This window comes from Pseudomonas sp. MF6767, assembly GCF_016405475.1.
GTDB classification, from domain to species: Bacteria; Pseudomonadota; Gammaproteobacteria; order Pseudomonadales; family Pseudomonadaceae; genus Aquipseudomonas; species Aquipseudomonas paracarnis.
Genome location: NZ_JAEKCY010000011.1, coordinates 171,525 through 215,780, shown reverse-complemented (window position 1 = coordinate 215,780; position 44,256 = coordinate 171,525). Strand labels below are relative to the sequence as shown.

Here is a 44,256-nt window from a genome sequence, read left to right as displayed (position 1 = left end):
ATGCGCGACCTCTCTGTGACCTGCGCTCCCCGAACAGTAATCTTCAACAACCGACAATTTCGCCTGCTCTGTGTACTTTTTCATGACACCCCTGGATGTTGATGTCCAACATTTCGGGGTCAGATCATTTTAAGCGGACGCGATTACTCTTATCGCCAGGATTTCCATGGGCCAACGTAGCTCTTACCCCAAATCGTTCAAACCCCAGGTCGTCCAGGAATGCCTGCAACCTGAAGCGACGATTTCCAGCGTAGCCGTCAATCACGGCATCAACGCCAACGTGATTCGTATCGACTCCATCTGGATCGCCACCCAGCCCATGGACATGCGGGCCGGCACTGACACTGCACGGGCACGCGTGGTCGCGGTATTTGGTGCGGCGAAGCCGCACTGCGCCTACCAGCTCTAAAAAGCGCCGGCGTCAGATATCGCCGCTCTTATCAAACTCTTCACACCTACGCATCGATGATGCTTTCCGCTGGTGAGCAATAAGCGGGCGGCGAACACACCTACCGAACTCCAGCATTAAGGGCGATGGTGTCCGCGTATTCATAAGCGGACGCGATTGCCCTTATCGCTAGGATTTCCATGCGCCAACGAAGCTCTTATGTATCTGTCCGGCCAACACACTTTCCTGACGCAACCGCCGAAGGCCTTGGTGTCCACCTAATTAAGTGGGCCCCATTTCCAGCCTTTTAAGCGGGTCTTTCATGCAGTCATAACGCCGTTCCTATTCCAAATTGTAATGGTCAACTAATCCCAGACACGACGTTAAGTTTTTCCTCGGCTCGCGCTGGAGCCAACCCATCGTTGAATTGATGAGGCCTAATCCAGTTGTAGCAATGCATCAAAAATGGCTGATATCGCGCTATGCTTCCTGCGCAGTTCGATAACCCACGGTCGGTATCCATTCTGTTTTCAAGCTGCGAAATACGCGCTCCATCGGTGCGTTATCCCAGCAGTTTCCTCGTCGACTCATGCTCTGGCGCATGCGGTATCGCCACAACCGCTGGCGAAAGAGTCGGCTTGCATATTGCGATCCCTGGTCCGAGTGGAATAGCAGGTCCGAAGGCCTGCCACGCTGCTCGTAAGCCATATCCAGCGCTTAGATCACCAGCTCAGCGTCTGGCTTTTCCGACAGCGCCCAGCCCACGATCCGACGCGTACAAAGATCCAGGACGACAGCCAGGTAATGCCACTTTCCTTGCGCCCAAATGTGGGTGGTATCGCCGCACCAGACTTGATTGGGCGCTGGCACGTCGAACTCGCGGTTCAATGTGTTCGGGATATCCAGTCTTTCTACTGTTGCTAGTTTGTAGGCATGGGAGCAGGGTTGTTTGCTGACTAAATCAAGCTCGCGCATCAAGCTGCGCAATTTGAATCGACCGACCTGCTCACCGTCTTCACGCATCAGCGACAGGATGCTGCGAATGCCCGCAGCGCTACGACTTTTCGAGAACAGCGCACTGACGCGACTACGCAATCGAAGCCGTTCAACATCGGGCGTGCGGCGCTGCAGGCGCTGGGCGTAGTAACACGAGCGAGTGACGTCAAACACCTTGCACAGCCAATCAACCGGCTCATGGGTGCTCAACTGGGCAATCAGCGCGAACGCTCGTGATCTTCCGACATCAAGAGCGCGGTAGCCTTTTTTAGTATTGATTTCTCTCGCTCAAGCCGAGCAATCCGGGCTTCCAGCTCCTAAATTTTTTGCTGTTCCGGAGTCAGTGCTTTGCTCTGCGGGGTGACGCCTTTATGTTCTTTCTGAATCTGGTCAACCCAGCGACGCAATGCCGATTCACCAATGCCGAGTGAACGGCTGGCTTCGGTGTAGCTGTAGTTTTGCTTGAGCACAAGATCGGCAGCCTCGCGCTTGAATTCAGGAGTAAAGGAGCGGCGTTGTTTGGTCAGCTGACACCTCGATCTGGCGAGCATTCTCGTCAAAATGGGTGTCCGGTTTCATTAGACCACTACAGTTATAGGCATTTCTCATCAAGGTTGCATATGCTCGATTCTCCAGAAAAGGGCTATTCTGGCCTTCAGACGAGACCCCGTCCTCTACAACACTCTCCTAACAAAGTCACCAACCTGCCTTGGGGTGCACTACCTGAAACGTTACTGGTTGCTCTAGCCTAACCTCCACTCCAGACGAGCTCAAAATGAGAAGGTTCTTAGGATTGCAATTGTGCATGCTGGCCTTCACTCACTCGGTCCACACGTGAAAACACGTGAAAAACGTTAAATTAGGTAAGTAACTGATTTATGGAAGATAAAACAAATTTAACCGTTAGCAGGGCACCAGAAATCGTGAGCGACTCTCGACTGGCCACCACCCTGACCGCCGAAAACCTTCAGCATGCCAGCCAGCAGGCGCAGGCGCTGCGCGTGGAATTGCGCAAGGCCGTGATTGGCCAGGACCTTGTGATTGACGACGTGCTCACCGCCCTGATCGCAGGCGGCCACGTATTGCTGGAAGGCGTGCCAGGCCTGGGCAAGACCTTGCTGGTACGAGCCCTGGCCCGCTGCTTTGGCGGTGATTTCGCCCGTATCCAGTTCACCCCGGACCTGATGCCCAGCGATGTCACCGGCCACGCCGTTTACGACCTGCAGACCGAACAGTTCAAACTGCGCAAGGGGCCGATATTCACCCACCTGTTGCTGGCCGATGAGATCAACCGTGCCCCCGCCAAGACCCAGGCAGCGCTGCTGGAAGCCATGCAGGAACGTCAAGTGACCCTGGAGGGCGAGGCGTTGCCCATCGGCCAGCCCTTCATGGTGCTGGCGACCCAGAACCCCATCGAACAGGAAGGCACCTACCCACTGCCCGAGGCCGAGCTGGACCGGTTCATGCTCAAGGTGCGAATGGACTACCCAGATGCTCTACAAGAGCTGGATATGGTCCGCGAAGTGACGCGCTCGTCCAAGGCCGACATGCTGGAGGTACAGCCGTTGCGTACGGTGCTGCAAGCCGCGGACGTAGTAACGATGCAGCAAATTGCCAGTGACCTGCCGCTGGATGAACAGGTGCTCGAGTACGCCGTGCGCCTGGCCCGTGCCACGCGCAGTTGGCCGGGGCTGGCCATCGGTGCCGGCCCCAGGGCCTCCATCGCCCTGGTACGCGGGGCACGTGCCCGTGCGCTGTTGCGCGGTGGCGAATTCGTCACCCCCGATGACATCAAGGGCTGCGCCCTGGCGGTACTGCGTCACCGGGTACGCATCGCACCAGAACTGGACATCGACGGCTTGGAAGTCGACCAGGTGCTACAGCAGTTACTCGACCAGATTGCAGCACCAAGGCAATGACGCGGCCATGAAACCGACTCGTCTGCTGCTGACCTGGCTGGGCGTTCTGCTCGGTTTGAACATCTTGTTGGGCGCCTCGGCAGCGTTGCAGTTCAAAGTGCCCGCCACCTTTCATTCGGTAGCCTGGGGCCTGCTGCTGGCCCTGTTGCTGCTGGCGATGCTGGATGCTGCACGCTTGCGTCGCCGCCCTTCGGCCCGCGTGTACAGAACATTGCCTGGTAGCCTGGCGCTGGGGCGCTGGGAAGAAATACGCCTGTGCCTGGAGCACGACTACCCGCAACCTCTGACCGTGCAGGTGTTCGATCACGTGCCCGATGGCCTGGCTGTGGAGAACCTGCCTCAATCCATTCAACTACGCCCCGGTGAGCGTGCCGAGCTGGGCTATCGCGTGCGCCCCTTGCGGCGCGGGCACTTCCATTTCAGTCGCTGCGAACTGCTGCTGCCCAGCCCATTGGGGCTGTGGTCGGGACGACGCTGGGTCGAGACTCACGATGCCACTCGTGTTTACCCGGATTTCGCACGTTTATACGGTGCGCAGTTGCGGGGTGTGGATAACTGGCTCAGCCAACTGGGCGTGCGCCAACATCAGCGGCGAGGATTAGGCCTGGAGTTTCATCAACTGCGGGAGTTTCGTGAAGGTGACAGCCTGCGCCAGATCGACTGGAAAGCCACCGCCCGCCAACGAACGCCCATTGCCCGGGAATACCAGGACGAACGCGACCAGCAAATCGTGTTCATGCTCGATTGCGGCCAGCACATGCGCAGCCAGGATGATGAACTGTCCCATTTTGACCACGCGCTCAATGCCTGCCTGCTGCTGAGCTACGTTGCCTTGAGACAGGGCGATGCCGTAGGGCTGTGCACGTTTGCCAGCGACCAGCCGCGCTACCTGAAGCCGGTCAAGGGCAGTGGCCAATTGAACCTGTTGCTCAATGCGGTCTATGACCTGCAGACCACGCGAAAAACCGCCGACTACCAGGCGGCCGCCAGCCAGTTGTTGGCACGTCAAAAACGCCGGGCGCTGGTGATCATCGTCACCAACCTGCGGGATGAGGAGGATGAAGCGCTGATGGCTGCCGTCCAGCGTATCGGCAGGCATCACCGGGTACTGGTGGCCAGCCTGAGGGAAGAGGTCCTCGACCAACTACGCCAGGCGCCTGTGCAGACACTGCCCGAAGCGCTGGCTTACAGCGGCACGATCGATTACCTCAACACCCGCAACCAACGCCATGATCGCTTGAGTGCTCATGGCCTGTCGGTGCTGGATACCTTGCCATCGGCGCTGGGTGCCGGGCTGGTCACGCGCTATCTGGAGTGGAAAAAGGCCGGGGTATTCTGAGGATGACTGCGCAGGGGCATGGCCAGGAAACGGCCACGACCCCACGCATAATTCAGACAGAGGCCTGCAAAGGATAAAAGCTGAAGTACTGCAACAGCGCGTTGATCAGGTGCCGGTACTCTTCGGGCGCCTCAAGCACGCTGAACCCCGAGTCGTAATGCTGCGGGGTGACATCTTCATGGCTCCACAAGCAGGTTGCCGTGAGGTCAATTGCCTTGAACTCGCCCTGCGCCACCGGCACTTTCAAGCGCAGCTCGAAATCCACGTCGGTCATCATGGGTAACGAGCTGATCAGCATCAGACCGTTTTCAGACACATTTCCAAGATAGCCGATTGGCTTGTCAGTAATACGATTGAACACCTGCAGAAAATACGGCAGTTGATGCCGCTCGATCCGTCGTTCGGTAAACATGGTGAAGTCGCCATCCAATAGCCAAAAATCTGGCCGGGCCAGTGATTCGGAACAAGCAATCGCTCGCTCTCCCTGGATCTCGGTGTGACAACAGCTACCGCTTGTCACCAAACAGCTGCCGAATCCGGGCATTGCATCCGTTCGAATGGGTACTGCACAAACAGACATTCAAAGAATAGCGCAAGACTGGCGACAGGCCAGCCATGAAGCGACAAATACCCTTACAACGACGCAGGCCTTGGTTTTGCCAGGCCTGCAGCCGGCAGATGCCCCAGTTGCTGCAAGGTATCGAGCCGCGCACGGGCTCGATAGGCGTACTCGCTCGACGGGTAGTGGCCGATGATGAACTGATAGGTCTGTGCGGCATCGACAAACAGTTTCTGGCGTTCCAGGCACTGCCCGCGCAACATCGAAACCTCCGGTTGCACGTAGCGGCGAGTTCGGCTCTCGCGATCGACCTGGGACAACTCCAGGGTGACACGCTGGCAATCACCGACCCCATAGGCGCGGTAAGCGTTGTTCAAATGGTGGTCCATCGACCAGCGGGTACAGCCGACAACACTGACGGCCAGGGCAGCAACGAGCAAAATTCGCATGGGGTTCTCCTGTCTTGTGAAGTGTATCGACCCCTGATCGAAAATCTTCAAGGCGTTTGCCCATTCAACCGCAGCCAAAACAAGCCAATCGTCGATAAGTAGTGCAAACGAACAATGACTACAACGAAAGAGCATAGTAGCCTTCCCCAGCGCTTGAACTCAGGAGTCCGTGCATGTCCGTCCGTCGTACCAAAATCGTCGCCACCCTTGGCCCGGCCAGTAACTCGCCGGAAGTCCTCGAACAGCTGATTCTGGCTGGTTTGGACGTCGCCCGTCTGAACTTCTCCCACGGCACCCCGGACGAGCACAAGGCTCGCGCCAAGCTGGTGCGTGACCTCGCCGCCAAGCATGGCCGCTTCGTTGCACTCTTGGGCGACCTGCAAGGCCCGAAAATCCGTATCGCCAAATTCACCAACAAGCGGATCGAGCTGAAGATCGGTGACAAGTTCACCTTCTCCACCAGCCACCCGCTGACCGAAGGCACCCAGGACGTGGTGGGCATCGACTACCCGGACCTGGTCAAGGACTGCGGCGTCGGTGACGAACTGCTGCTGGACGACGGCCGTGTGGTGATGCGCGTTGACACTGCCACGCCGACCGAACTGAACTGCACCGTGATCATCGGCGGCCCGCTGTCCGACCACAAAGGCATCAACCGTCGCGGTGGTGGCCTGACGGCGCCGGCCCTGACTGAAAAAGACAAGGCCGACATCAAGCTCGCCGCCGAAATGGAAGTGGACTACCTCGCCGTGTCCTTCCCGCGCGACGCCGCCGACATGGAATACGCCCGTAAGCTGCGCGACGAAGCCGGCGGTACCGCCTGGCTGGTAGCGAAGATCGAACGTGCTGAAGCCGTGGCCGATGATGAAACCCTCGACGGCCTGATCAAGGCCTCCGATGCCGTGATGGTTGCCCGTGGCGACCTGGGCGTTGAAATCGGTGACGCCGAGCTGATCGGTATCCAGAAGAAGATCATCCTGCACGCACGCCGTCACAACAAAGCGGTGATCGTTGCGACCCAGATGATGGAGTCGATGATCCAGAACCCGATGCCGACCCGTGCCGAAGTGTCCGACGTGGCCAACGCCGTACTCGACTACACCGACGCCGTGATGCTCTCGGCTGAAAGTGCCGCCGGCCCTTACCCGCTGGAGGCCGTACAGGCCATGGCGCGTATCTGCGTCGGTGCCGAAAAGCACCCGACCAGCAAGACCTCCAGCCATCGCATCGGCAAGGTCTTCGAAAGCTGCGACCAGAGCATCGCCCTGGCTGCCATGTATACCGCCAACCACTTCCCGGGTGTCAAGGCCATCATCGCCTTGACCGAAAGTGGCTACACGCCGTTGATCATGTCGCGTATCCGCTCCTCGGTGCCTATCTACGCGTTCACCCCACACCGCGAAGCCCAGGCCCGCGCGGCCATGTTCCGTGGCGTGTACACCATCCCGTTCGACCCGGCGTCGCTGGCACCGAACGAAGTCAGCCAGAAGGCGATCGACGAGCTGGTCAAACGCGGCGTCGTGGAGAAAGGCGACTGGGTCATCCTGACCAAGGGCGACAGCTACCACACCACCGGTGGCACCAATGGCATGAAGATCCTGCATGTGGGCGACCCGCAGGTCTGAGTGACAGGCTGAAAAACAAAAGCCCCGCCCTGTGAATGGCGGGGCTTTTTGCATTTCAGTGCAGGCAGGCCAGCTCCCACAATAGTTAGACAACTCGGTCTACTGTGGGAGCTGGCTTGCCTGCGATGGCGTCATCAGCACCCGGCGTTAAACTCCGATACCGACTTGAGCAGGCTTTTCATAAAGTGAAAGGGCGGGATAGAAACACATCCGCCAGCAATTGATTACGCGGCAGTCCCGCCAGGAACAAGCGCTTGGAAAAGGCCTCGACGCTGGCAGGGTGCCCGCAAAGCAAGGCCAGGGTATGCCGGGAAACCAGCCGCAGTTGCGCCAATGCCGGCTGCAACTGCGCCGCGGTCCATAGCTCCACGGTCAGGTTCCCATGCCGGGCGGCAAGGGCTGCCAGGGGTTCAGCCAGATAATGACCTTCGGCCTCATGGGCCAGGTGAATCACGCGAATGTCGCCCTGGTGATCCTGGCGCAGCGCCTCGCGCAACACCCCCCACAAGGGCCCCAGGCCAGTACCGGAAGCCAGCAGCCACAACGGCCGCGATTGCCAGTCAGGGTCATAGTGCAGTGCTCCACCCCGCAGTTCACCCAGGCGCAAAGGATCACCGACCTTCAACTGTCGCGCCGCATCGCTGAATGCACCGGGTTGACGGCAGTCGATATGAAACTCCAGGTACGGCTCTTCCTGGGGCAAGCCCGCCAGAGAATAGGGGCGCGCCACCTGACCCGCCCACAGCACCAGATGCTGCCCGGCGTTGTACCGCAGGGCACGTTCCGGTTGCAGGCGCAGGCGCAGTACCGTCGAACTCAGCCAATCGGCGCCCACCACCTGGGCGGGCAGGCCATCGCGCTGAGGGTCAAACGCTTCGACCTTCAGGTCTGCACTGACCCGGCACTGGCACGCCAGGCGCCAACCTTGCTGACGCTGCGTCGGGCTCAAGGCTTCGGGCTGCTGGTCGTCAACCTCACCCTCGCAACGCACCAGGCACGCATGGCAACTGCCGGCCCTGCAACTGAAGGGCACGGCCACGCCGGCCTGATTCAAGGCATCCAGCAGGTTGCTGCCGAGGGATACAGACCAGTGGCGTTCGCCGACGTACAGTTCAGGCATATAAAGACTCAATCATAAGGAGCGCGCACAGGGAATCATGCCTGCGACAGTTTGACCATAGTCGGGTGTATCGGCCACCGTGCCGGGTTATACTGCCGCGCCTTTTTAGCGTCGCGCCTGCACCATTCTGGCGTGCCTTGGAAAGATGGCTTCAGCCGACCGATGCAACACTGGCGCCATCTTTATTGAATGTTCCCTTATAGAGGAGCGCGACTCATGACCGTGATCAAGCAAGACGACCTGATTCAGAGCGTTGCCGACGCCCTGCAATTCATTTCCTATTACCACCCCGTTGACTTCATCCAGGCCATGCACGAAGCCTACCTGCGCGAAGAATCGCCGGCAGCCCGTGACTCCATCGCCCAGATCCTGATCAACTCGCGCATGTGCGCCACCGGCCATCGCCCAATCTGCCAGGACACCGGTATCGTCACCGTGTTCGTGCGCGTGGGTATGGACGTGCGTTGGGACGGCGCCACCATGGGCCTGGACGACATGATCAACGAAGGCGTGCGTCGCGCCTACAACCTGCCAGAAAACGTCCTGCGCGCCTCGATCCTCGCCGACCCGGCAGGCGCCCGCAAGAACACCAAGGACAACACCCCCGCGGTCATCCACTACTCCATCGTCCCGGGCAACACCGTGGAAGTGGACGTGGCGGCCAAGGGTGGCGGCTCCGAGAACAAGTCGAAAATGGCCATGCTCAACCCGTCCGACTCGATCGTCGACTGGGTGCTCAAGACTGTTCCGACCATGGGCGCCGGCTGGTGCCCACCGGGCATGCTCGGCATCGGCATCGGCGGTACCGCCGAGAAAGCCGCGGTAATGGCCAAGGAAGTGTTGATGGAGTCCATCGACATCCACGAGCTGAAAAAGCGCGGCCCGCAGAACCGTATCGAAGAAATGCGCCTGGAGTTGTTCGAGAAGGTCAACCAACTGGGCATCGGCGCCCAGGGCCTGGGTGGCCTGACCACCGTGCTCGACGTGAAGATCATGGACTACCCGACCCACGCCGCGTCCCTGCCGGTGTGCATGATCCCCAACTGCGCCGCCACCCGTCACGCGCACTTCGTGCTGGACGGCTCGGGCCCGGCGTCGCTGGAAGCGCCATCGTTGGACGCCTACCCGGAAATCGTCTGGGAAGCCGGCCCATCGGCCCGTCGCGTCAACCTCGACACCCTGACTCCGGAAGAAGTGCAGAGCTGGAAGCCGGGCGAAACCGTACTGCTCAACGGCAAGATGCTTACCGGTCGCGACGCGGCGCACAAGCGCATGGTCGAGATGCTGAACAAGGGCGAAACCTTGCCGGTGGACCTCAAGGGCCGCTTTATCTACTACGTCGGCCCGGTTGATCCGGTGCGCGAAGAAGTGGTTGGCCCGGCGGGCCCGACCACCGCGACGCGGATGGACAAGTTCACCCGTCAGATCCTCGAGCAAACCGGCCTGTTGGGCATGATCGGCAAGTCCGAGCGCGGCCCGACCGCCATCGAAGCGATCAAGGACCACAAGGCCGTGTACCTGATGGCCGTGGGCGGCGCCGCTTACCTGGTGGCCCAGGCCATCAAGAAGTCGCGCGTGGTTGCCTTCGCCGAACTGGGTATGGAAGCCATCTACGAGTTCGACGTGAAAGACATGCCGGTCACCGTTGCAGTGGACAGCAAAGGTGAGTCCGTCCACATCACCGGTCCTGCCATCTGGCAGAAAAAGATCAGTGACAGCCTGGCGGTAGAAGTGCAGTAAGCACCTCTTCCAAAAGAATAAAGGCGACTGCGGCCCCATGGCCCAGTCGCCTTTTTTATGCCTGAAGCAAGGGAACTGCTCTTGCTCTTGCTCTTGCCCTGCTTTTGATCTTGATCCCAGGCGCCCCGTTAAACCACGCTGGCCGAACGCAGGCTTGAATTCGTGGGTAACCCGGCAGGACGCCGGGTTAGCCGCCCCGCGCCATGGATGGCGCGTGGCGGCGGCCCACGGATTCAAGCCTGCGTTCGGGCACACCGAGCCTAGGCGAGGTGCCGAGTGGTGGGGCAAGAGCCCTTTGGTTACTTTGGGGCTTTTCCAAAGTGACCCGCCGTCAGGGCGGAACCCTAAGTGGCCGTTACCGCAGCAATGGATATGCACACAATCCAACTGTGTCGCCTGCCAGGCCCCCTTCGCGAGCAAGCCCGCTCCCACATTGGGATCGTGGGGCGTCAGGTAGATAGCCGTCGGCTGGCAGGCCGTCATCGCAGGCAAGCCAGCTCCCACACAAGCTCCTTGGTCACAAGATATGAGCTGCCCATGCTATGGTGCTCGCCCCTTACCGTGCCTGTTCATCATCGTATGATCGTGATCCCTCGCCCCCTGCGCCTGACCTTCTATTCTCTGTTGATCATCGCCGGTGCGGTGCTGGCTGCCGCCTTGGCCACGCGCCATGCCGAACGCCAGGCCCTGGTGGACGACGCCGCCCGTGCCAATCAGCAGCTCGCGCTGTATGCCAACTCGCTGCACACCCTGATCGAACGCTACCGTGCCCTGCCCGCCGTACTGGCGCTGGATTCGGAGATGATCAGCGCCTTGAAGGGCCCGCTGGACGCCGCCACGCAAGACCGGCTCAACCGCAAGCTGGAGCGCATCAACGGCGCTGCGCAGTCTTCGACCCTGGAACTGATGGACCGCACCGGCCTGGCCGTGGCCGCCAGCAACTGGAACCTGCCCAGCAGTTATGTCGGCCACAACTACGCGTTCAGGCCGTATTTCAGCCAGACCTTGAGCCAGGGCACCGGACGCTTTTATGCAGTGGGCGTGACCACGGGTATTCCGGGCTACTTTCTTTCCAGCGCGGTCGTGGATGAGCACGAGCAGTTCCTCGGTGCCATGGTGGTCAAGCTGGAGTTTCCGGAACTGGAGCGCGAATGGGCCCAGGGCAATGACCTGCTGTTGGTCAGCGATGCGCGGGGCATCGTGTTTATCGCCAACCAGCCGGGCTGGCGTTATCGCAACCTGCGGCCGTTGTCCGAAAATGATCTGGCTGAACTCAAAACCACCCGCCAATACGACAAGAAGCAACTGCAGCCGCTGGACACCCAGCCCCTGCAACGCTTTGACGAAAACAGCCACTTGATCCGCGTCAACGGCCCCGACGGCAACGCCAATTACATCTGGGAGTCGCTGCCGCTCAAGCGCGAAGGCTGGACCCTGCACCTGTTGCGCAAACCCCAGTTTGCCTTTGAAGACCAACGTAACGCGGGCCTTGCCGCTGCGGGTTCGTGGCTGGCATTGGTGTTCCTGGGGCTGTTCCTCAGCCAGCGCTGGCGCCTGGCCCGCTTGCGCCAGCGCAGCCGTGAAGAACTGGAGCAATTGGTCGAAGAACGCACCCAGGCGCTGCGCACCGCCCAGGATGGCCTGGTGCAGTCGGCCAAGCTGGCGGCATTGGGACAGATGTCGGCCGCCCTCGCCCATGAAATCAACCAGCCGCTGACCGCCCAGCGCATGCAACTGGCGACGCTGCGGCTGTTACTCGACCATGGTCGCGTGGACGATGCCTACAGGGCTCTCACGCCATTGGATGACATGCTCACGCGCATGGCGGCGCTCACCGGCCACCTCAAGACGTTCGCGCGCAAGAGCCCCAGCGGCCTGCGCGAAAAGCTGGACCTGGCAACGGTGGTCGACCAATCCTTGCACCTGCTCGACGCGCGCCTGCGTGACGAAGCCATCGGCGTGGTGCTGGACCTCACTCGCCCGGCCTGGGTACGTGGCGACGCGATCCGCCTGGAACAAGTGCTGATCAACCTGCTGCGCAACGCCCTCGACGCCATGGCCGATAAACCGCGCAAGCGCCTGGAAATCCGCCTGCACGCCGATCAGCAACTATGGCAGTTGAGCGTCTGCGACAGTGGCGGCGGGATTGCCGAGGAACATTTGAGCAGCGTATTCGACCCGTTTTTCACCACCAAACCGGTGGGCGACGGGCTCGGCTTGGGGCTCGCGGTGTCCTACGCTATCGTGCATGAACTGGGCGGACGCCTGAGTGCCGCCAACCGTGGCGATGGCGCGATTTTCACCTTGACCCTGCCTATCGCCCTGGAGACGCCAGACCTATGTTGAACGCGGTGATTGTGGTCGATGACGAAGCCAGTATTCGCACGGCCGTCGAGCAATGGCTGAGCCTGTCGGGGTTTGACGTGCAGTTGTTCAGCCGCGCCGAAGAGTGCCTGGCGCAACTGCCCAAGGACTTTGCCGGGGTGATTCTGAGCGACGTGCGCATGCCGGGGCTCAGCGGCCTTGAACTGTTGGCCGAGGTGCAGCGCCGCGATGCCGATTTGCCGGTGATTTTGCTCACCGGCCATGGCGACGTGCCAATGGCCGTCGAAGCCATGCGCGACGGCGCCTACGACTTCCTGGAAAAACCCTTCAGCCCCGAGGCCTTGCTCAACAGCCTGCGCCGGGCGTTGGACAAGCGTGGCCTGATCCTGGAAAACCGCCGCCTGCATCAACAGGCCGATCATCGCGCGCAGTTGGAGTCCAGCCTGCTGGGTGTGTCCAAGGGCCTTCAAAGCTTGCGCCGCCAAGTGCTGGACCTGGCGAGTTTGCCGGTCAATGTGCTGATTCGCGGTGAGACCGGCAGCGGCAAGGAGTTGGTCGCCCGCTGCCTGCACGACTTCGGCCCACGCGCCAAGAAGCCGTTTGTGGCCCTCAATTGCGCGGCAATCCCCGAGCAGTTGTTCGAAGCCGAACTGTTCGGACATGAAAGCGGCGCCTTCACCGGCGCCCACGGCAAACGCATCGGCAAACTGGAATATGCCCACGGCGGCACCTTGTTCCTGGATGAAATCGAAAGCATGCCCCTGGCCCAGCAAGTGAAATTGCTGCGCGTATTGCAGGAACAGAAGCTGGAGCGGCTGGGCTCCAACCAGAGTATCCAAGTGGACCTGCGCATCATCGCTGCCACCAAGCCCGACCTGCTGGAAGAAGCCCGTGCCGGGCGCTTTCGCGAAGACCTGGCCTATCGGCTCAACGTCGCGCAACTGCGCCTGCCGCCATTGCGTGAACGTCGCGAAGATATTCCCCTGCTGTACGAGCATTTTGCGCAAAGCGCCGCCGAGCGTCTGGGCCGCCAGGTCGAGCCCTTGAGTGGGCCACAGTTGGGGCGCCTGCTCAGCCATGACTGGCCGGGCAATGTGCGCGAACTGGCCAACGTCGCCGAGCGCCAGGTGTTGGGGCTGGACGAGCCGGAACCGCAAGGGGTCGAAGCCGGGCAGTCGTTAGCGGCGCAGCAGGAGGCGTTCGAGGCACACTGCCTGAAGGCCGCGTTGACGCGTCACAAGGGCGATATCAAGGCGGTGCTGGCCGAGTTGCAACTGCCGCGCCGTACCTTCAATGAGAAGATGCAGCGGCATGGGTTGGTAAGGGAGATGTTTGTGTAGCGATCTTTGGATCGCCATCGCGGGCAAGCCCGCTCCCACACTGATCGTTCCCACGCTCCGCGTGGGAACGCAGCCTAGGCCGCTCTGCGTCGCTTTTTAAAGGCGCGACGCGGAGCGTCACAACAGGCGTTACCACGCAGAGCGTGGGAACGATTACTGCAGCCATAAGCGGATTTCCGCTCACCACCCCAAAACCATCAGCGAATTTCCGCTCAATAAAATCCCGCAACCCTTCTATTGCGGGCCTTCCTCTACTTGGCACAGCTCCTGCTATAGCCCCAACAGGCTGCGCACGCGCCGCTCCATAAAAACAACTAGATGAAGGATCCTTCAATGGATAACTCCAACACCGTGCCTCTGGGATCGACGGCCGTCAAAGCGCAGGAGCGCACCACCTCCAGCCGCATCAAGTCGATCTTCAGCGGATCGGTCGGCAACATGGTCGAATGGTACGACTGGTACGTCTACGCCGCCTTCTCGCTGTACTTCGCCAAAGCCTTCTTCCCCAAAGGCGACACCACTGCCCAACTGCTCAACACCGCCGCGATCTTCGCCGTGGGCTTCCTGATGCGCCCGATCGGTGGCTGGCTGATGGGCCTCTACGCCGACAAAGTCGGGCGTAAAAAAGCCTTGATGGCCTCGGTGTACCTGATGTGCTTCGGCTCGCTGCTGATTGCCCTGAGCCCAGGCTATGAAATCATTGGTATCGGTGCGCCGATCCTGCTGGTGTTTGCCCGCCTGCTGCAGGGCCTGTCGGTCGGCGGCGAATACGGCACCTCTGCCACCTATCTCAGTGAGATGGCCACCAAGGAACGTCGCGGGTTCTACTCAAGCTTCCAGTACGTGACCCTGATCTCCGGCCAGCTCATCGCGCTGGCGGTGCTGATCGTTCTGCAACAGGTGCTCACCACCGAGCAGTTGTATGCCTGGGGCTGGCGTATCCCGTTCGCCATCGGTGCATTGTGTGCAGTGGTCGCGCTGTACCTGCGTCGCGGCATGGAAGAAACCGAGTCGTTCACCAAGAAAGAAAAAGCCAAGGAAAGCGCAATGCGCACCTTGATGCGCCATCCCAAGGAGCTGATGACCGTGGTCGGCCTGACCATGGGCGGCACCCTGGCGTTCTACACCTACACCACCTACATGCAGAAATACCTGGTGAACACGGTCGGCATGAGCATCTCCGACTCCACCACCATCTCGGCGGCGACGCTGTTCCTGTTCATGTGCCTGCAACCGATCATCGGCGGGCTGTCGGATAAAATCGGCCGCCGCCCGATCCTGATCGCCTTCGGCGTGCTTGGCACCCTGTTCACCGTGCCGATCCTCACCACCCTGCACACCATCCAGAGCTGGTGGGGCGCGTTCTTCCTGATCATGGCGGCGCTGATCATCGTCAGCGGCTACACCTCTATCAACGCCGTGGTGAAGGCCGAGCTGTTCCCGACCGAAATCCGCGCACTGGGCGTGGGCCTGCCGTATGCCCTGACCGTGTCGATCTTCGGCGGTACCGCTGAATACATCGCGCTGTGGTTCAAGAGCATCGGTATGGAAACTGGCTACTACTGGTACGTGACCGCGTGTATCGCCGTATCGTTGATGGTCTACGTGACCATGAAGGACACGCGTAAACACTCACGCATCACCACCGACTAAAAAATGTGGGAGCGGGCTTGCTGTGGCGAGCAAGCTTGCTTGCGCTGGGGTGCGAAGCGCCCCCAAAAAGCTGGCTCCAGCTACGCTGTCGAACGGGAGCAAGCTACCTCGCCACAGCAAGCCCGCTCCCTCATTTATTTAGCCTTAGGACAACTCTGCGGCCTCATTGCGCCCATAGCGCCGCTGCGCATACGACGCGCCAGCAATCATCACCACCAGCACCGCAGCCAATACCGCGGATGAACCGATGGTGCCGAAATCCAAGCCGCCTTTTTCATGGGGTTTGGTCAGGAAATCCCCCAAGGTCGCGCCAAACGGCCGTGTCAGTACAAACGCCACCCAGAACAACAATACCGACGAGATGCGGGTGAAGTACTTGAGTACCACCACCGCGGCGATGGTCGAGCCGATCAACAATGCGCCACCGGCGAAGCCCAGCCCCGAATCGTCCGCGAGGAAATCGCCCAATGCGGTGCCCAAGGTGTTGGAGAACAGGATCGCCATCCAGTAAAACAGTTCCCCTCGGAAGGTCTGCACCTTGTTCACGTTCAGCGAGTCACCACTGAGGTGCCACAATGCAAAGATGATCATCAGGATCACGATCAGGATCATCGACCCGGTGGCGTAGCCCAGCCCCAGCGTGCGGTCCATGAAGTCGGACATTGTGGTACCCGCCGTGCTGGTAGACAAAATCACGATCCAGTACAGCACCGGGTTGTAGGTTTTCGACCAGAGTTGCGTCACCAGGGTCACCAGGAACACGCTGATGAGGATCATGGAGCTGATGGCGTAGCCAACATTCAAGGTCATCGACAGCAAGTCCCCGGCAGTTTCGCCCAAGGTAGTTGCGCAGATTTTCATGACCCAGAACGCCAGGGTAATCTGAGGAAGTTTGTTCATGCAGTGGATAGCTCCAAGGCTCAGTCTTATAGGGGGTATTGACCTTGGGCGCAGACTGAAGGGGAAACTGTGAAAAATAGGTGGCAGATGTATGAAAAATCCATGGGCACGATGGAAATTCACCGCCATGAATTGCACTATGACCGCCTCCCAAACCGCGTAGCAGGAACCCCGGCCATGCCTGACGACATCCACTATTACGAACCCGCCAACGGCCACGGCCTGCCCCATGACCCGTTCAATGCGATCGTCGGCCCACGCCCGATTGGCTGGATCTCCTCGCACGATCGCGAAGGCCGCCTGAACCTGGCGCCCTACAGCTTCTTCAATGCGTTCAACTACATTCCGCCGATCATTGGGTTTTCCAGTGTCGGGCGTAAAGACAGCCTGAACAATATCGAACAGACTGGAGAATTCGTCTGGAACCTGGCCACCCGCCCGCTGGCCGAGCAGATGAACCAGAGCTGCGCGGCCGTATCGCCCGAGGTGAATGAATTCGAACTCTCCGGGCTGACGCCGGTGGCTTCGAAAATCGTTGGCGTACCACGGGTGGGCGAGAGCCCGGTGTCGTTCGAGTGCAAGGTGACGCAGATCATCCAACTGCAACGTGCCGACCAACAGTTGGTGCCAAGCTGGCTGGTGCTGGGCGAGGTGGTTGCGGTGCACATCGCCAAATGGTTGCTCAAGGATGGGATCTACGACACTGCTGCCGCCGAGCCGATTTTGCGCGGGGGTGGCCCGGCGGATTATTTCCAGCTGGGGCCTGAGGCCCTGTTCAAAATGCACAGACCAGGCGCCACCAAACCCTGACTAAAATGCAATCAAAACTGTGGGAGCTGGCTTGCCTGCGATGACGGTGGGTCAGTTAACTCAGGAGTGACTGATACACCGCTATCGCAGGCAAGCCAGCTACCACATTGGTTAGGTGTGCTGCCTCAGCGTTCAGCAGTCGCCCAGGTCAGTTGGCCTTCTGCATCCACATCGACCAGATGCTCGAGTTGCAACGTCGCCGCATCATCGGCATCGGACGCAGTCTTGAACGTCTGCCCATCAAGGATCTTGTGAAACCTGGGTGCGCCCATGCCATCCAGTGCCTTGACGGCGACGGCGGCGCTGTAGCCACCTTCGCCCGGTACTACGGCGGAAACGGCTTCGTGGTGGGCAAATTGTTTACGTGCCATGTTGCAGGTCCTGGCCAATGGAAAGTCGGCCATTCTAACCGTTAACCGGCCAGTTGCAGGTACTCGCCGTAGGCCTGTGCCGCCGATGCGTCGGTGAAGGTCTGGAAGTCCATGCTGCGCACGACCATGTCGTTCAGAAGCTCGGTGAAAATCATCAGGGCCGGAGAGTTGAAGTAGGCGCTCATGGCCTGCTCGCTGCTCCAGAACCCGGACACCAGCCAGACATCGGGATCGACCTGGGAGTGCTGCAACGAGAATTGCAGGCAACCCTGGGCCTGGCGACCTGGCTCGATCAAACTGCTCAAGCGTGCACCGAGTTCGGTGCTGCACCCGCTACGGGCGCGGATAAAGGCCATATGGCTCGCGGGAATGGGGGTGGACATGTTCGACTCTCCCGTTGAGAAGTGATGCTCGGCAAGCACAATGAGGGCGTGTTGCCACAGGATCAAAGATAACGGCGCGGGGGTGGGCGCGGTTAGTCAATTCCTGCAGGCTTATTGCACAATCCTGCGAGAAGCGTAGGAAGGACGTTCGGCCCCAGGATTTATTCCAGGCCCAGGCCTCATGTTTCAGGGTGATGACAGGCTGCGCACTTGCCTGATTCACGCTATCTCGCAGGATCAGGCAAGGATGCTGCAGAATCGACGTAACACTTTTTGAAAAGTCGCCGCTAAGCTGAGCCCATCAAAGCAGCGTGTAGAGGACGCCCCATGCCGTCGCCCGAATCCAGGTCCACTCCCCTCGATGCCGAGATGGAGAAACAACGCGCCGAGCTGGCCAGTATCGTGCACCGCCATACCTGGGAGGACGGCTCCTACGGCACGGCGATCACCTCGCTGTACCTGAACCGCCACAACGCACCCCGGGATTTCATGCCGGTGCTGGTGGAGCCCGCGCTGTGCATCCTTGCCAGTGGCAGCAAGGAAGTGCGCCTGGCCGACGAGATCTTTGCCTACGACCCGCTCAACTACCTGGTGTTCTCGGTGGCGATGCCGGTGGCCGGCCGCATCATCGACGCCACCGCCGAGGACCCGAACCTCTCGGTGCGCATCAATATCGACCCGGCGCAGCTCACCGCGCTGATCGCAGAGGCCGGGCCAATGGGCGTGCCCTCGCGCCCGACCTCACGAGGCATGTACGTCGACCGCATCGATCACGCACTGCTCGACGCGGTGCTGCGCCTGACCCGCTTGCTGGACACGCCTAAAGACATCGCGATGCTCGCGCCCTTGATCAACCGTGAAATTCTCTACCGCTTGCTGCGTGGCCCGCAGGGTTATCGCCTGTATGAAATCGCTGTGGCTAACAGCCAGAGCCATCGGGTGAGCCAGGCGATCACCTGGCTGAACGGTAACTACGAACAGCCGCTGCGTATCGACGACCTGGCCAAAGAGGTGAACCTGAGCGTCTCGACCCTGCACCATCGCTTCAAAGCGATCACCGCCATGAGCCCGCTGCAATACCAGAAGCAACTGCGCTTGCAGGAAGCCCGGCGGCTGATGATTGCCGAAGGGCTGGAGGCCTCGGCAGCGGGGTATCGGGTGGGGTATGAAAGCCCGTCCCAGTTCAGCCGGGAGTACAGCCGGTTGTTCGGTGCGCCGCCGCTGCGCGACCTGGCCCGGTTGCGCCAGAGCATCTGATGTACGCAGAGCAACATGTGGGAGCTGGCTTGCCTGCGATGGCGGTGTGTCAGTCACTAATGAGTCAACTGAACCACCGCTATCGCAGGCAAGCCAGCTCCCACATTTGATCTCAGGTGTTTGTTAGTCCAAGGTTCTTGGTAGTTGCAGGGTAACGCGCAGGCCGCCTTCACGCAGGTTCTGCAAACTCACTTCGCCCCCATGGCTGTGGGCAATATTGCGCGCAATCCCCAATCCCAATCCGTAACCCTGCTGCTGGCCGGCCAGGCGGAAGTGCGGCTCAAACACCTGCTCCAGTCGCTGCTGCGGCACACCGGGGCCCTCGTCATCCACATGCAGGATGAACTGCACGCCATCGTCCTCGATATGCAAATGCGCGTTCTGCCCGTACTTGAGCGCGTTGTCGATCAGGTTGCCGATGCAGCGCTTGAGCGCCAGCGGCTTGCCTGGGTAGGCTGACAGGGCCGCGCCATCAAGGGTCACTCGGCCATTGCCATGGGGTGCCAGGTACGGCTCCACCAGGCATTCGAGGACGTGGTTGAGGTCCACCGGCTGGATGTTTTCGTGGATGTCGGTATCTTTCACGCATTGCAGCGCGCCCTTGACCAGCAATTCCAGCTCATCCAGGTCACGGCCGAATTTGTTTTGCAGGTTCTCGTCTTCCAACAATTCCACACGCAGGCGCAGGCGGGTGATGGGCGTGCGCAGGTCATGGGAAATCGCGCTGAACAACTGGCTGCGCTCGGTCAGGTAACGGCTGATGCGTTCACGCATGGCATTGAATGCACGGCCCACTTCCACCACTTCACTGCCGCCGCCTTCAGCCACCGGCTCCACATCGGCGCCCAGGGACATGTCCCGCGCCGCTCGCGCCAGGCGCTTGAGTGGCCGGCTTTGCCAGTGCACCAGCAGGCCGATGAACAACAGCAGAAAACCGCTGGTGAGCACGATGAACCACACCTGCTGGGACGGCAGGCCTTGCTCTTCCAGGCTGGTGTAGGGCTCGGGCAATAGCGAGGCGATGTACAGCCATTCACCGGGTGCCAGTTGGATCTGGGTGACCAGCACCGGCGGGTTCACCGGTTCCAGGGTCAGCGCGTAATGGGCCCAGGAACGTGGCAGTTCGTCGAGCTTCAGGCCGGCATTGAAGATGCGCAGGTCTTCGGCGCTGACAAACTCCACCGAGATATGCACGTCGGCACCCAGGGTCTGGCGCAGCACTTCATCCACCGCCACCAGCACCGCTTGCTTGCGCGGGGTTTCGGGCAGTATTTGCATGTCCAGCGGGCGATCATTGAGGGTCACCACAAAACGCGTGCCGCCCATGCTGCGCAATTGGTCCAGCACTAACGGGCGATAGGCCACCGGCAGCGACCGGAAGTAACTCACGCTGGCGGTCATTGAGTGCGCCAGACTACGGGCGCTGGTCACCAGGCCCTCAAGCTGGGTGGCGCGCAGTTGCGACACCCAGATCACGCTGGACAGCGCTTGGGCAAACAGCACCGCCAGCAAGGTCAACAGTAACATGCGCCCCAGCAGCGAGCGGGGTACCGGGAAGCGGCGGCGACGTTCGTTCAGCGGTTCAGTGGGCATTGCCGGCAACCACGCTGGCTGCCAGTTGATAGCCGCTGCCACGCACGGTTCGGATCAGCCGCGGAGGTTTCTCGGTGTCGCGCAGGCGCTGGCGCAAGCGGCTGACGGCCATGTCGACGATACGGTCCAAGGGCATCAGGTCGCGGCCACGGGTGGCGTTGCCGATGGTGTCGCGGTCGAGGATCTGTTGCGGGTGGTCGAGAAACAACTTGAGCAAGGCGAAGTCGGCACCGGAGAGGATCACCTCTTCACCATCCACATGAAACAAGCGGTGGCTGATCATATCCAGGCGCCATTCATCGAACACCCACACATCACCGCCGCTGCTGCGCTCCTGGCCGAATTGGCAGCGGCGCAGCAGTGCCTTGATGCGCGCCTGCAACTCGCGGGGGCTGAATGGTTTGCCGATATAGTCATCGGCGCCCAGCTCCAGGCCGATCACGCGGTCGGCTTCGTCGGAACTGGCGGTGAGCATGATGATCGGCACCTGCGCCTGACGCGGGTGCTGGCGGATCCAGCGGCACAGGCTGAAGCCGTCTTCGTCTGGCAACATGACATCGAGGATGACCAGGTCGCACGGCGCCTCGTTCATCGCCTGGCGGAAGCCCGCGCCGTCGGACACGCCACGGACCTGGAAGCCGGCGCGACTGAGGTAGGTTTGCAGCAATTCGCGGATTTCCTGGTCGTCGTCGACGAGGAGAATGGATTTACTGATTACGCTCACGGGGCCTCCTTGTTGTTATGGCCTGGCTTAAATCATCGGGTGCGCTTTAGGCCGTCATCGCAGGCAAGCCAGCTTCCACACTTGGAATGCATTCCAGACTGTGGGAGCTGGCTTGCCTGCGATGGCGCCATTATGACCTATGCAAAGGCTTGCTCAAGCGCTACACCCGCCCCGGTCAGCCCCGAATACGGCGCTGTCACCAGCCACACCGGAATACCTTTGAAGTAGTCGCTCATGCAGCCTTTGTCGCGAAAACTCTGGGCAAAGCCACTGTTGATAAAGAAGTCGGCAAACCTCGGTATCACCCCACCCACGATGTATACGCCACCGCGCCCACCGGTGGTCAAGACGTTATTGCCCGCCACTCGGCCCAGCCAGATGCTGAACTGGTCCAATACTTCCATGGCCACCGGATCGCCGGCCAGGCCCGCCGCCGTGATGGCTTCGGGGGTGTCGAGCACCGGCTCGTGCCCATCCACCGCACAAATCGCCCGGTACAGGCGTGGCAGGCCGCCACCGCTCAACGCGGTTTCGGCGCTGACATGCCCGATCTCGCTGTAGATGTGTTGCCACAGCTGGGTTTCCCGTGGGCTGCTCAGGGGCAGGTCGACATGCCCACCCTCCCCCGGCAATGCTGCCCAACGGCCTGCGCCGAGGTCCAACAAGGTGCCGACACCAAGACCCGTACCCGGGCCGATCACCACGGCCGGGCGCAAGGGCTCCGGCGTGCCTTCGCAGACCACGCGGAATTCGTCGGGCTTGAGTCGGGTCATGCCCAGGGCCATGGCCGAGAAGTCGTTGACCAGCAACAGTTCATCCACCTGCAGGGCCTGGCAAAACGCGGTTTTGCTCAGGCGCCAGTGGTTGTTGGTGAACTTGAATTCATCGCCGCTCACCGGCCCGGCCACCGACAGGCACACCGCACCGATGTCCCCGATTTGCAGGCCTTCTTCTTTGAGATAGACCTTGATCGCCTCTTCAGGGCTGCCGTGATCCGCCGTGGCATGCACGCGGATCGAATGCAGTTCCTGATCCCGCCATAACGCAAAACGGGCGTTAGTCCCCCCGATGTCACCGACCAGCGCAAGCTTCACTTAAGCGTCTCCAAGGCAGAGGTAAAGGCGCTGGCGCCCTGCTCTGCGGAGCTTGCGGCCAAGCGCATGAATGCAAACAACTCGCGACCGGCCCCCACGTTATTGCCCAACAGGCCCGTGGCAGGCGTGCGCGCTGCAAATACTTCGGCGTCCACCTTAAGCTCCAGGGTGCCGGTAACGCCATCCACACGGATGATATCGCCATCCTGGACCCGCGCCAGCGGCCCGCCGCTCTGGGCTTCGGGGTTGACGTGGATCGCGGCAGGGATCTTACCCGACGCGCCGGACATTCGCCCATCTGTCACCAGCGCCACTTTGAAACCACGGTCCTGCAACACGCCCAGGAACGGGGTCATCTTGTGCAGTTCCGGCATGCCGTTGGAGCGCGGCCCCTGGAAGCGCATCACCGCGACAAAGTCTTTTTCCAACAGGCCAGCCTTGAAGGCATCGGCCAGGTCCTGCTGGTCCTGGAACACCACCGCGGGCGCTTCGACAACCTGATGCTCCGGCGCTACCGCCGAAACCTTCATCACGCCACGGCCAAGGTTGCCTTCCATCACACGCAAGCCGCCTTCCGGCGAGAACGCACGGGCCACCGGGCGCAGGATGGTTTCGTCGAGGCTTTCAATCGGGCCGTCGCGCCAGACCAATTCGCCATCCACGAGGAAAGGTTCCTGGATATAGCGGCTCAGGCCCTTGCCGGCCACGGTGTTGACGTCTTCGTGGAGCAGGCCGGCTTCCAGCAGTTCGCGGATCAGGAACGACATACCGCCCGCCGCCTGGAAGTGGTTGATGTCAGCCTTGCCATTTGGATACACGTGGGACAGGGTCGGCACCACCTCGGAGAGGTCGGCCATGTCCTGCCAGGTCAGGATGATGCCTGCCGACATGGCAATGGCCGGCATGTGCAGGGTGTGGTTGGTGGAGCCGCCAGTGGCGTTGAGCGCAACGATGGAGTTGACGATGGACTTCTCGTCGACAATCTCGCCAATCGGCGTGAAGTTGCCATTGGCCTTGGTCAAACGCGTGACCTGGTGCGCAGCTTCACGGGTCAACGCATCCCGCAGCGGCGTGTACGGGTTGACGAACGAAGCGCCGGGCAAGTGCAGGCCCATGACTTCCATCAGCAACTGGTTGGTGTTGGCGGTGCCGTAGAAGGTGCAGGTACCAGGGCTGTGGTAGGACTTCATCTCCGATTCCAGCAGTTCTTCGCGGCTGGCCTTGCCTTCGGCATAGCGCTGGCGCACATCGGCCTTCTGCTTGTTGGAGATACCCGACGGCATCGGCCCGCCCGGCACGAAGATCATCGGCAGGTGGCCGTAGCGCAGCGCGCCCATCATCAGGCCAGGGACGATCTTGTCGCAGATGCCCAGCATCAGCGCGGCGTCGAACATGTTGTGGGACAGCGCTACCGCCGTGGACATGGCAATGACTTCACGGCTGAGCAGGCTCAGCTCCATGCCTGGCTCGCCCTGGGTCACGCCGTCGCACATGGCGGGGGTGCCGCCGGCGAACTGACCGACCGAGCCGACTTCGCGCAGCGCCTTTTTGATTTGTTCGGGGAAATGCTCGTAGGGCTGATGCGCCGAGAGCATGTCGTTATAAGAAGAAACAATTGCCACGTTGGCGGCATTCATCATGCGCAGGCTGTTTTTGTCTTCGGTGCCGCAACCGGCCACGCCATGGGCGAAGTTGGCGCATTGCAGCTTGCCGCGCATCGGACCGTCGCTGGCTGCGCCGCGAATGAGCGCAAGGTAAGCCTCGCGGGTGGCGCGGCTGCGGGCGATAAGCCGTTCGGTGACCTCAAGAACGCGGGGATGCATGTATAGAACTCCAGGCTAACGGATGTGGCGACCTGAGTGTCTATGCTGATCAAACGCCCACGGCTCATGGGATGGCAGGGGGTCGTTTGGATCATCGGACCAGTTGATTCAGGTCACTCGTTGTAGATTGAACAAAATATTGCCACTAAAAAGGCTTGTTTTCTATTTTTATGCGAATAATCTTGTAATTCTTACAACAAATCGACGACAGGCACCTTCCAATGACTCTTCGTATCGCAATCAATGGTTTTGGCCGTATCGGCCGTAATGTCCTGCGCGCACTGTATACCCAAGGCTATCGCCAGGATCTGCAGATCGTCGCCATCAACGATTTGGGCGACAGCTCGATCAATGCCCACCTGCTCAAGTACGACACCGTACACGGCACTTTCGACGCAGAGGTTGCCCACGATCAGGAAAGCCTGACCGTCAATGGTGACCGGATTGCCGTGAGTGCCATTCGCAACCCCGCCGACCTGCCGTGGGCTGCGCACAAGATTGACGTGGTGTTCGAATGCACCGGTCTGTTCACCGACCGTGACAAGGCTGCCGCCCATATTAGCGCCGGCGCGCGCAAGGTGATCATTTCGGCCCCGGCCAAAGGCGCGGATGCCACTGTGGTTTATGGCGTAAACCATGACATCTTGCGTCAATCCCACCAGATCATTTCCAACGCATCGTGCACCACCAACTGCCTGGCGCCGGTGGCCCAGGTGCTGCACCGCGAGCTGGGTATCGAAAGCGGCCTGATGACCACCATCCACGCCTACACCAACGACCAGAACCTTACCGACGTGTACCACACCGACCCGTACCGCGCGCGCTCGGCCACCCAGAACATGATCCCGAGCAAGACCGGCGCCGCTGAAGCGGTGGGCCTGGTGCTGCCGGAACTGGCAGGCAAGCTGACTGGCATGGCGGTGCGTGTGCCGGTGATCAACGTGTCGCTGGTAGACCTCACCGTGCAGTTGAAGAAAGAAGCCACGGCCGATGAAGTCAACGCCCTGCTCAAACACGCCAGCCAGCATTCGAAGATCCTCGGCTACAACACCCTGCCGCTGGTTTCCACCGACTTCAACCATAACCCGCTGTCGTCGATCTTCGATGCCAATCACACCAAGGTCAGTGGCAAATTGCTCAAAGTATTGGCGTGGTATGACAACGAGTGGGGCTTCTCCAACCGTATGCTGGATAACTGCCTGGCGTTGTGCAACGCCGAGTAACTCCACAAGATCGACCAGATCGTTCCCACGCTCTGCGTGGGAATGCCACCCTGGACGCTCCGCGTCCTGCTCTTAAAGTTGTGACGCGGAGCGTCACAGGATGTGTTCCCACGCAGAGCATGGGAACGAGCGGCACAATCTCCAAGGCATCTCAAAGTGCCACTTGCCATTTCAGTTGATGATAAGCATTATCATTAACTGCAAATCGGTCTGGTATCACTGTGAGCCAATCTCGCTTCAACCACGTCTTCCTCACCCAACGGGTGATCCTGCTACGAACTCTGCAACGCATGGTGCATAACCACAGCACCGCCGAGGACCTGTTGCAGGAAACCTACCTGCGCGTGACTCGGGCCCTCAGCGAGCGGCCAATCGACCACCTTGAACCCTTTGTCTACCAGACGGCGCGCAACCTGGCGCTGGATCACTTGCGTTCGCGCAGGATTCAGGCGCGTACCCTGCAGGAGGATGTCCCGCTGGATGTCCTGCAAAGCGTCGCCGCGCCGGCCAGCACGCCTGAGGAAGCTACCCAGGCCGAGCAGCTACTGGAGCACCTGAGTGTCAGCCTCGGCCAGTTGAGCGCCCGCCAGCAGCGGATTTTCATCCTCAGCCGTCTGCACGGTTGCAGCTATCAGGAAATTGCCGATCAGTTGGGTGTGTCCTTGAGCACGGTGCAAAAGGAACTCAAATTGATCATGGCTATCTGTGTGGGTGTGGCCGAACGGCTGGATCAGCCTTAAGCTTCACCCGACAGAGGTGTCGATCCAAGCTGTAGGAAAAATGAATAGAACGTGGCGAAGACCCGAGGAACACCGTGACGGACCCGAATAAACTGCGCCCCCATGCGTTGGCTCATGAGGTGTTGCAAGACGCGGCCATGGACCAAGCCCTCGATTGGCTGATCGCCTTGCAGTGCCCGCAACCTGGGCAGCAGGCCGCGTTCGACGCCTGGCTGGCCCAGGACCCGGCGCATGTCCACGCCTTCAGCAAGGCCCAGGCCGCCTGGGGTGACGCGCCGGTACACAGCGCCGCCGTGGCCCTCGCCGCACCGCGCAAGCCCAGCGGCTGGCGCCGGATCAGACCGCACTGGAAACCCCTGGCCACCGCCGCCGTGTTACTGGTCGGCCTGTTCAGTTTCAGCAACCTGCCGGTGCGTTTGCAGGCCGACCATCTGACGGTGGTCGGCGAGCGCCAGCGCCTGCAACTGGACGATGGCTCCAAGGTACTGTTGAACACCAACTCGGCATTTTCCAGCACCATCAACCACCACCAGCGCATTGCCCGCCTGTACCAGGGCGAAGCGTTCTTTGAAATAGCGCCCACCCGTGGCCTGCCCCTGGAAATAGACGCCGGCCCGGTGCGCGCCAGCGTGCGTGACACCGCCTTTGCCGTGCGCTACCTCAATGGCGAAGCCCAGGTTCAAGTGCAGCGCGGCGATGTCGACCTGAGCAACACTTTCGACGATGCCCGCGTGCGCCTGAGCGCCGGTGAAAGCATCCGCATCGGCCCCAAGGGTTTCGGCCAACCGGCCAAGCTCGATCCCAGCAAGGACCTGGCCTGGGTGCAGGGCCGGCTAGTGTTCGAAAACTGCCCGATGAGCGAAGTGCTGGCTGAGCTGCGCCGCTATTACCCAGGCTGGATCGTCAACAACAACGAGCAGTTGGCCAGCGTCGCCGTCACCGGCAACTACCGCCTCGACCAGCCCCTGGACGTGGTGCGCTCCCTGGCCCACATCACCTCGGCCAAGCTGTCGGAGTACCCGGCGCTGGTGATCCTGAACTAAATGAGAATTATTTTTACTCGATGTTAACCGGCGATACGTCTCGTTATAGCCAATGCAACTGATTCCTATTTGGTTCGGTTCGCAACTATAAGATTCGTATCCCGGAGCGCTCTCGATGTCCTCTCGTTTCAACCGCCGGTCTGCTTCGCCCGTTTTGTCCTTGCTGACCGCCGCGATCCTGCTGGCTGGTGCGCCCGTCATGAGCGCCACCGCCGCGGAACCTGCCGCTCGCAGCCACGCCAATTACACGTTCAGCATCGAACAGCAGCCATTGGTGTCGGCACTCAACGCTTTCACCGCAGTGACCGGCTGGCAAGTAGGCCTGCCGGCCGAACTGGGCCAGGGCGTATCGTCCCCTGGCGTGCGCGGCCCGCTGCCAGCGGAAAAAGCCCTGGACCGGCTGTTGGTGGGGACCAACCTGAGCTATCGCAAACTGGGCACCAACAACATCGTGCTGGAAAAACGTAGCGCCGGCAGCGCCCTCGCCCTGCAACAGGTGACCATCAGCGCCACTCGCAATGAACAGGATGTGAACAGCGTACCGAGCACCGTCAGCGTGCACGACCGCGCAGAACTGGACCGCCAGAACGTCAACAACATCCGTGAACTGGTGCGCTACGAACCCGGCGTCTCCGTCGGCGGCGCCGGTACGCGCTCGGGTAACGCGGGCTACAACATTCGTGGCATCGACGGCGACCGCGTCCTCACCCAGGTGGATGGCGTCGAAGTGCCGGACAATTTCTTCAACGGCCCTTACGCCAAGACCCGCCGCAATTACGTCGACCCGGAAATCGTCAAGCGCGTGGAGATCTTGCGCGGCCCGGCCTCGGCCCTGTACGGCAGCAGCGCCATCGGCGGCGCGGTGAGTTATTTCACCCTCGACCCGGATGACATCATCAAGCCAGGCCAGGACGTCGGTGCCCGCCTGAAGACCGGCTACAGCTCCGCCGACGAGAGCTGGCTGACCTCCGGCACCTTCGCCGGGCGTGTGCAAGACTTCGACGGTTTGCTGCACCTGAGCCAGCGCAATGGCCACGAAACGGAATCCTACGATGGCAACAACGCCACCGGCCTGGCCCGTACCGGCGCCAACCCGGAAGATGCGCGCACCACCAACGTGCTGGCCAAGCTGGGCTGGAACTATGGCGATGACAACCGCCTGGGCCTGACCTACGAGAAGTTCAAGGATGACCGCGACGTCAATCTGAAAAACGCAGTGGGCGGTCCGTTCATCGGTGGCCGGGGCATGAACCTGTACCGCGACCGTCGCGGTAACGACACCATTACCCGCGAGCGCTTCGGCCTGGAAAACACCTTCGCCCTGGAGTCGCCGATTGCCGACCGCATCAAGACCAGCCTCAACTACCAGATCGCCAAGACCGACCAGACCACCGCCGAAATCTACCAGGCCGGCCGTCGCGTCCTGCGTACCCGCGACACCCTTTACGAAGAGAAGCAGTGGGTCTTCGACGCGCAACTGGACAAGGCCTTCAGCCTCGGCGAAACCGACCACCAAGTGACCTACGGCACCACCCTCAAGCAGCAGAAAGTCACCGGTTCACGCGAAGGCTCAGCCTCGTGCCTGGCCATTGGTGCCGGCTGCACCGCCATCGGCGCGCCGAGCCCGCAAGCGAGCGACAGCGTGAAGAAGGCCAGCGACTTCCCCGACCCAACCATCAACACCTACTCGCTGTTCGCCCAGGACCAGATCACCTGGGACAAATGGACTTTCCTGCCTGCCGTGCGTTATGACTACACCCGGCTCAAGCCCAAGCTGACCCAGGAATTCCTCAACACCGTCAACCCGACCGGCGCCTATACCGTCGATGGCAAAGACAAGACCTGGAACCGCGTAACACCCAAGTTCGGCCTCACCTATGCCCTGACCGACAACTACACCTGGTTCGGTCAATACGCCGAGGGCTTCCGTACGCCGTCTGCCAAAGCGCTGTACGGTCGCTTCGAAAACCTCAACCTGGGCTACACCGTCGAACCCAACCCCGACCTCAAGCCAGAAACCAGCAAAGGCATCGAAACCGGGATTCGCGGCAAATTCGACGAAGGCTCCTTCGATATTGCGGTGTACTACAACAAGTACCGTGACTTTATCGACGAAGACAACGCCGTGGTCGGCGGCACCGTGGAGCAATTCAAGGCGGTCAACATCAAGCGCGCCACCGTCAAGGGCGTGGAAGCCAAGGGCCGCCTGAACCTGGATACCTTCGGCGCGCCGAAGGGCCTGTATACCCAAGGCTCGGTTGCCTACACCTACGGTCGCAACGACGACAATGGCGAGCCGTTGAACAGCGTCAACCCGCTCAAGGGCGTGTTTGGCCTGGGCTACGACCAGGACAACTACGGTGGCCTGGTGAGCTGGACCTTGGTGAAAAAACAGGACCGCGTCGACAGCACCACCTTCCACGCGCCCGACGGCGGCACCGACGGCCCGTTCAAGACCCCGGGCTTCGGCATCCTCGACCTGACCGCTTATTACAAGGTGAGCAAAGACGTGACCGTCAACGGTGGCCTCTACAACCTCACCGACAAGAAGTACTGGAACTGGGATGACGTGCGCAGCTACGACAGCGTCGGCGAAGCCGGTGTGACCGGCCCGGCCAACCTCGACCGCCTGACCCAGCCCGGTCGCAACTTTGCGATCAACGTGATCTGGGACATCTGACCCTTCCGCCTCACCTCGCCGCCATTGCATCCGCGGCGAGGTGAGGATTTTTTACTGTGCCGCGTCTTCTTGTTCGTCTAGTTGATAACAGCTCTCTTCAGGGCGCCCAGGCGCTTCTCTTCTCAAGGATTTTTTTCATGACCACTTCTTCCACCGCAGAACGTCCAAGCCTGCGCTCCCAACGCCTGAACCAGATCACCAACGAGCCGCACACCAAGCTCGACGCATTGGTGAAAGCTCACGCGCCGTTCGAAACCCAAGCCAACTTCGCCCGCTTCGTAGTGGCCCAGTACCTGTTCCAATCGGAACTGGTGGCCCTGTACAACGATGCCGAGCTGAACCAGGTCATCCCTGACCTGGCCGCCCGCTGCCGCGCCGAAGCCGCCAAGCTCGACCTGGCAGACCTGGACACCGAAACCCCGGCCCCGGTTGCCGGTGCGGTGAACAACCCCAGCAAAGCCGAAGCTTTGGGCTGGCTGTTCGTCTCCGAAGGCTCCAAGCTGGGCGCTGCGTTCCTGATCAAGCGCGCCGTGGGCCTGGGCCTGAGCGAAACCTTCGGTGCCCGCCACCTGGGCGAGCCGGCCGGTGGTCGCGCCGAGGGCTGGAAAAGCTTCACCCGCACCCTCGACGGCCTGGCATTCAGTGCCGAAGAAGAAGCTGCCGTGGAAAAAGGCGCGATTGATGCGTTTGTGCGCTTCACCGTGTTGCTGGAACAGGCGTACGCTAGCGCCCCAGAACTGGCGTAAGTGTTCTGGTAGACAGCGGTTCAATGTGGGAGCTGGCTTGCCTGCGATGGCGGTGGGTCAGCGCCAGATGTTTAACCTGATACACCGCAATCACAGGCAAGCCAGCTCCCACACTTGGGTGCATTTCATGGCTGATAATGTGTAAACCTTCCCACCAGAAAACTGCAGCATGACCGGCAAACCCCAATCCTCCTCCAAAATCGCCCAAGTCCTCTTTGGCCTGCTGGCCTACGTGAGCCTGGGGATCGGCTTGGTGGCGATTGTCATACCGGGGTTGCCCACCACCGAATTCATCTTGCTCGCCGCCTGGGCCGCCACCAAAAGCTCGCCGCGCCTCAGCGCCTGGCTGGAAAACCACCGCCTGTTCGGGCCGATCCTGTCCAACTGGCGCAATGGCAAGATCATCGCCCGCCGCGCCAAGGTCAGCGCCACCGTGAGCATGTTGCTGTGCGCCGTGCTGATGCTGGTGATGCTCGATCACGGCTGGCCGGTGTACCTGGCAATTGCCGGAATGAGCCTGGGCAACCTGTGGATCTGGTCCCGCCCCGAGCAGCTCGCACGCCCCGTATAACGGCCGGTGTAGGCATTTTCCTACCGCTCATCGCCTATTGCTCATGAATTGATTTGTAACGCCGATGTTTCAGGTACGGCGCCGAATGGACTTGGCTCTTCTGCGTGCATTCCAACAAGTCCATTCGTGAGTGAACCTATGTTCGACACCCTCTCCATCCGCTTGAAAATCGTGTTGCTGTCCGGCCTGTGTCTGCTGGGTGTGATTGCACTGGTGGTCGGCATCAATATCTACAACACCAACCAGAACGATCGGCTGGTCAGTGATTCAAGCTCACGAATGCTCACCGCCAGCGTGGAGCAGTTGCTGCAATCCAAAGCGGCCGAACAGGCCGGCCACTTGCAGCAGACCTTCGGCGAAAACCTGCTGGTGGTCACAGCCCTGGCCGACCAGATCAAAGACCTGCGTCAGTTGGGCATCCAGCGTTCCCTTGAAGCCGGGGCCCTGCGTGAAGAGCTCAACCGCAGCGTCAAAACCGCGTTCGAGCGCAACACCAAAGTGCTGGGCATCTGGTTGTCGTTCGAACCCAACGGGCTGGATGGCAAGGACAGCGAATTCATCGACGACAAGGCACGCGTCTCCAATGAAAAAGGCCGGTTTTCCAGCTACTGGAGTCGTGCTGGCGGCGAAGGCCAGAACACCATCATGGTCGAAGATGACCTGACCAAGACCACCCTCAACCTCAGCGGCACGCCCTACAACATCTGGTACACCTGCCCACGAGACACGCGCAGTACGTGCCTGCTGGACCCGTACGAAGACACGGTGGCCGGCAAACCGGTGCTGATGACCACCATTTCCCTGCCGCTGATCGTCGACGGCAAAGTCATCGGTGTGGTCGGCGTGGACATCGCCCTCACCGCCCTGCAAGCGACCACCGATGCTGCGCAGAAAGACCTGTTCAACGGTGCCGCCCACCTGGAGATTCTGTCCAGCACCGGCCTGATCGCCGCCTACAGCGGTGAACCAGCCAAAGTCGGCAAGAACCTGATCGACAGTATCGGCGCCGAAGGCAAAGAGATCGTGCAACTACTGGCCAATGACCGGCCTGTTATCCGTGAACAGGACGACACCATTCGTGCCGTGTACCCGCTCAAGCCGATTGCCGGTGCCAAATCCTGGGGCGTGGTGATCAAGCTGCCCAAAGCGGTGATGCTGGCCGACAACGAAAAACTGCAAGCCGTACTCGACGAGGCCCAGGCAACGGGCACGCTCAAAGCCCTGCTGGTGGCCGCCGCCGCTGGCCTGCTGGGCTTGCTGTTGATCTGGCTGACCGCTACTGGCGTGACCCGCCCTATCAATAGCGTGGCCGCCATGCTCAAGGACATCGCCAGCGGTGACGGCGACCTCACCCAACGCCTGGCCTATGCCAAGAAAGACGAACTGGGCGAGCTGGTGAACTGGTTCAACCGCTTCCTCGACAAACTGCAGCCGACCATTGCGCAGATCAAGCAAAGCATTACCGAAGCCCGCGGGACGGCCGATCAGTCGTCCGCCATTGCGCGCCAGACCAGCGAAGGCATGCAGGTGCAGTTCCGTGAAATCGACCAGGTCGCCACCGCGTCGAACGAAATGAGCGCCACCGCCCACGACGTGGCCAACAGCGCCTCCAATGCCGCCAGCGCGGCACGCGGTGCCGACCAGTCGGCCCGCGAAGGCATGTCGATCATCGAGCAGAGCACCCGCGATATCACCACCCTGGCCGACGAAGTCAGCAAAGCCGTGGGCGAAGTCGAAGCCCTGGCGGTCAACAGCGAGCAAATCGGTTCAGTGCTGGAGGTGATCCGCAGCATTGCCGAACAGACCAACCTGCTGGCGTTGAATGCGGCGATTGAAGCGGCACGTGCCGGGGAAAGCGGACGTGGTTTTGCGGTGGTGGCCGACGAGGTGCGCAACCTGGCCAAACGCACCCAGGACTCGGTGGAAGAAATCCGCCTGGTGATCGAGCGTATCCAGAGCGGCACCCGTGGCGTCGTGGCGACCATGCACTCCAGTCAGCACCAGGCGCAGAGCAATGCCGGGCAGATCCATCAAGCCGTGCAAGCCCTGGGCAAGATCAGCGACGCGGTCACCGTGATCAGCGACATGAACCTGCAAATCGCCAGCGCGGCCGAACAGCAGAGCGCGGTGGCCGAAGAGGTCAACCGCAACGTCTCGGCGATTCGCACCGTGACCGAAACCCTGACCGGCCAGGCTACCGAGTCGGCGGCGATCAGTAGCCAGCTCAATGCGCTGGCCAGCCAGCAGATGAAGTTGATGGATCAGTTCAGGGTCTGACTCGGTTCTGAAACATTGCCCCCTGTAGGAGCGAGCTTGCTCGCGAAAAACGTCAACGATAACGCGTGCTTCCTGAATAAACGCGGCGCCTTTGAGTTCTTCGCGAGCAAGCTCGCTCCTACATATAGAGCAGGGCAGTGGTGAATTACCGGCCGGGCCAGGCCTGGACGAACGGCGTCAGGTCTTCCTTCGGCGCCGTACGCGGTGGGTTCTGCGGCGTGCCCAGGTAGAGAAAGCCAATCACTTCTTCATTCGCCGCCAACCCCAGGCCTTTAGCGACATGGGCTGAGTAGGACAATTCGCCGGTACGCCACACCGCACCAATACCCTGGGCATACGCCGCCAGCAGAATGCCGTGGGCCGCACAGGCGGCGGCCAGCAACTGCTCGGACTTGGGCACTTTGAAATGCTCTTGCACACGTGCAATCACCACCACCACCAGCGGCGCACGCAGCGGGCCGTTCTGGGCCTTGTCGATGGCGGCTTGCGGTGCGTCGGCGTCTTGCAGACGAGCGGCTTCGGCCAACAGCGTGCCCATCTGTTCACGGGCTGCGCCTTCCACGGTGAGGAAACGCCACGGGCGCAGTTGACCGTGATCGGGCGCGCGCATGGCGGCGGCGAACAGCAGGTCGCGCTGCTCCTGGGTCGGTGCCGGGTCGAGCAAACGGGGCACGGAAACACGGTTGAGCAAAGCGTCGAGAGCCTGCATTGGCCACCTCCATAAAAAAATGTGCAGCCATTCTAGCGGGAAAGAATCGGGATGCCACCAAACGATAATTGCTCTTATTCAATCTGCCCTGCCCTGTTAGACTTTGCGCCTTAATTTTCTGCCCTCGTCCAGGAATCTCGATGTTCCGTGCGCTTTTGTACCTGCCTGCAGCGTTGATGGCTTTAAGCCTGACTGCTTGCGATGACGCCCCTCGCTTCACGAAAGCAGAGCCGGGTGAATCGCGGGCCGGTGGCGCGGCGACGGTAAACAAGCGCGACCAGAACGCCTTTTCCTTGCCCTCGGCCAACCTGGCGCCGACGCGGCGCCTGGACTTCAGCGTCGGCAACAGTTTCTTTCGCAACCCGTGGGTGATTGCGCCGTCCACCACCACGGCGCGCGATGGCCTGGGCCCGCTGTTCAATACCAACGCCTGCCAGAACTGCCATATCAAGGATGGCCGTGGCCACCCGCCACTGCCCGACGCGCCCAATGCCGTATCGATGCTGGTGCGCCTGTCCATCCATCCCTCTATTACAGAGCAGCCCGCCTACGCCAAGCTCATCGAACAGATCGGCGTGGTACCCGAGCCGGTCTACGGCGGGCAACTCCAGGACATGGCGGTGCCTGGCATTGCGCCGGAAGGCAAGGTGCGGGTCGACTACACACCGGTCAACGTCAGGTTCAAGGACGGCACGCTCGTTGAATTACGCAAGCCCGACCTGCAGATCACCCAACTCGGCTACGGCCCGATGCACCCCGACACACGCTTCTCGGCGCGTATCGCCCCGCCGATGATCGGCCTGGGCCTGCTCGAAGCGATCAGCGATGCCGATATCCTGCGCAACACCGACCCCAAGACCGCCGACAAAGAGGCCATCCTGGGCCGCGCCAATTGGGTCTGGGATGACGCTCAGGCCAAAACTGTCCTCGGGCGTTTTGGCTGGAAAGCCGGGCAGCCCAACCTCAATCAACAAAACGTTCACGCGTTTTCTGGTGATATGGGCCTCACCACGTCCCTGAGACCCTTCGATGACTGCACCGACGCCCAAGTGGCCTGCAAACAGGCGCCCAACGGCAATGGCCCGCAGGGTGAACCGGAAGTCAGCGATAACATTCTGCGCCTGGTGCTGTTCTACACCCGCAACCTCGCGGTGCCCGCACGTCGGGACGTTGATACGCCGCAAGTGCTGGCCGGCAAGAACCTGTTCTACCAGGCCGGTTGCCAAGGCTGTCACAAGCCCAGCTTCACCACCGCCGCCAATGCCGCCGAACCTGAACTGGCCAACCAGTTGATCCGCCCTTACAGCGACCTGCTGCTGCACGATATGGGCGAAGGCCTGGCCGACAACCGTAGCGAATTCAAAGCCACCGGCCGCGACTGGCGCACCCCGCCGCTGTGGGGTATCGGCCTGACGCAAACCGTGAGTGGTCACACCCAGTTCCTGCATGACGGCCGCGCCCGCAACCTGCTTGAAGCCGTGCTGTGGCATGGCGGTGAAGCTCAAGCGGCGCAGCAACATGTGTTGTCGTTCAATGCCGAGCAGCGTGCCGCGTTGCTGGCGTTCCTGAATTCTTTATAAGCTTTGCCCCACTTACAGAAGGGAGCTCGACATGTTTCGTCCCAAGTTGTTGTTCACCAGCCTCGCCGCCCTGGCCTTGGGCGCTTGCTCGCCCCAAGACCCGCAAGCAGTGACCTCGGCAGCCATCGCCAAACAAGTGATCCTGCCAACCTATAGCCGCTGGGTTGAGGCCGACCGTCAACTGGCCGTCAGCGCCCTGGCCTACTGCCAAGGCAAGGAAAGCCTGGACACCGCCCGCGCCGACTTCCTGCACGCGCAAAAAGCCTGGGCCGAGTTGCAACCGCTGCTGATCGGCCCGCTGGCCGAAGGCAACCGGGCGTGGCAGGTGCAGTTCTGGCCAGACAAGAAGAACCTGGTCGGCCGCCAGGTCGAGCAACTGGTCAGTGCACAGCCGCAGATCGACGCCGCGGCCCTGGCGAAATCCAGCGTGGTGGTGCAGGGCCTGTCGGCCTACGAATACATCCTCTACGACGCCAAGCCCGACGTCGCCGACGAAGCCCAGAAAGCCCGCTATTGCCCGTTGCTGATGGCTATCGGCGAGCGCCAGAAAGTCCTGGCCGAAGAGATCCTGGCCAGTTGGAACAGCACCGACGGTATGCTCGCGCAAATGACCAAGTTTCCGAACCAGCGCTACGCTGATTCCCACGAAGCCATCGCCGATCTGCTGCGCGTGCAAGTGACCGCCCTGGACACCCTGAAGAAAAAACTCGGCACCCCAATGGGCCGCCAGACCAAGGGCATCCCGCAACCGTTCCAGGCCGATGCCTGGCGCAGCCAGTCGTCCCTGCAGAGCCTGGAAGCCAGCCTCGCCGCGGCTCAGACCGTGTGGGTAGGCGTCGATAACAAAGGCCTGCGTGGCCTGCTGCCGGCGGACCAGAAGCCACTGGCCGAGAAAATCGACGCCGCCTACGCAGCGTCGCTGAAACTGTTCGCCAGCAACCAGCGCACCCTCAACGAACTGTTGAACGACGACGTCGGGCGCCAGCAACTCAACGACATCTACGACAGCCTCAACGTAGTCCACCGCCTGCATGAAGGTGAACTGGCCAAGGCGCTGGGCGTACAACTGGGCTTCAACGCCAACGACGGTGACTGATGATGCTCAGGCGACAGGCTTTGGCGGTGGGCAGCGTGCTGCTCAGCGCTATCACCTTGGGTGGCTGGACGCTGTTCAAGCACAAAGACAAAGGCCCGCTGCTGCTGTCGGCGCGCGATGACGCCGACGGCAAGCACTACGCTGTCGGCTATCGCCTGGACGGCAAGCCGGTATTTGCAACCCAGGTCGGCCAGCGCTGCCATGACATCATCAACCACCCGACGTTGCCGATTGCGTTGTTCGTCGCCCGTCGCCCAGGCACCGAGAGTTACCTGATCGACCTGCGCGATGGCAGGCTGCTGCAAACCATCACCTCGAACGCCAACCGCCATTTCTATGGCCATGCGGTGATCCACAAGAGCGGTGACTGGCTGTACGCCACCGAGAACGACACCTCCGACCCTGGCCGCGGCCTGTTGGGTGTGTATAAGTTTGAAGGTGAGCGGCTGGTGCACAGCGGCGAGATATCTACCCACGGCATCGGCCCGCATCAAGTCTCGTGGATGCCCGACGGCGAGACGCTGATCGTGGCCAACGGTGGCATTCGTACCGAAGCCGAAAGCCGGGTAGAGATGAACCTCAATGCCATGGAGCCGAGCCTGGTGCTGATGCGGCGCGACGGCAGCCTGATCAGCAAGGAAACCCTGGCCCAGCAGATGAACAGCGTGCGGCACATGGGCATCGCCAGCGATGGCACCATCCTCACCGGGCAACAGTTCATGGGCCCGTCCCAGGAGCGTTCCGAGTTGCTGGCGATCAAGCGCCCGGGGCAGCCGTTCGTGGCGTTCCCAGTGGCGGATGAACAGTTGCAGGCGATGGGGCATTACACCGCCAGCGTGGCGGTGCATAGCGAACTGCGCCTGGTGGCGTTGACAGCACCGCGGGGCAATCGCTTTTTTATCTGGGACATGGACACCGCCGAACTGCGCCTGGATGGGCCCTTGCCTGACTGTGCGGGGGTGGGTGCGGTGGCGGATGGGTTTGTGGTGACATCCGGTCAGGGGCGTTGCCGCTTCTATGACTGCCGCCAGGAAAAGTTACTGGCAACACCACTGGAGTTACCGGCGGGGTTCTGGGATAACCACCTGCACCTGGTCTAAAGACCGACGACATCAAAATGGCTGATCATTCCCACGCTCTGCGTGGGAATGCAACCCGTGACGCTCTGCGTCACTGGCGCTAACGGACGAGACGCAGAGCGTCTCAAGAGGCATTCCCACGCAGAGCGTGGGAACGATCATGACCGCGTCCATCGTGAATACGCGCTGTGCTCAGGTTTTTTCGCGAGCAAGCTCGCTCCTACAGTTAAAGCATCAGGCGTAAAAAAAGGGCCTCGCATCGCAAGGCCCTTCTCGGGGGTTTGAATCGTTTCAACTTTGCGGCCTCATCGCTTGAGACATGCCGAACATGAATAACAACAGTTCATGGTCGGGCTTGGCCGCCACACTCGTCTTGGCAATGCGTGGCAGCAGGCATTGCCCGCCACCGTCTACCGCACTCAACACTTGTGTACGAGGTTGTTCCCATACCGCCAGGGCCAGGGCTGCAACACCCAATGCCCCGACCAGAAACAAACCTCGTGCTATTTCTAGCTTCATCTGGTTAAACCCTTGATAGCGCTGCCAAACGCCGTCTCGTAAAAGTAGCTGAGTTTTTTCCAGTCGGTATCATTCCACGACGAATGGCGACGCAATTGCAGCATGTCGTGGGACGCGGCCCGATAAGCGGTCAGGCGCTGGCGGCATTTCTCAAAGTCCAGCAGGGCCACTTCCACAGTCGCCGCATCAGGCTCACCGGTCACCCGCACGAAAATGTGCTTGATATACAGGCAACCGTGTTGCCAGCGGCCTTTGTGCATACGGGCCAAGGTGCCGGCCAACTCTTGCAGCAGGCGCTCGTGGACCGCCTCGCCATACTGTTCGCGGCCACCGGCGGCGTACCAGTTTTCAATCTCGTCGAAACCGTCCAGGGACGCGGTGACCAACAGGGCTTTCCATTGGTGCTCCGGGTCGCGACGTGCTTCGCAAAACACCAGTTCCGGCACACGCACATCCAGCAAACGCAGGCCTTTGAGGGCATCACGCTCACGCAGCACGGTCGGACGCCCAAAAGGGTGCAGCCAGCTGCGGTAAATGTGGCCGGTCTGGCGCTTGCAATAGAGCAAACGGCCATTAGGGCTCATCACCCGTTGCACGCCACTTTCACCACCACGTCGGCGGTTGGGTTCTTCAACCCACTCACCCTGTTGACGCCAGAAAAAATCAAATCGTTCTTCGGGAGCTACATGACTGCCTACTACGCACTCAACTGCCATCCTGTTACCTCTTGCGCAATACATACACTCGCCACATGGCGTAGAGCGGTATGAAGTCCAGGGATTCCTGAACACGGAAACCGGCCTGCTCGAATTCTGCCTCGACAGTAGCAGCCGGTAACACAAACCGGTTTTGGTAACCTTCTTGCTCACCTTTTTTGCGACGACGCACTTCGCTGCGCTTGCGCTTCCAGGCCTTGAAATTGCCGTCTACCCACAGCGAAATAATCACGCTGTCGCGGGTAACACGTTGAAACTCGCGAAGTATTGTCAGCCTGTGCTCTGGATCACCGATGTGGTGCATCAAGCGCATGCAGAAAATACTGTCGACGGAGTTATCTGGCAAATCGATATCAAAGGCAGAGGTCTGCAAAGGGCGTACCCGTTTCACCACATCTGCCGGTTGGGCAGCGGTGGCGATCTTCAACATCGACGCCGAATTGTCAGCTCCGATAATCAAACGGTTGGGTTTTTCGGCCAGCAACGGCCAGAAACGTCCAGCGCCACACGGCAGGTCCAACACCAGCCCCGGCTCGCCGGCCATGGCCAGCGCACCGCGCGCCAACTGCTCGTCGCGCTTGTGGGACAACCGGCGAGCCAGATTGTCCTGATGCTTGAGCAAATATTTCTGGGCGTGTTGATCGTCGTACTTATCAGAAAATTCCAGCTTGATCGGGGAAGGCATCTTACGTCTCCAGTAACTGATGCCTACGACCTTAAGCAGCGAACTGTGATCAACAGGTCAACTCGTTGTGAAAATCTTGTCCTGTCCAATTGCATACATTTCAAGACTTTACAGAAACATTCAGTAGCACCGGGCCATCTTCGCCGAAAAGCACGCAGTCTGCATCAGCAAAACGACAGACTGAATGGTCAGGTTTTGACTGGGTTGATCTCCACATGAAAACGGCAGCCATTAGGCTCCATGGTGCTCAGGCTCACGCTCCAACCCTGGCTTTCGCAGATCCGCTGCACCAGTGACAAGCCGAGGCCAAGGCCCTCGCCACGCTTCTCGCTACCGCGCACGAACGGCTCGAACATCGCTTCGCGCTTCTCTTCGGGGATGCCGACACCGGAGTCCTCCACCGTGAAACCACTGGGCTCCAGGGTCAGGCGGATAAACCCGTGCTCGGTGTAATGCAGTGCGTTGCGCAGCAGGTTGCCCATCACCGCATGCAAGAAGGTGGTGTTGTAGCAGGTGTCCAGGGGGTTGCCTGGCAGGTAGATCAACGTCAGGCCTTTTTTCTCGATGGGCTCGCGCCAGATACCGAGCAGGTCCTCGGCCACCTGGGTGAGGTTGCCTTGGGGCGAACTGGCGGCGTCGTCGTGTTTGGCGCGGGCCAGCATCAGGAAGGTTTGCACCAGTTCGCGCATTTCTTCACAGGCACGGGCAATTCGTTCTACCTGATTGCGACCGCGCTGATCGATGGCCGGGTTTTCGCGCAACAGTTCGCAGGAGCTGGCCAGGACCATCAAGGGCGTGCGCAACTCATGGCTCACATCGCTGGTAAACAATTGCTCACGTGACAGCGCCTGGCGTAAACGACCCAAGGTGGCGTCGAACGCCACCGCCAGTTCGCCCACTTCATCGGCGGCGTAATCCGGCGCCAGGGGCGGTGCCAGGCCCAACAGTTGGTCACGATGACGGACCTGACGGGCCAGGCGTACCACCGGCGCCATCACCTTGCGGGCCAGCACCCAGCCGAGGAACGCCGCCAGCGCCAGGCTGAGTACGAACCCCACCAGCACCACCGCAAACAGCACGCGCTCACGCTCTTCGAAATCGCTCTGGTCTTGCAGCAATACATAACGCCGGCCGTCGACCACTTCGACCATGGCGTGGTACGACAGCGCCTCGCGAAACACCTCATGGAACCCCGGGTCCAGATGGCGCAGATCCTTGGGCAGTTCAAAATCGCCACGCCCGCCGCTGAAATAGAACAGCTGGTCCGGTTCTGGCCGGTGGCTCCAGTCTTCAACGCTGTCCATCAGCAACAGGCGCTGCAGGTCACCCCCCAGGCCAGCCGAGATCAACTTCTCCTCCACCAGGTGCACCGTCGCGATGATGCCGATGGCGAAGGCCCCCGCCACCAACGCACTCATCAAGGCGAAGGCGATGATGATGCGCTGGGCAAGGCTTTGCTTAAACTCCATCACGACCCTCGGCCAGGCGATAACCCACACCGTGCACCGTTTGCAGTAGCGGTTTGGCGAAGGGCTTGTCGATCACTTGACGCAATTGATGAACGTGGCTGCGCAGGCTGTCGCTGTCCGGGCAGTCGTCGCCCCACAGGGCTTCTTCGAGAATTTCCCGGCGCAGAACGTGCGGGCTTTTTTGCATCAGCACGGCGAGCAGTTTCAGGCCCACGGGGTTGAGCTTGAGCAAGCGCCCTTCGCGGGTGACTTCCAGCGTATCGAGGTCGTAGTTCAGGTCACCCACTTGCAGGGCACGACGCCCGCCACCCTGGGCACGGCGCAACACCGCTTCGATACGCGCAGCCAGTTCCGACAAGGCGAAGGGTTTGAGCAGGTAGTCATCGGCGCCAGACTTGAAGCCCTGCAGCCGGTCGTCCAGTTGATCGCGAGCGGTAAGCATGATCACCGGCGTGTCGCGGCGCGCGTCTTCGCGCAGGCGTTTGCACAGGGTGTAGCCATCGATGCCGGGCAACATGATGTCGAGCACGATCAGGTCGTAATGCTCGGTGGCTGCCAGGTGCAGGCCCGACAAACCGTCCTGCGCACAGTCCACTGTGTAGCCTTTGAGCCCCAGGTAATCGGCCAGGTTGGCGAGGATATCGCGGTTGTCTTCAACCAATAGAATTCGCATGGGCAGTGTCTCCGTACGCGGTAACGGCCGTGTTGGCTCGCGCAGCTTAAGGCCAAGCGGGGCTCAGGGATAGAGCGCAGAGCCCCGCCGATAAAGCTTTTCAACTGTTTTTAGAGCCAAACAAGTTTTTCACTATAGCTTCACAAACTGACTACAGCCTCAGGAAGAAGATCGCCCCCCATTGATCTAAGGAACATAGACATGGGTTTTTTCAAAACCGCGCCAATGCGTTATTTGCTGTTGATCACCGGGGCCTGGTTAGTGGTTTTCCTGCTCACCCGCAGTGTGCTGCTCATCACTCACCTGGATGAAGTCGGCGGCAACCTGCTGCCGGTGTTTGGCGTAGGTGTGCTCTACGACCTGGCCTTCCTCGCCTATGCAGCCTTGCCGCTTGGCCTGTATTTGCTGCTATGCCCACCCGCCCTGTGGCGCCGCCGTGGCCATCGCTGGTTCCTGCAAGCGGTGCTGACCGTCAGCCTGTTCGCCATGCTGTTCACCTCGGTAGCCGAATGGTTGTTCTGGGATGAGTTTGGCGTGCGCTTCAATTTTATCGCCGTCGATTACCTGGTGTACTCCGATGAGGTACTGAACAACCTGCTGGAGTCTTATCCGATCGGCAAGCTGCTGAGCCTGCTGGCAATGCTGGCGTTGATTCTGAGCGTGGCTCTGCGCAAACCCTTCAATGCCGCGATGGCAGCGCCATTGCCTGCACTGCGTGGCCGTGTGATCAACGCCCTGGGCCTGCTGGTGCTCGCCGGCCTCAGCCTGCAACTGGTCAGCCAGGACAGCCCGCGCACCCAAGGCGGCAACGCGTACAACAACGAATTGGCCAGCAATGGCCCCTATCAGTTCTTCGCCGCGTTCCGTAACAACGAACTGGACTACACCCAGTTTTACAAAAGCCTGCCGACCGACGTCGTCGCCAAGCAGTTGCGCGCCGAACTGAGTGAACCCAACGCCCACTTTATCGACCAGGACCCGCTGGATATTCGCCGAGCCATCACCAACCCCGGCACACTGCGCAAGCCCAACATCGTACTGGTGACCATCGAGAGCTTCAGCGCCAAGTACATGGGCAGTAATGGCGATGCGCGCAACCTCACGCCCAATCTGGATGCGTTGCGCCAACAGAGCCTGTACTTCAATAACTTCTACGCCACCGGTACGCGCACCGACCGCGGCCTGGAAGCCATTACCCTGGCAATCCCGCCGACGCCGGGCCGTTCGATCGTCAAGCGCATCGGCCGCGAAAGCGGGTTCGCCAGCCTGGGGCAACAGCTCTCGGCCATTGGCTATGACAGCGTGTTTGTCTATGGCGGGCGCGGTTACTTCGACAATATGAACGCGTTCTTCAGCGGCAACGGCTATCGGGTGGTGGACCAGAGCAGCGTGCCAGAGTCGGAGATCTCGTTCAAAAACGCCTGGGGCATGGCCGACGAAGACCTGTTCAAACAGACCTTGAAACTGGCCGACGCCGACTACGCCAAGCAACAGCCGTTCTTGCTGCAACTGATGACCACCTCCAACCACCGTCCTTATACCTACCCGGACGGGCGCATCGACATCAAATCCGGCAAGGGCCGCGACGGCGCGGTGAAATACACCGACTACGCCATCGGCCAGTTCCTTGAGGCAGCGCGCCAGAAGCCGTGGTTCGATAACACGATCTTCGTGTTCGTCGCCGACCACACCGCCGGCAGCGCGGGCAAGGAAGACTTGCCTATCACCAACTACCAGATCCCGCTGTTTATCTACGCGCCCAAGCTGATCGACGCACGGGAATCCGCCCAACTGTCCAGCCAGATCGACCTGGCGCCAACCTTGTTGGGCCTGCTCAACCTGAGCTACGAATCGACATTCTTTGGCCGCAACCTGCTGCAAGACAACCCATTACCTCCACGGGTGGTGGTGGGCAATTACCAGCACCTGGGTCTGTTTGATGGCAAGGACCTGGCAATCCTCAGCCCGCGCCAAGGCTTGCGTCGCCACGACCAGGCCCTGGGCGAGAGCCAGGAGCTGCGCGTCGGTAGCGATGACCCCTT

The 44,256-nt window shown here is 60.7% G+C and carries 37 protein-coding genes and 2 pseudogenes (1 of these 39 cut by a window edge); 22 read left to right on the top strand and 17 right to left on the bottom strand.

The genetic code is table 11. The annotated features are described in order from the left end of the window. Positions 1 to 166: 166 nt before the first annotated feature. Positions 167 to 409, top strand: a complete 243-nt coding sequence (locus JFT58_RS18810) for a transposase (RefSeq protein WP_056791085.1) — start codon at positions 167 to 169, stop codon at positions 407 to 409. Next, a pseudogene (locus JFT58_RS30605) lies at positions 400 to 486 on the top strand (site-specific integrase); the annotation flags it as partial. The gene JFT58_RS18810 and the pseudogene JFT58_RS30605, both read left to right, overlap by 10 nt. Before the next feature lie 263 nt (positions 487 to 749). On the opposite strand, the pseudogene JFT58_RS18805 reads toward JFT58_RS30605, so the two are convergent. Next, positions 750 to 1,911 (bottom strand): annotated as a pseudogene (locus JFT58_RS18805) (IS3 family transposase). A gap of 396 nt (positions 1,912 to 2,307) precedes the next feature. On the opposite strand from JFT58_RS18805, the gene JFT58_RS18800 reads away from it, so the two are divergent. Then, a complete protein-coding gene (locus JFT58_RS18800) occupies positions 2,308 to 3,303 on the top strand; it encodes an AAA family ATPase (RefSeq protein ID WP_054897676.1) in 996 nt (331 codons plus the stop codon). A gap of 7 nt (positions 3,304 to 3,310) precedes the next feature. Further along, a complete protein-coding gene (locus tag JFT58_RS18795) occupies positions 3,311 to 4,642 on the top strand; it encodes a DUF58 domain-containing protein (RefSeq protein ID WP_054897653.1) in 1,332 nt (443 codons plus the stop codon). Positions 4,643 to 4,694: 52 nt separating this feature from the next. Here the strand turns inward: JFT58_RS18795 and JFT58_RS18790 are convergent, their stop codons facing one another. Together JFT58_RS18790 and JFT58_RS18785 are read right to left on the bottom strand one after the other, a co-directional pair. Then, positions 4,695 to 5,054 (bottom strand): PilZ domain-containing protein, encoded by a 360-nt coding sequence (locus JFT58_RS18790; RefSeq protein WP_034134388.1) that lies wholly within the window; start codon positions 5,052 to 5,054, stop codon positions 4,695 to 4,697. A 221-nt stretch (positions 5,055 to 5,275) separates the two neighbouring features. Beyond that, positions 5,276 to 5,650 (bottom strand): tetratricopeptide repeat protein, encoded by a 375-nt coding sequence (locus JFT58_RS18785; RefSeq protein ID WP_003193903.1) that lies wholly within the window; start codon positions 5,648 to 5,650, stop codon positions 5,276 to 5,278. Between the two features lie 173 nt (positions 5,651 to 5,823). Here JFT58_RS18785 and pyk point away from each other — a divergent pair, with 173 nt between their 5' ends. Further along, positions 5,824 to 7,275 (top strand): pyruvate kinase, encoded by a 1,452-nt coding sequence (gene pyk / locus JFT58_RS18780; protein ID WP_003193904.1) that lies wholly within the window; start codon positions 5,824 to 5,826, stop codon positions 7,273 to 7,275. Between the two features lie 178 nt (positions 7,276 to 7,453). Here pyk and JFT58_RS18775 read toward each other — a convergent pair whose 3' ends face one another. Next, on the bottom strand, positions 7,454 to 8,395 hold the full coding sequence (locus tag JFT58_RS18775) for an iron-sulfur-binding ferredoxin reductase (RefSeq protein WP_054897654.1): 942 nt from the start codon (positions 8,393 to 8,395) through the stop codon (positions 7,454 to 7,456). 216 nt (positions 8,396 to 8,611) lie between these two features. On the opposite strand from JFT58_RS18775, the gene JFT58_RS18770 reads away from it, so the two are divergent. The 4 genes from JFT58_RS18770 (at position 8,612) to JFT58_RS18755 (ending at position 15,453) form a co-directional block, all read left to right on the top strand. Then, positions 8,612 to 10,135, top strand: coding sequence for a fumarate hydratase (locus JFT58_RS18770; RefSeq protein ID WP_034128606.1), 1,524 nt, complete (start codon positions 8,612 to 8,614; stop codon positions 10,133 to 10,135). A gap of 579 nt (positions 10,136 to 10,714) precedes the next feature. After that, positions 10,715 to 12,481 (top strand): ATP-binding protein, encoded by a 1,767-nt coding sequence (locus tag JFT58_RS18765; protein ID WP_054897655.1) that lies wholly within the window; start codon positions 10,715 to 10,717, stop codon positions 12,479 to 12,481. Further along, entirely contained in the window at positions 12,475 to 13,800 is a 1,326-nt protein-coding gene (locus tag JFT58_RS18760) for a sigma-54-dependent transcriptional regulator (protein ID WP_054897656.1), read from the top strand. The genes JFT58_RS18765 and JFT58_RS18760 overlap by 7 nt, the downstream gene beginning before the upstream one ends. 333 nt (positions 13,801 to 14,133) lie before the next feature. Further along, the gene (locus tag JFT58_RS18755) at positions 14,134 to 15,453 is read left to right on the top strand and encodes an MFS transporter (RefSeq protein ID WP_034128609.1); all 1,320 of its coding nucleotides are present in this window, start codon (positions 14,134 to 14,136) and stop codon (positions 15,451 to 15,453) included. Positions 15,454 to 15,597: 144 nt separating this feature from the next. On the opposite strand, the gene JFT58_RS18750 is transcribed toward JFT58_RS18755, so the two are convergent. After that, positions 15,598 to 16,353, bottom strand: coding sequence for a COG4705 family protein (locus tag JFT58_RS18750; protein WP_019817341.1), 756 nt, complete (start codon positions 16,351 to 16,353; stop codon positions 15,598 to 15,600). Positions 16,354 to 16,530: 177 nt separating this feature from the next. Between JFT58_RS18750 and JFT58_RS18745 the strand changes: the two genes are divergently transcribed. Beyond that, on the top strand, positions 16,531 to 17,163 hold the full coding sequence (locus tag JFT58_RS18745) for a flavin reductase family protein (protein ID WP_054897657.1): 633 nt from the start codon (positions 16,531 to 16,533) through the stop codon (positions 17,161 to 17,163). A gap of 125 nt (positions 17,164 to 17,288) precedes the next feature. Here JFT58_RS18745 and JFT58_RS18740 read toward each other — a convergent pair whose 3' ends face one another. Continuing rightward, entirely contained in the window at positions 17,289 to 17,534 is a 246-nt protein-coding gene (locus tag JFT58_RS18740; protein ID WP_019817340.1) for a hypothetical protein, read from the bottom strand. A gap of 41 nt (positions 17,535 to 17,575) precedes the next feature. Beyond that, entirely contained in the window at positions 17,576 to 17,917 is a 342-nt protein-coding gene (locus JFT58_RS18735) for an antibiotic biosynthesis monooxygenase family protein (RefSeq protein ID WP_003193915.1), read from the bottom strand. A 327-nt stretch (positions 17,918 to 18,244) separates the two neighbouring features. On the opposite strand from JFT58_RS18735, the gene JFT58_RS18730 reads away from it, so the two are divergent. Beyond that, positions 18,245 to 19,174: an AraC family transcriptional regulator gene (locus JFT58_RS18730; protein WP_054897658.1), complete on the top strand. Its 930-nt coding sequence runs from the start codon at positions 18,245 to 18,247 to the stop codon at positions 19,172 to 19,174. Positions 19,175 to 19,297: 123 nt separating this feature from the next. Here JFT58_RS18730 and JFT58_RS18725 read toward each other — a convergent pair whose 3' ends face one another. The 4 genes from JFT58_RS18725 to edd form a co-directional block, all read right to left on the bottom strand. Continuing rightward, the gene (locus JFT58_RS18725; protein WP_034128612.1) at positions 19,298 to 20,767 is read right to left on the bottom strand and encodes an ATP-binding protein; all 1,470 of its coding nucleotides are present in this window, start codon (positions 20,765 to 20,767) and stop codon (positions 19,298 to 19,300) included. Beyond that, a complete protein-coding gene (locus tag JFT58_RS18720) occupies positions 20,757 to 21,491 on the bottom strand; it encodes a response regulator (RefSeq protein ID WP_003193918.1) in 735 nt (244 codons plus the stop codon). Before JFT58_RS18720 ends, JFT58_RS18725 begins: the two co-directional genes overlap by 11 nt. Positions 21,492 to 21,628: 137 nt before the next feature. Further along, entirely contained in the window at positions 21,629 to 22,585 is a 957-nt protein-coding gene (locus tag JFT58_RS18715; protein ID WP_034128613.1) for a glucokinase, read from the bottom strand. Next, the gene (edd, locus tag JFT58_RS18710; RefSeq protein ID WP_014719752.1) at positions 22,582 to 24,408 is read right to left on the bottom strand and encodes a phosphogluconate dehydratase; all 1,827 of its coding nucleotides are present in this window, start codon (positions 24,406 to 24,408) and stop codon (positions 22,582 to 22,584) included. The genes JFT58_RS18715 and edd overlap by 4 nt, the downstream gene beginning before the upstream one ends. Positions 24,409 to 24,629: 221 nt before the next feature. Here edd and gap point away from each other — a divergent pair, with 221 nt between their 5' ends. From gap to JFT58_RS18675, 7 genes are all read left to right on the top strand, one after another. Further along, positions 24,630 to 25,631 (top strand): type I glyceraldehyde-3-phosphate dehydrogenase, encoded by a 1,002-nt coding sequence (gene gap / locus JFT58_RS18705; RefSeq protein ID WP_054897659.1) that lies wholly within the window; start codon positions 24,630 to 24,632, stop codon positions 25,629 to 25,631. 221 nt (positions 25,632 to 25,852) lie between these two features. Further along, positions 25,853 to 26,371 (top strand): RNA polymerase sigma factor, encoded by a 519-nt coding sequence (locus JFT58_RS18700; protein ID WP_003193922.1) that lies wholly within the window; start codon positions 25,853 to 25,855, stop codon positions 26,369 to 26,371. Between the two features lie 74 nt (positions 26,372 to 26,445). Next, a complete protein-coding gene (locus JFT58_RS18695) occupies positions 26,446 to 27,414 on the top strand; it encodes a FecR family protein (RefSeq protein WP_054897660.1) in 969 nt (322 codons plus the stop codon). A 115-nt stretch (positions 27,415 to 27,529) separates the two neighbouring features. Further along, the gene (locus JFT58_RS18690; protein ID WP_034128615.1) at positions 27,530 to 30,094 is read left to right on the top strand and encodes a TonB-dependent receptor; all 2,565 of its coding nucleotides are present in this window, start codon (positions 27,530 to 27,532) and stop codon (positions 30,092 to 30,094) included. Positions 30,095 to 30,231: 137 nt separating this feature from the next. Continuing rightward, positions 30,232 to 30,840, top strand: a complete 609-nt coding sequence (locus tag JFT58_RS18685) for a biliverdin-producing heme oxygenase (RefSeq protein ID WP_054897661.1) — start codon at positions 30,232 to 30,234, stop codon at positions 30,838 to 30,840. 169 nt (positions 30,841 to 31,009) lie between these two features. Further along, positions 31,010 to 31,411, top strand: coding sequence for a YbaN family protein (locus JFT58_RS18680; RefSeq protein ID WP_014719757.1), 402 nt, complete (start codon positions 31,010 to 31,012; stop codon positions 31,409 to 31,411). A gap of 138 nt (positions 31,412 to 31,549) precedes the next feature. Beyond that, positions 31,550 to 33,688: a methyl-accepting chemotaxis protein gene (locus JFT58_RS18675; protein ID WP_034128617.1), complete on the top strand. Its 2,139-nt coding sequence runs from the start codon at positions 31,550 to 31,552 to the stop codon at positions 33,686 to 33,688. A gap of 145 nt (positions 33,689 to 33,833) precedes the next feature. Here the strand turns inward: JFT58_RS18675 and JFT58_RS18670 are convergent, their stop codons facing one another. Further along, positions 33,834 to 34,397: an NAD(P)H nitroreductase gene (locus JFT58_RS18670; RefSeq protein WP_038451385.1), complete on the bottom strand. Its 564-nt coding sequence runs from the start codon at positions 34,395 to 34,397 to the stop codon at positions 33,834 to 33,836. A gap of 140 nt (positions 34,398 to 34,537) precedes the next feature. Between JFT58_RS18670 and JFT58_RS18665 the strand changes: the two genes are divergently transcribed. Genes JFT58_RS18665 through JFT58_RS18655 form a run of 3 tightly spaced genes read left to right on the top strand, consistent with a single transcriptional unit; the run spans position 34,538 to position 38,173 of the window. Further along, positions 34,538 to 35,977 (top strand): di-heme oxidoreductase family protein, encoded by a 1,440-nt coding sequence (locus JFT58_RS18665; protein WP_054897662.1) that lies wholly within the window; start codon positions 34,538 to 34,540, stop codon positions 35,975 to 35,977. A 31-nt stretch (positions 35,978 to 36,008) separates the two neighbouring features. Further along, positions 36,009 to 37,073 carry an imelysin family protein gene (locus JFT58_RS18660; RefSeq protein ID WP_054897663.1) on the top strand — a complete coding sequence of 355 codons (1,065 nt, stop codon included), beginning with the start codon at positions 36,009 to 36,011 and terminating at the stop codon, positions 37,071 to 37,073. 2 nt (positions 37,074 to 37,075) lie between these two features. Continuing rightward, entirely contained in the window at positions 37,076 to 38,173 is a 1,098-nt protein-coding gene (locus tag JFT58_RS18655) for a DUF1513 domain-containing protein (protein ID WP_032902721.1), read from the top strand. Positions 38,174 to 38,443: 270 nt separating this feature from the next. Here JFT58_RS18655 and JFT58_RS18650 read toward each other — a convergent pair whose 3' ends face one another. From JFT58_RS18650 to colR, 5 genes are all read right to left on the bottom strand, one after another. Next, a complete protein-coding gene (locus JFT58_RS18650) occupies positions 38,444 to 38,671 on the bottom strand; it encodes a hypothetical protein (RefSeq protein ID WP_003193932.1) in 228 nt (75 codons plus the stop codon). Continuing rightward, positions 38,668 to 39,387, bottom strand: a complete 720-nt coding sequence (locus tag JFT58_RS18645; RefSeq protein ID WP_014719763.1) for a lipopolysaccharide kinase InaA family protein — start codon at positions 39,385 to 39,387, stop codon at positions 38,668 to 38,670. Before JFT58_RS18645 ends, JFT58_RS18650 begins: the two co-directional genes overlap by 4 nt. A gap of 4 nt (positions 39,388 to 39,391) precedes the next feature. Continuing rightward, positions 39,392 to 40,072 carry a class I SAM-dependent methyltransferase gene (locus JFT58_RS18640; RefSeq protein WP_198834490.1) on the bottom strand — a complete coding sequence of 227 codons (681 nt, stop codon included), beginning with the start codon at positions 40,070 to 40,072 and terminating at the stop codon, positions 39,392 to 39,394. A gap of 188 nt (positions 40,073 to 40,260) precedes the next feature. Beyond that, complete coding sequence (locus JFT58_RS18635; RefSeq protein ID WP_198834489.1) at positions 40,261 to 41,541, bottom strand: sensor histidine kinase; 1,281 nt, start codon at positions 41,539 to 41,541, stop codon at positions 40,261 to 40,263. After that, complete coding sequence (gene colR, locus JFT58_RS18630) at positions 41,531 to 42,214, bottom strand: two-component system response regulator ColR (protein ID WP_003208587.1); 684 nt, start codon at positions 42,212 to 42,214, stop codon at positions 41,531 to 41,533. Before colR ends, JFT58_RS18635 begins: the two co-directional genes overlap by 11 nt. 201 nt (positions 42,215 to 42,415) lie before the next feature. On the opposite strand from colR, the gene JFT58_RS18625 reads away from it, so the two are divergent. Next, positions 42,416 to 44,256, top strand: partial view of an LTA synthase family protein gene (locus JFT58_RS18625; RefSeq protein ID WP_054897667.1) — the 5' portion only. Its footprint extends 109 nt past the window's final position; only the first 1,841 of its 1,950 coding nucleotides appear in the window; its start codon is at positions 42,416 to 42,418; its stop codon lies beyond the right edge, outside the window.

Excerpts from the sequence above, each read along its gene's own strand:
- JFT58_RS18810 (WP_056791085.1), top strand. The coding sequence starts at position 167 with ATGGGCCAACGTAGCTCTTACCCCAAATCGTTCAAACCCCAGGTCGTC.
- JFT58_RS18795 (WP_054897653.1), top strand. The coding sequence starts at position 3,311 with ATGAAACCGACTCGTCTGCTGCTGACCTGGCTGGGCGTTCTGCTCGGT.
- JFT58_RS18790 (WP_034134388.1), bottom strand. The coding sequence starts at position 5,054 with ATGTTTACCGAACGACGGATCGAGCGGCATCAACTGCCGTATTTTCTG.
- JFT58_RS18785 (WP_003193903.1), bottom strand. The coding sequence starts at position 5,650 with ATGCGAATTTTGCTCGTTGCTGCCCTGGCCGTCAGTGTTGTCGGCTGT.
- pyk (WP_003193904.1), top strand. The coding sequence starts at position 5,824 with ATGTCCGTCCGTCGTACCAAAATCGTCGCCACCCTTGGCCCGGCCAGT.
- JFT58_RS18775 (WP_054897654.1), bottom strand. The coding sequence starts at position 8,395 with ATGCCTGAACTGTACGTCGGCGAACGCCACTGGTCTGTATCCCTCGGC.
- JFT58_RS18770 (WP_034128606.1), top strand. The coding sequence starts at position 8,612 with ATGACCGTGATCAAGCAAGACGACCTGATTCAGAGCGTTGCCGACGCC.
- JFT58_RS18765 (WP_054897655.1), top strand. The coding sequence starts at position 10,715 with ATGATCGTGATCCCTCGCCCCCTGCGCCTGACCTTCTATTCTCTGTTG.
- JFT58_RS18760 (WP_054897656.1), top strand. The coding sequence starts at position 12,475 with ATGTTGAACGCGGTGATTGTGGTCGATGACGAAGCCAGTATTCGCACG.
- JFT58_RS18755 (WP_034128609.1), top strand. The coding sequence starts at position 14,134 with ATGGATAACTCCAACACCGTGCCTCTGGGATCGACGGCCGTCAAAGCG.
- JFT58_RS18750 (WP_019817341.1), bottom strand. The coding sequence starts at position 16,353 with ATGAACAAACTTCCTCAGATTACCCTGGCGTTCTGGGTCATGAAAATC.
- JFT58_RS18745 (WP_054897657.1), top strand. The coding sequence starts at position 16,531 with ATGCCTGACGACATCCACTATTACGAACCCGCCAACGGCCACGGCCTG.
- JFT58_RS18740 (WP_019817340.1), bottom strand. The coding sequence starts at position 17,534 with ATGGCACGTAAACAATTTGCCCACCACGAAGCCGTTTCCGCCGTAGTA.
- JFT58_RS18735 (WP_003193915.1), bottom strand. The coding sequence starts at position 17,917 with ATGTCCACCCCCATTCCCGCGAGCCATATGGCCTTTATCCGCGCCCGT.
- JFT58_RS18730 (WP_054897658.1), top strand. The coding sequence starts at position 18,245 with ATGCCGTCGCCCGAATCCAGGTCCACTCCCCTCGATGCCGAGATGGAG.
- JFT58_RS18725 (WP_034128612.1), bottom strand. The coding sequence starts at position 20,767 with ATGCCCACTGAACCGCTGAACGAACGTCGCCGCCGCTTCCCGGTACCC.
- edd (WP_014719752.1), bottom strand. The coding sequence starts at position 24,408 with ATGCATCCCCGCGTTCTTGAGGTCACCGAACGGCTTATCGCCCGCAGC.
- gap (WP_054897659.1), top strand. The coding sequence starts at position 24,630 with ATGACTCTTCGTATCGCAATCAATGGTTTTGGCCGTATCGGCCGTAAT.
- JFT58_RS18690 (WP_034128615.1), top strand. The coding sequence starts at position 27,530 with ATGTCCTCTCGTTTCAACCGCCGGTCTGCTTCGCCCGTTTTGTCCTTG.
- JFT58_RS18685 (WP_054897661.1), top strand. The coding sequence starts at position 30,232 with ATGACCACTTCTTCCACCGCAGAACGTCCAAGCCTGCGCTCCCAACGC.
- JFT58_RS18680 (WP_014719757.1), top strand. The coding sequence starts at position 31,010 with ATGACCGGCAAACCCCAATCCTCCTCCAAAATCGCCCAAGTCCTCTTT.
- JFT58_RS18675 (WP_034128617.1), top strand. The coding sequence starts at position 31,550 with ATGTTCGACACCCTCTCCATCCGCTTGAAAATCGTGTTGCTGTCCGGC.
- JFT58_RS18670 (WP_038451385.1), bottom strand. The coding sequence starts at position 34,397 with ATGCAGGCTCTCGACGCTTTGCTCAACCGTGTTTCCGTGCCCCGTTTG.
- JFT58_RS18665 (WP_054897662.1), top strand. The coding sequence starts at position 34,538 with ATGTTCCGTGCGCTTTTGTACCTGCCTGCAGCGTTGATGGCTTTAAGC.
- JFT58_RS18660 (WP_054897663.1), top strand. The coding sequence starts at position 36,009 with ATGTTTCGTCCCAAGTTGTTGTTCACCAGCCTCGCCGCCCTGGCCTTG.
- JFT58_RS18655 (WP_032902721.1), top strand. The coding sequence starts at position 37,076 with ATGCTCAGGCGACAGGCTTTGGCGGTGGGCAGCGTGCTGCTCAGCGCT.
- JFT58_RS18650 (WP_003193932.1), bottom strand. The coding sequence starts at position 38,671 with ATGAAGCTAGAAATAGCACGAGGTTTGTTTCTGGTCGGGGCATTGGGT.
- JFT58_RS18645 (WP_014719763.1), bottom strand. The coding sequence starts at position 39,387 with ATGGCAGTTGAGTGCGTAGTAGGCAGTCATGTAGCTCCCGAAGAACGA.
- JFT58_RS18640 (WP_198834490.1), bottom strand. The coding sequence starts at position 40,072 with ATGCCTTCCCCGATCAAGCTGGAATTTTCTGATAAGTACGACGATCAA.
- JFT58_RS18635 (WP_198834489.1), bottom strand. The coding sequence starts at position 41,541 with ATGGAGTTTAAGCAAAGCCTTGCCCAGCGCATCATCATCGCCTTCGCC.
- colR (WP_003208587.1), bottom strand. The coding sequence starts at position 42,214 with ATGCGAATTCTATTGGTTGAAGACAACCGCGATATCCTCGCCAACCTG.